This window comes from Noviherbaspirillum agri (genome assembly GCF_054780595.1).
This window is the reverse complement of record NZ_BAAGWA010000022.1, coordinates 1-44,722: the sequence shown is the minus strand read 5'-3', so window position 1 is coordinate 44,722 and position 44,722 is coordinate 1. Positions and strand designations below refer to the sequence as shown.

At 56.9% G+C, this 44,722-nt stretch carries 38 protein-coding genes and 1 pseudogene; 20 read left to right on the top strand and 19 right to left on the bottom strand.

The features are described 5' to 3' along the window. Positions 1 to 122: 122 nt before the first annotated feature. Genes ACYVIA_RS21610 through tssJ form a run of 7 tightly spaced genes read right to left on the bottom strand, consistent with a single transcriptional unit; the run spans position 123 to position 9,207 of the window. Complete coding sequence (locus tag ACYVIA_RS21610) at positions 123 to 794, bottom strand: type VI secretion system Vgr family protein (RefSeq protein ID WP_460844287.1); 672 nt, start codon at positions 792 to 794, stop codon at positions 123 to 125. Between the two features lie 27 nt (positions 795 to 821). Beyond that, on the bottom strand, positions 822 to 1,940 hold the full coding sequence (locus tag ACYVIA_RS21605; protein ID WP_460844285.1) for a hypothetical protein: 1,119 nt from the start codon (positions 1,938 to 1,940) through the stop codon (positions 822 to 824). A gap of 2 nt (positions 1,941 to 1,942) precedes the next feature. Continuing rightward, complete coding sequence (locus tag ACYVIA_RS21600; protein WP_460844283.1) at positions 1,943 to 3,502, bottom strand: hypothetical protein; 1,560 nt, start codon at positions 3,500 to 3,502, stop codon at positions 1,943 to 1,945. Positions 3,503 to 3,545: 43 nt separating this feature from the next. Next, positions 3,546 to 6,308 (bottom strand): type VI secretion system Vgr family protein, encoded by a 2,763-nt coding sequence (locus tag ACYVIA_RS21595; RefSeq protein ID WP_460844281.1) that lies wholly within the window; start codon positions 6,306 to 6,308, stop codon positions 3,546 to 3,548. A gap of 29 nt (positions 6,309 to 6,337) precedes the next feature. Beyond that, positions 6,338 to 7,099 carry a type IVB secretion system protein IcmH/DotU gene (gene icmH, locus ACYVIA_RS21590; RefSeq protein WP_460844292.1) on the bottom strand — a complete coding sequence of 254 codons (762 nt, stop codon included), beginning with the start codon at positions 7,097 to 7,099 and terminating at the stop codon, positions 6,338 to 6,340. 32 nt (positions 7,100 to 7,131) lie between these two features. Then, positions 7,132 to 8,481 (bottom strand): type VI secretion system baseplate subunit TssK, encoded by a 1,350-nt coding sequence (gene tssK / locus ACYVIA_RS21585; protein ID WP_460844279.1) that lies wholly within the window; start codon positions 8,479 to 8,481, stop codon positions 7,132 to 7,134. A 30-nt stretch (positions 8,482 to 8,511) separates the two neighbouring features. Continuing rightward, positions 8,512 to 9,207 carry a type VI secretion system lipoprotein TssJ gene (tssJ, locus tag ACYVIA_RS21580; RefSeq protein WP_460844277.1) on the bottom strand — a complete coding sequence of 232 codons (696 nt, stop codon included), beginning with the start codon at positions 9,205 to 9,207 and terminating at the stop codon, positions 8,512 to 8,514. A 182-nt stretch (positions 9,208 to 9,389) separates the two neighbouring features. Between tssJ and ACYVIA_RS21575 the strand changes: the two genes are divergently transcribed. From ACYVIA_RS21575 to ACYVIA_RS21530, 10 genes are all read left to right on the top strand, one after another. Next, positions 9,390 to 10,064: a tetratricopeptide repeat protein gene (locus ACYVIA_RS21575; RefSeq protein ID WP_460844275.1), complete on the top strand. Its 675-nt coding sequence runs from the start codon at positions 9,390 to 9,392 to the stop codon at positions 10,062 to 10,064. A 43-nt stretch (positions 10,065 to 10,107) separates the two neighbouring features. Further along, positions 10,108 to 10,617, top strand: coding sequence for a type VI secretion system contractile sheath small subunit (gene tssB, locus ACYVIA_RS21570; protein WP_460844273.1), 510 nt, complete (start codon positions 10,108 to 10,110; stop codon positions 10,615 to 10,617). Position 10,618: 1 nt separating this feature from the next. Beyond that, positions 10,619 to 12,103: a type VI secretion system contractile sheath large subunit gene (gene tssC, locus ACYVIA_RS21565; protein WP_460844271.1), complete on the top strand. Its 1,485-nt coding sequence runs from the start codon at positions 10,619 to 10,621 to the stop codon at positions 12,101 to 12,103. A gap of 67 nt (positions 12,104 to 12,170) precedes the next feature. After that, positions 12,171 to 12,677, top strand: coding sequence for an Hcp family type VI secretion system effector (locus tag ACYVIA_RS21560; protein ID WP_460844269.1), 507 nt, complete (start codon positions 12,171 to 12,173; stop codon positions 12,675 to 12,677). A 27-nt stretch (positions 12,678 to 12,704) separates the two neighbouring features. Next, positions 12,705 to 13,274 carry a type VI secretion system baseplate subunit TssE gene (gene tssE / locus ACYVIA_RS21555; RefSeq protein WP_460844267.1) on the top strand — a complete coding sequence of 190 codons (570 nt, stop codon included), beginning with the start codon at positions 12,705 to 12,707 and terminating at the stop codon, positions 13,272 to 13,274. A gap of 6 nt (positions 13,275 to 13,280) precedes the next feature. Continuing rightward, entirely contained in the window at positions 13,281 to 15,116 is a 1,836-nt protein-coding gene (gene tssF, locus ACYVIA_RS21550; protein ID WP_460844265.1) for a type VI secretion system baseplate subunit TssF, read from the top strand. Next, positions 15,080 to 16,189 (top strand): type VI secretion system baseplate subunit TssG, encoded by a 1,110-nt coding sequence (tssG, locus tag ACYVIA_RS21545; protein ID WP_460844262.1) that lies wholly within the window; start codon positions 15,080 to 15,082, stop codon positions 16,187 to 16,189. The genes tssF and tssG overlap by 37 nt, the downstream gene beginning before the upstream one ends. A 22-nt stretch (positions 16,190 to 16,211) precedes the next feature. Further along, complete coding sequence (gene tssH, locus ACYVIA_RS21540; RefSeq protein ID WP_460844260.1) at positions 16,212 to 18,914, top strand: type VI secretion system ATPase TssH; 2,703 nt, start codon at positions 16,212 to 16,214, stop codon at positions 18,912 to 18,914. Positions 18,915 to 18,930: 16 nt separating this feature from the next. Further along, the gene (gene tssA, locus ACYVIA_RS21535) at positions 18,931 to 20,004 is read left to right on the top strand and encodes a type VI secretion system protein TssA (RefSeq protein ID WP_460844258.1); all 1,074 of its coding nucleotides are present in this window, start codon (positions 18,931 to 18,933) and stop codon (positions 20,002 to 20,004) included. Positions 20,005 to 20,318: 314 nt separating this feature from the next. Further along, positions 20,319 to 21,578, top strand: a complete 1,260-nt coding sequence (locus tag ACYVIA_RS21530) for an IS256 family transposase (RefSeq protein ID WP_460844290.1) — start codon at positions 20,319 to 20,321, stop codon at positions 21,576 to 21,578. 197 nt (positions 21,579 to 21,775) lie between these two features. On the opposite strand, the gene ACYVIA_RS21525 is transcribed toward ACYVIA_RS21530, so the two are convergent. The 6 genes from ACYVIA_RS21525 to ACYVIA_RS21500 all read right to left on the bottom strand — a co-directional run bounded on the left by ACYVIA_RS21525 (position 21,776) and on the right by ACYVIA_RS21500 (position 30,243). Next, on the bottom strand, positions 21,776 to 22,579 hold the full coding sequence (locus ACYVIA_RS21525) for an OmpA family protein (RefSeq protein ID WP_460844256.1): 804 nt from the start codon (positions 22,577 to 22,579) through the stop codon (positions 21,776 to 21,778). 39 nt (positions 22,580 to 22,618) lie between these two features. Further along, complete coding sequence (gene tagF, locus ACYVIA_RS21520; protein WP_460844255.1) at positions 22,619 to 23,614, bottom strand: type VI secretion system-associated protein TagF; 996 nt, start codon at positions 23,612 to 23,614, stop codon at positions 22,619 to 22,621. A gap of 26 nt (positions 23,615 to 23,640) precedes the next feature. Further along, positions 23,641 to 27,378 (bottom strand): type VI secretion system membrane subunit TssM, encoded by a 3,738-nt coding sequence (gene tssM / locus ACYVIA_RS21515; RefSeq protein WP_460844288.1) that lies wholly within the window; start codon positions 27,376 to 27,378, stop codon positions 23,641 to 23,643. Between the two features lie 13 nt (positions 27,379 to 27,391). Then, positions 27,392 to 28,933 (bottom strand): hypothetical protein, encoded by a 1,542-nt coding sequence (locus tag ACYVIA_RS21510; protein ID WP_460844253.1) that lies wholly within the window; start codon positions 28,931 to 28,933, stop codon positions 27,392 to 27,394. 55 nt (positions 28,934 to 28,988) lie between these two features. Continuing rightward, positions 28,989 to 29,258 (bottom strand): PAAR domain-containing protein, encoded by a 270-nt coding sequence (locus ACYVIA_RS21505; protein WP_460844252.1) that lies wholly within the window; start codon positions 29,256 to 29,258, stop codon positions 28,989 to 28,991. 187 nt (positions 29,259 to 29,445) lie between these two features. After that, positions 29,446 to 30,243, bottom strand: coding sequence for a M15 family metallopeptidase (locus tag ACYVIA_RS21500; RefSeq protein ID WP_460844250.1), 798 nt, complete (start codon positions 30,241 to 30,243; stop codon positions 29,446 to 29,448). 197 nt (positions 30,244 to 30,440) lie between these two features. Between ACYVIA_RS21500 and ACYVIA_RS21495 the strand changes: the two genes are divergently transcribed. Next, positions 30,441 to 31,436, top strand: a complete 996-nt coding sequence (locus ACYVIA_RS21495) for a hypothetical protein (protein WP_460844248.1) — start codon at positions 30,441 to 30,443, stop codon at positions 31,434 to 31,436. A gap of 169 nt (positions 31,437 to 31,605) precedes the next feature. On the opposite strand, the gene ACYVIA_RS21490 is transcribed toward ACYVIA_RS21495, so the two are convergent. Both ACYVIA_RS21490 and ACYVIA_RS21485 read right to left on the bottom strand, forming a co-directional pair. Then, the gene (locus ACYVIA_RS21490; protein WP_460844246.1) at positions 31,606 to 32,958 is read right to left on the bottom strand and encodes an ATP-binding protein; all 1,353 of its coding nucleotides are present in this window, start codon (positions 32,956 to 32,958) and stop codon (positions 31,606 to 31,608) included. Then, complete coding sequence (locus ACYVIA_RS21485; RefSeq protein ID WP_460844245.1) at positions 32,955 to 33,674, bottom strand: response regulator; 720 nt, start codon at positions 33,672 to 33,674, stop codon at positions 32,955 to 32,957. The genes ACYVIA_RS21490 and ACYVIA_RS21485 overlap by 4 nt, the downstream gene beginning before the upstream one ends. Before the next feature lie 217 nt (positions 33,675 to 33,891). On the opposite strand from ACYVIA_RS21485, the gene ACYVIA_RS21480 reads away from it, so the two are divergent. Then, positions 33,892 to 34,377 (top strand): Spy/CpxP family protein refolding chaperone, encoded by a 486-nt coding sequence (locus tag ACYVIA_RS21480; protein ID WP_460844243.1) that lies wholly within the window; start codon positions 33,892 to 33,894, stop codon positions 34,375 to 34,377. Between the two features lie 133 nt (positions 34,378 to 34,510). Here ACYVIA_RS21480 and ACYVIA_RS21475 read toward each other — a convergent pair whose 3' ends face one another. Beyond that, entirely contained in the window at positions 34,511 to 35,866 is a 1,356-nt protein-coding gene (locus ACYVIA_RS21475; protein WP_460844242.1) for an NAD(P)/FAD-dependent oxidoreductase, read from the bottom strand. Between the two features lie 201 nt (positions 35,867 to 36,067). Between ACYVIA_RS21475 and ACYVIA_RS21470 the strand changes: the two genes are divergently transcribed. Both ACYVIA_RS21470 and ACYVIA_RS21465 read left to right on the top strand, forming a co-directional pair. Further along, positions 36,068 to 36,493, top strand: coding sequence for a universal stress protein (locus ACYVIA_RS21470; protein ID WP_460844240.1), 426 nt, complete (start codon positions 36,068 to 36,070; stop codon positions 36,491 to 36,493). A gap of 39 nt (positions 36,494 to 36,532) precedes the next feature. After that, positions 36,533 to 37,216, top strand: coding sequence for a Crp/Fnr family transcriptional regulator (locus tag ACYVIA_RS21465; protein WP_460844238.1), 684 nt, complete (start codon positions 36,533 to 36,535; stop codon positions 37,214 to 37,216). Between the two features lie 78 nt (positions 37,217 to 37,294). Here the strand turns inward: ACYVIA_RS21465 and ACYVIA_RS21460 are convergent, their stop codons facing one another. The 3 genes from ACYVIA_RS21460 to ACYVIA_RS21450 are packed head-to-tail and all read right to left on the bottom strand — an operon-like array spanning position 37,295 to position 39,293. After that, positions 37,295 to 38,611 (bottom strand): hypothetical protein, encoded by a 1,317-nt coding sequence (locus ACYVIA_RS21460; protein ID WP_460844236.1) that lies wholly within the window; start codon positions 38,609 to 38,611, stop codon positions 37,295 to 37,297. Continuing rightward, entirely contained in the window at positions 38,611 to 38,850 is a 240-nt protein-coding gene (locus tag ACYVIA_RS21455; RefSeq protein ID WP_460844234.1) for a DUF2249 domain-containing protein, read from the bottom strand. The genes ACYVIA_RS21460 and ACYVIA_RS21455 overlap by 1 nt, the downstream gene beginning before the upstream one ends. Beyond that, on the bottom strand, positions 38,847 to 39,293 hold the full coding sequence (locus tag ACYVIA_RS21450; RefSeq protein ID WP_460844233.1) for a hemerythrin domain-containing protein: 447 nt from the start codon (positions 39,291 to 39,293) through the stop codon (positions 38,847 to 38,849). The genes ACYVIA_RS21455 and ACYVIA_RS21450 overlap by 4 nt, the downstream gene beginning before the upstream one ends. A gap of 340 nt (positions 39,294 to 39,633) precedes the next feature. Between ACYVIA_RS21450 and ACYVIA_RS21445 the strand changes: the two genes are divergently transcribed. From ACYVIA_RS21445 to ACYVIA_RS21420, 6 genes and pseudogenes are all read left to right on the top strand, one after another. Next, on the top strand, positions 39,634 to 40,854 hold the full coding sequence (locus tag ACYVIA_RS21445) for an NAD(P)H-dependent flavin oxidoreductase (protein ID WP_460844231.1): 1,221 nt from the start codon (positions 39,634 to 39,636) through the stop codon (positions 40,852 to 40,854). A gap of 75 nt (positions 40,855 to 40,929) precedes the next feature. Continuing rightward, a complete protein-coding gene (gene ubiU, locus ACYVIA_RS21440) occupies positions 40,930 to 41,925 on the top strand; it encodes a ubiquinone anaerobic biosynthesis protein UbiU (RefSeq protein WP_460844229.1) in 996 nt (331 codons plus the stop codon). Between the two features lie 59 nt (positions 41,926 to 41,984). Beyond that, complete coding sequence (gene ubiV, locus ACYVIA_RS21435) at positions 41,985 to 42,875, top strand: ubiquinone anaerobic biosynthesis protein UbiV (protein ID WP_460844228.1); 891 nt, start codon at positions 41,985 to 41,987, stop codon at positions 42,873 to 42,875. A 70-nt stretch (positions 42,876 to 42,945) separates the two neighbouring features. After that, on the top strand, positions 42,946 to 43,425 hold the full coding sequence (gene ubiT, locus ACYVIA_RS21430) for a ubiquinone anaerobic biosynthesis accessory factor UbiT (protein WP_460844226.1): 480 nt from the start codon (positions 42,946 to 42,948) through the stop codon (positions 43,423 to 43,425). Between the two features lie 155 nt (positions 43,426 to 43,580). Further along, on the top strand, positions 43,581 to 43,979 hold the full coding sequence (locus ACYVIA_RS21425; RefSeq protein ID WP_460844225.1) for a putative zinc-binding protein: 399 nt from the start codon (positions 43,581 to 43,583) through the stop codon (positions 43,977 to 43,979). A 424-nt stretch (positions 43,980 to 44,403) separates the two neighbouring features. Further along, positions 44,404 to 44,722 (top strand): annotated as a pseudogene (locus tag ACYVIA_RS21420) (TAT-dependent nitrous-oxide reductase); the annotation flags it as partial.

The following is a 44,722-nucleotide window of genomic DNA, read 5'->3' as shown; positions in this document are numbered from 1 at the left end:
ACCGCGTCAGGCCGCATTCCAGCTTGAACTACGAAACCCCGGAAGCGTTCAGCAAGAAAGCAGCAACAACTTTATCAACCGGAGCTATCCCAAGTTAGCGTGGTCCGAAAAAACCGGGCAGGTCACTGTGCTGCTGCATCCGACAAGGCCTTGGCGATTTCCTCGGCTGCCTTCAATTTGCCTTGTGCCTCCTGCGTATCTAGCTGGGTCGATACTGCACCGTTGCGCTGCGAAGTTGAAACGAACATGTCGCGCTTGGCGCGCAGCGTGCTCCATGCATCGGTCGCCAATTCAAAGCCGGTGCCTCGAAAGCTACCGCGTATATTGCCGTTGTGGCGGAGCAGATAGCCGACGTTCAGCTGGCTTGCAGAATAGGAAGCGGCAACTGCCTGGCGCAACTGCCCCGGTGTGTCGTCGACCATCCATGCGTTGAACCCACCTGCCGCATATTCTTTTGTCCTGATGCCGGACAAGGCGCCCGGATGATTGTCGGCGCCGTGGAAGGGTGGGGCGTCGGCCCCGTTATACAACCGGCCGGTGACGACGGGGCGATCAATGTCGCCGGCGATGAATTCGATGCAGACTTCCTGCCCGATGCGTGGAACGAAATGCGATCCCCAGTTTGCTCCGGCCGCTGGTTCAGCGACGCGAATCCAGGTTCCAGCTGTCTCGTTGCCGGGAGCATTCGAGAGTGTTGGATGCAAGAGCTGCCCGGAGACGGATTTGTCTCCCCGTTGCCAGGGGAACTGGACCTTGATTCGATGATCCCGCTCGGTGGTGATTTCTGAGTTCAAATGATGTATTCATGCACACCTTTTACGTCAAACAGGCTGGGCCGGGTCCCACTGCCAGATAGTGGCTCCATAATCAGAGTCGATCGTTGGCATCTTCTCTCCTTCCTTGAAGTGGCGGCCTGAACTGGACTGAGCAGGAGTGAACCAGTATCCCGTCTGCGGACAAGGCTTGCCGCCTTCGATGCGCAGGCGATTTTGCGTTGGCGCTACTGGCTCGTCGCTGTCATCGACTATGGCGATGTCTTCAAATTCGCCTTCGATCAGTTCGACGTAATACCATTTGCATGGGCGAGAGGTGAAGGAATTGCGAGCGATAAGACTCGGGGCTAATTCAGGTGTTTGGGAATCACCGAAGAACGAATCACTTAGCAGTCTTGGGTCATTTTTGTTGGCTTGGACAAACGCCAGCATCTTGTCTCCATCGACCCATAGGTCTTTTCTCCCAACTGTATTAAAGGCGTTAAGACCTACGTCGTTGAACGTTGCCGATTCAATTAACTCACCACGACCGCCGCCGGCCCAAGCAAACTGTAGCGAGCCATGCGGATCGTCCTGCGGAATATACACGCCGGTGCGTACTGGGAGTTTCCCTGTCTCGCCTTCGATATCGGTGCGAACTTGAAATTTTGGGAGTTGCGGGAACCGCTCCTTGAACTCTTGCCAAGCTATCGAAAGATTGAAATCATCCCATCTGCTGGTACGGTAACTTTTCTGCATTGTGTTGTCGATGTAATGAGCATAGGAATAGATCGAGTCAAACATCTCATCGAACTGATTCTGCTCATCCGGAGTCGTCCACTGCATTGAATATTCAGACATTCCACGCGCACATTGATAAACCCCGGTAATCCCATAGATTTCAAATGCGCGATTGGCGATTGCTTTCGAAGTAGAAAGTTGGAAGTCCTTCAGGAATGGCCATGCGTTACTGCTCCAATTCTCTGATGTGTCACGATTTCCCCATCGTTTATCAACTAGTACCGAATCTCGATTCTGTACTTTTGCCAAATCCAGCGTTGGGTCGATAAACGTAATGAGATTGTTAACCAGCGTCTGCAAACCTTTCAAATAATCAAGCGAAGAAAAGTGATAGAGCAAGGCTGCCTGCTTCTTTTGCCACGGAGTGAGGACAAGTGTTTTTCTCATAGTCATTTAGCTAACTGTGTAGTTTGGCCAGGCAAGGATGGCAGGCCAACTTTATCGAGGAAACCAGTTCCTCCAAAATCTGTGTATCCCCATCCAGTCTCAAATGGTCCACTTATACTAGGATGGCTAATTTTCTCGCGGATGCCAATATAGAGACCTTTTTGTTCTTTGCTTAGTTTATTGAATTCTTCTTGACTAATAGCATCCTGTAGCCGATTTCCTTTTCCCCCTTTTTGTGTGTAATACCGCATCACATCATTTCGCGCATCGCTGCGTTCGATGTTGAAAACAATTTGTTCCCAACCACCCTCGAGAAAGTGGTCCGGCAAGTTGCCTTTAACCTGGCTGGAAGCGGGGCCGCGCCAAACCTTCAACAACTCGCCAGGCTTGATGTCATAAATTACAAACTGGCCATTGACATTCCAGTCCGGCCAAACCGCCAAATATTTGCGCCACGCGGCACGTGGATCGCGGGCATTTTGCAATTTCTGGAAAATTTCAGCGCTGACCCAGCAGTCGCTCATAGCGCGACTATTCGGGGCGAGAATTCGATATAAGCGGGCAGGTCCTTTGATTTCATCTGCAACTAACGTATGAAATGATTCGACATTCTGTTGAGTTATTCTTGGCCATCCTCGTTTGACGTAAACGTCAACCATTGCCTTGTAGTTTCCGTAGTCTGCTGGCGTCAACTTGCCACTTCCCTTACTCAACCATTCCGGTAATGAATCGGCCTTACGCATCATCATGACAGCAGCAGCCTCGGGTAATGCTCCGCGGAAGTGGACGTTATTGGCGTTTACAATGCCGCGCTGCTTTTCCAAAACCTCGCGCTCCAACCGCATGACAATGGTATCCAGCACGTCTTGCACGGGTTTAATCGCTTTCGCTAAATGTTCATTGGCCATCAAGCGGACTTCTTTTACCTGCTCAAATGCGGTTGTAGCTCTCTTGCCGACAGTAGGAACCGGGCTCACTTTATTGGCAAGGCCCTCCAGGACTCGAATGCCTTTATCAAAGGCGTCGAGCAACACCTTGATATTGACCTTGGCACGCACCGCCTTGATTTCGACCGAGAGCCATTTGAAAACTTCGTCGACCTGCAATTCGCGTAGATATTTCTGCACGTCGCGGCGGCGTAGAAATGTGATAACCCAAGTCATTGCCGCGTCCACCGCCTTGATAACTGCATTCGCCCCCATGCGCCGCACGAAGGCAAAGAAAATTTTCAATACCCCTTTCACGAGCGAGCCGAGTGTGGGAAACAGGCCAATCAAGGTCAGTGCCAGAGCTACCCATGCCCAAGTATCCTTGTAGTCTTGGATCAGCTTTTTGCAATTGGCGATAAGGTCTCGGACGTCGCATACCTGATCCACCAGCGGAATCATCGAAACGGCCGCGTCCATCACAATTTGTCCGGTGGATCGATCTTCGTTGAAGTCACCCTGAACCGCTTCCCAAAACCACACAAACGGGTTGGTGCTTGGTTCTTTTGCTTTTTCCTGGTCGTTTGTTGCCCATGCGAGTGCATCCCGCATTTGTGTGGCATTGAGCTCTGCCATTGATTTCTTCCCTGATTATTCTGTTTGCTGTTATGTGCTAGCGTTATTGAGCGTCATTCAATGCTTCCAATGGAGCTGCGTTCTTCTCTTTTTTGGCCGGTCGCGGCTTGTATAGAACTTTCTTAACTTTTTTGTTCATAACGTTTTTGTGATGTGCCTTCCCGTTCTTATCCAACGTTCCGGTTACGACGGGTCCACCTTCAAAATGGATTTCATATTCCGCTGCATCAACCCCTTCGCCTGTTTCAGGTTCGAGATAATGTAGGGCAATCCAATGGGCCGGGTCTCTCGCAGATTCGTCCGGCAGTTTCATCAAATTTGCAGCTTCGCTCTTCGCTCCAAGAAAATCATGCACAACCCCCTTGATCGAAACCGAGGCGGGACAATGGATATCGATATTCGATCCGGCAAGCTTGATGTAGCCCCCGCCTGATGCCAGCAGGACTTCCTGCTTCGCCTGCACTTTGATGCTTGCATTGCTTGATGTGACGGTGAGCGCCTTGTCCGCCAGCACATCCATCGGCCCTGTATGCGCACGTATCGATACCGGCTCTTTCGCAGCAAATACTTTCGAGCCGCCCGCATGAGTGAACAGGGACGCTGTTTTTGCAGCGGCCAGGGTCGCGGCCTGTCCTGCGGTGACGCGCGTGGTTGCTGAGGCGTTCAACGTCATGTCCTGTCCTGCGAACAGGGTTGATGACGCCGGTGTTGCCACGCTGATGCTGGCCTGGCTGTCGATCAGTGTCAGATGTTGCGCAAATTTCGGTGCCTGCTGTCCATCAACGCTGTCGTTGCCGCTGATGGTCTTGCTAAATTGCTGCAAGCCCTGCGGCGTCGATAGAGGCAGGGCGTGATGCTGTGCTGCTGCATCCGACAAGGCCTTGGCTATTTCCTCGGCTGCCTTCAATTTGCCTTGTGCCTCCTGCGTATCTAGCTGGGTCGATACTGCACCGTCGCGCTGTGAAGTTGAAACGAACATGCCGCGCTTGGCGCGCAGCGTGCTCCATGCATCGGTCGCCAGTTCAAAGCCGGTACCTCGAAAGCCGCCGCGTATATTGCCGTTGTGGCGGAGCAGATAGCCGACGTTCAGCTGGCTTGCAGAATAGGAAGCGGCAACTGCCTGGCGCAACTGCCCCGGCGTGTCGTCGACCATCCATGCGTTGAATCCACCTGCCGCATATTCTTTTGTCTTAATGCCGGACATGGCGCCCGGATGATTGTCGGCGCCGTGGAAGGGTGGGGCGTCGGCCCCGTTATACAACCGGCCGGTGACGACGGGGCGATCAATGTCGCCGGCGATGAATTCGATGCAGACTTCCTGCCCGATGCGTGGAACGAAATGCGATCCCCAGTTTGCTCCGGCCGCTGGTTCAGCGACGCGAATCCAGGTTCCAGCTGTCTCGTTGCCGGGAGCATTCGAGAGTGTTGGATGCAAGAGCTGCCCGGAGACGGATTTGTCTCCCCGTTGCCAGGGGAACTGGACCTTGATTCGATGATCCCGCTCGGTGGTGATTTCCTCGTTTTTGACACCAACGACCACGGCGACCTGGGTTCCTGGTGCTGTCGGTTTCGGATGCCAGAACGAGGGGCGAACCGGGATGCTCCGCCTGATACATGAAAAGTGGTTGCGATAGGTTCCAGCTTCGGTGTCAATGCGCGTGCCGAGCGCTTTCATGCCTGCGGAGATGTTGTTTGCTCCCTCGTGGAAAATGGACAGGACGACATATTCGCCGTCGGCATCCGGATGGCCTGAGAGAGAAAACCAGGTTCCGGTGGCCAATGCCCGTACGGAGCTTTCAGCGCGCATTGCGTGGTGTTGAAGGCCGAGAGATTCCGCGCGTGCGCGTGCTATCCGCGCACTCTCTGTATTGTCAGTAAAACGGTAGGCGCTGCCACCTTCGAATACCTCGAGCAGCGGACTGTCGCCATGCCGATTAGCGCTGTCCTCGGAGTGCGTTGCGGCGACTTTCTTGTAGTCCCAACTGCCAAGTGTCACGCTGTTTGTATGGATCCCGCTTGCGTGCGTAAAGCAGGTAATGGTGTCGTCCTTCTCGGTGGCATCCACGCGATGAAAACGAATGATTGGCTGCTCGCATGCGGGGATGCGGGCATTATCGTCAAATACAACCAGCTGGTGACGTGCATGATCGCTTTTGGTATCGCCGTGTGGTCCGCCGCTTTCGTCAGGCGAAATGGTGGAGTCTGCATGGCGGAAATAGAAGCTCAATCCTTCTTCGGCCAGGATGCGTCGGGCGAAGGCATAGTCCGTTTCTCGATACTGGATCGTCAGGGAGCGTTTCGGCAGCGCAGTGTCGACCTCGAAAAGATAATTTGCGGACGGGTAATCAAAGAAAATTTCCGCCAAGATTTCAAGGACGGTCTTGTCCTGGAACACAAAACTGTCGCGCCGAAGCGTCAGTGCGTGCATCCACGGTTCGAGGGTGAGGCCGTACCGGGCAAGACTGCCGTCTGCACCCAGCTGTTTTGCCCGCGTTACAATGCCATGGAATGCTCGGCGCTTTCCATCGGGCTGCATAACCCGCAAGCTCACCTCTTCGCCGACGATCGCCTTGAGTTCGAAGGCTGCCGATGTCGCAATGCAGTCGATGTCAAAGCGGAAGAGATCAGACATTTCCTCGCGTCCCGAGAATCGCTCGACGGCCAGGGCACCGGGGCCTAACGATGTTTCAAGCGAAAACAGGCGCGCATGTTGAGAAAGACTTTGCAAAAACGCCTGCCGGCCAGTGCCTGTGGCGGCTTGCACGGCATGATTGGACGTGGCTGGGTTGTCGACGACTCTGGACATCTTGTCTGCAGTTGGCATTGGGGTGGAGCTCAGGGCAGGCTGATCGTGATATGGGCAAGCTTCGGTGCGATTTTGACGACGTCAAAGTAATTTCCGAGCATGCCGTTGGTATGGCGAACCAGTAACCAGTTCAGGGTCGCAAAAGCGGCAATGCCAAGTAGTGTCATTGCTGCTCCAATAATCCACATCGGAACTTCTGCCTTCATCATGTGTTTGACGCTGTCAGGCGATTTCCAGTGCGGAGCAAATTGGGCCCGCTTGCCCTTGAGGTGGGCAATTTCCTTGTCAAGCGTGGCAATCAGGTAATTGAGTTTTTCCTTGCCTTCCAGAGCGTACTTTCCCTGGAATCCGGAAAGCAAACACATGTAGAACACTTCCAATGTTTGGACACTGGCTTGTCCGCGATGCCGAACGTACTCAAGCTCCTTGTAGAAGTTTTCACCAGCGAGTTGATCGCCGAACAGGATTAGCTGCAAAGGGGCGCGCTCCCATACGTCTCGAATCGCGAGATCCGAGGAGAGGATGCTCTCATCAAGCGCCGCGCAGAAGGCATATTTGGCGGCGTAGACGTCTTCCGCCGACGCATTCAACCGACGCGCATTACGTTCGAAACAGTCAAGCAGACGGCGTACCTGCGACGTGAAGTTTTCCGCGTCCGAGGGAGCGTATCTGTTCTTCAGCAGCAATAGCAGGTAAAACCCGTCATGCATGAGTTCGGCAAGTGTGCGCGCCTGGTGCTGATCCTGGCGCAACGGCACATTGTCGCTGTACAGAGACGGGGCTTGCGCTATCGGGGTAAGCGTATCGGAAGTCATGGTGGCTCTCATTGCATGATGGCGAAAAGTTCAAGCTTCAGAGTCTTGAAGCCTGCAGGGGCATAAATCATGATGGCGCTTGCCGCGATCATGCGTTCGTACAACGCGCCGTGCGGCTCGACGGAGAAGTAGTAACAGCCTGGACGCACAGGGATGGACGCGGGCACTTGCGGCGCCGACATCAGGCGGACGCCGGGCATGGCAGAGGAAACCATCTTTTCAACATCATCCGGCGCGCCGATCTTGATACGCTGGGGAACCGTTTCGACCAGTTCTGCGGGCGGCATGTCGGCTGCGACAGAAAGGTAGTAAGACGCGTTGCTAGTGAGCTTTTCGGAATCGAGTCTGCCGAGATGGAATGCGGGCTTCACTTCGGTCAGCGCGATCGAGAAATAGCGCGACGAGATCACGGTTTCAAGCAGCTCACGAATGATGCGGTCCAGCTTGACGAACTCCGGCCCAGGTTCGGTATGGTTATAGGCTGGCAGATCGCCCAGGCCGTACGCCTTCGAGAAGGTGAGCAACTGGCCGGCCAGCTTCAGCATTTCGTGAAAGAGGCGTTCCGGGTGCAGCGCAGGATGCTGGAACAGATGCTGCAAGGATGAATACGCCGAATTCACCGTATGGAGCAGCCAGAAAGATGCAATGTCGCCGGAACGGAACTCGAGGATATTCTGCGACGGCTCACGGTGGTATCCGTACAGGGCTTGTGCCTTCGCCTGGAGGATCTCCATGAGGCGACGCAGAATCCTGAAGAGCTCGGGGGAAGCGCGAACGCTCAGCACCGGCGGCACGAAAGCGGGATCGAATTCGTAGCCGCCGGAGCCGTTAGGACGTACCCGCGCAATTGGCAAGCTGACGTACTGTTCCCGGTTGTCTCTTCCCGACAGCAGGCGGAGGGACTTTTTCAGGACTGTCAAACCGGACTCGATGGCGTTCGTATAGAGGTCAGGCGCCTGCTCTTCATGCTGGCTGTAGCGGCATGCCTGTGACGGCCCATCGACTTTTGTGCAAAAGTTCGGACCAGCCTGCCGTAGATAGGGAAGCCCGACATGGAATACGAGGCTGTTCCCGAGGTCTTCAATCGATCCAAGATTGATCGCCTCCGGCAAGTCGTCACCGTCGGGAGCATTGATCATTTCGCCGTCCGGCAGGATGCCGCGGATGGCATTCAGGCGCAAGGTGCCCGTCGCCAGCGCATCGTGATCGAAACTAAGTGTTGTGATGCCCCAGAGGTAAGGGTGCGCCGCCCGCCCCAGCTCAATCAACCGGTTTTCATGATAGAGATCTTGCCGCTGAAAATGCTGGGGGCGCAAGAACAGGCCTTCGCCCCAGAGGATTTTTGCTGAATTGGTCATCGTTAGGATTGAATGGAAGATGGATGGTGATCATTGGCATCGGCTTGCCGAAAGCAGGGAACTCTCGCTCAAGGTCGTCCCCACAGGGGCAAGCGTCGTTGCGGTAAGAGCACAGGTATGCGCTCCAATTCTGATTGCCTCTCCCTTGGGCGCCCCGGTCGGAAAAACGAGGCGCCAGCGATTGGCATACGGAGTACGGAACAGGACGACAACACCAAGATATGGAGCGTCCCCTGGCATCTTCTCCTCGATCTCCGTTATTTTCCCGGGCAGTAATGTCACTTCCTTAACTTCAATGACCTCCCCACCGAATGTGCGTTTCTCCAAGTCCGGGGTGCTGAAATAGACATACGGGGCGACCAAGAAAGCATTGATGGCTTTCAGCTTGTAGATCCTTGCCACTGTCGGCAGGCCTTTGCCGTCCTCGCCCGCATTAAGGTCTTTTGCCGCTTCAATCTTCACATTGAGCGTACGCGTTGACCCACTCTGTTCCGGGTTCTTGATGCCGATCGCCGCCAAGGCTATTTCCGTCACTGAAGTGGGCGCGGTGTCGCCGGAAGTTCCGCATGAAGCGAGAAAAAAACACAAGCTGATCGTGAGGCGAAGTTGATTTGCCGACCTGCGCACGCGACAGAGACGATCGTCTGCCAACTGCACGCTTCTTGCCGGTTGCGATCCATTGGAATGAAAAAGGCAGGCTGTCTTGTCACGGTGTCGCAAGGTCATAACACGAGAAAAATGTCATAAAAACAATTGGCAAAACTACAATCATTCGGCTAGTATATCCGACGAGTTGCAATATTGCTAATTTAATCGAGGCAACTATTAGCGTAACGCCGGGTTCGTTCGTATTTCAAAACGGATCTTTTGATGGCGTTTTACCGAGATGCGTTTTGAAAGGAGGAACTGTGGACTACGATGAGATTTCTGCAAAGCTACATAGGGCGCGATATGGACGACGCCTGGTTCTATGCGCGTTCGCGCTGTCATTTGCCCTGTTCGGTGCTGGCTGCGCCACGACTGATTCCGGCGCCGAAGTGGACAGGAATGCAATGGGAACGCTTCTCCAAGATGCCGAGAATCAACTTGCTGCTGGGCAGCATGAAAAGGCAATCGACGTCCTGAGTGATGCTGCAAAGAAGCACCCGACAAGCGCACTGCCGTGGCTAAAAACCGCCAATATCTGGTTCGAAAAAGGCAACTATCCCTCCACGATTTTTGCTGCAAATGAAGCGCTGCAGCGCGATAGCGGGAATCAGGAGGCAAAAAGCCTCCTGGTGGTTGCGGGCCTGAGAGTGGCCGCTGGAGCTGTCACCGAGCTGAGACCCACTTCATCGGTCAATGCAACGACTCGCGTTGAAGCGGAGAACCTCACCAATTCCCTGCGCAGTGCCTTGGGCGAGAAGGTGCTGGTGCCGTCAGCGGCGGGAAAAGCAGGACGTCCGGCGCCTCGCCCGAAGCGCAGGGCAGCGGTTCCTGCGCAACGTTCTGATCAAGCTGATGCGACCGTTCCTGTAGCGGCAGCGATAAAGCAAGCAGCACCAGACATTACCTCGTCGGACCCATTCAAGTCCCTGAAATAAGCCACCTCTTCATATCCGAAAATCGTCATTTAAGGAAACGAACATGTCCAAAAAAGAGAGCGTGCAGAAAAAGCTGCAGCGCATACGTCCACCGCGAGTTCAACTGACCTATGACGTGGAGATCGGTGATGCGATTGAGCAGAAGGAAATTCCCTTCGTCGTTGGCGTTATGGGCGATTTTGCCGGCAATTCCGAAGTCCCGAATCCGAAGCTGAAAGACCGCAAGTTCGTCAACGTTGATCTCGACAATTTCGACGATGTGATGAAAGGCGTCGAGCCGCGCGCCGTTTATCGGGTGAAGAACACGCTGAGCGAGAAAGGTGGCGAATTTGCCGTCGAACTTAAGTTCCGGTCCATCGAAGATTTTCGACCGGAGGCTGTTGTAGAGCAGGTAGAGCCGCTGCGAAAGCTGCTCGATGCACGTAGCAAGCTTTCGGATCTGCGAAACAAGCTCGCCGGTAACGACAAGCTTGAGGACGTCCTCAGCGAGGTGCTCGCGAATACGGAGAACGTGCGTCGTCTGGGCGATGAAACCCGGAACAAGGAGGATTGATATGGGAGCACAGGCACAAGCATTGGACACCGGGGCGGTTCTTGCGACAGAGAGCTTGCTGGACAAGGTAGTCAACGAAAGCAAAGTGGCGCGTTCCGATGCGGAGCGAGTGCGGGCCAAAGACCTGATTGGGGAGCTGGTTTCGCAGGTGCTGGACGGCACCGTCGTCATTTCGGCCAACTTGTCTGCGACATTGGACGCGCGCGTTGCGGAGCTGGATGCGCTGATTTCGGCACAGCTGAGTGAAATCATGCATGCACCCGAATTCCAGCGCATGGAAAGCACATGGCGCGGCTTGCATTACCTGTGCAAGCACACGTCGACGGGTGAAATGATGAAGATCAAGATGCTCAATGCCCCGAAAAAGGACCTTGTTCGGGATTTCAACAATGCGATCGACTTCGACCAGAGCGCATTGTTCAAGAAAGTCTATGAAGAGGAATTTGGCACCTTTGGCGGCGCCCCGTTTGGTGCGCTCATTGGCGATTACGAGATCACCCGCCAGCCGGAAGACATGTATTTCATCGAACAGATGTCCCATGTCGCAGCCGCTGCACACGCGCCATTCATTTCTTCCGCGTCGCCGGAGTTGCTCGGGCTGGATTCTTTCTCGGATCTCGGAAAGCCCCGCGATATGGCAAAAGTCTTCGATACGCTGGAATACGCCAAATGGAAATCTTTCCGTGAGTCGGAGGATTCCCGATATGTGGGGCTTGCCATTCCGCGTTTCCTCGGGCGGATGCCTTACCACCCCAAGGAAGGAACCGTGGTCGAAGGCTTCAACTTCGTTGAGGACGTGGATGGCACCGACCACAGCAAATATCTTTGGATTAATAGTGCGTATGCATTTGCAGCGCGCCTCACCAGTGCGTTCGAGCATTTTGGCTGGTGTGCAGCGATTCGCGGTGTCGAAGGCGGCGGTCTGGTCGAGGACCTGCCGACGCATACCTTCAAAACCGACGACGGTGAAGTCGCCCTGAAATGCCCGACCGAGATCGCCATTACCGACCGCCGTGAGAAAGAGCTGAGCGATTTGGGATTCATCCCGCTGGTGCACTGCAAGAACACGGACTACGCAGCCTTCTTTGGAGCCCAGTCTGTGCAACGCGCAAAGAAATACAACACCGATGCGGCGAATGCCAATGCCGTTCTCTCGACGCAGCTGCAGTACATCTTCGCGTCCTGCCGGATTGCACATTATCTGAAGTCGATGATGCGGGACAAGATCGGCAGCTTTGCGGCGGCATCCAACGTTGAACACTTCCTCAACAATTGGCTGGCGCAATACGTGGTGATGGACGACTCGGCTTCGCAGGAGGTCAAGGCCCAATACCCGCTGCGCGAAGCATCTGTCCAGGTGTCAGAAGTGCCTGGCAGGCCGGGTGTTTACCGTGCGGTGACGTTTCTGCGGCCACATTTCCAGCTGGACGAATTAAGCGTGTCCTTGCGCCTGGTCGCCGAGTTGCCGCAGTCGGCAAAGGCGTAGTCTTTTATCTGCGGCAGTTGCAATCTAGTCAGCACGCAAGCGTGCGTTTTTTAAGGAGCTATGAAGCATGAAAGATATCTACCTGAAGTTTGAGGGTGGCGATACCAAGATCGAAGGTGAGTCGCGCGACGAAGGCCATCCAAAATGGCTTGAGGCATTGTCGTGGAACCATATGATTCGCCAGCCGAAGTCGGCGACGGCCAGCACCTCCGGCGGCCATACGGCGGAGCGTTGCGAGCATGGCGACATGATCTTCACCAAGGACATCGATTCGACCAGTCCATCGCTGTGGCTCGCCTGCAGCCAAGGTGACACCTATAACAAGGTCACGATCGAATTCATGCGCGCCAGCGGCAAGGACAAGGTGAAATACCTCGAGATTGTCCTGAACCATGTGATCGTATCTTCGGTAACGCCGTCCGTTCGCGAGGAAGGCTTGCCGACCGAAACCGTTGCACTGAAGTACGCTTCCGTGAAGTGGACTTACACGGTGCAGGGCATCGACGGCAAGAAGGGCGGCAGCAACCCACAGATGTGGAGTCTTGCAAAGAACAAGGCTACGGAAGCGGTGTAACTCCCAATCCAGCCTTCCTTCACGTGATTGCGGCGAGCGCCATTCGCCGCAATTTTCGCTTCAACTTCGTTCCGATCAGATCGCATGACCTCCAGTGCTTTGTTTTCCAAAGCGAAATATCCACCAACTTTGTTCGATCGCCTTGCGGACGATGCACCGCGCGAACGGGAAGAGAAGCAACCGCTCAGGCTGATTACGGCGGAGCAATTGAAAGAGTCGGTGGCCAAGGATCTGGAAGCGCTGTTGAATTCCCGTTGCGCCTATGGGCCTGATGTTTTCTCAGGCTTTCCGGAAACCCTGCGTTCGATGTGCAGTTATGGCATGCATGATTTTGTTGGCCTGAGCCTTGCCAATCCCGCCGACCGCAACCATATCTGCCGCTCGCTTGAGCGCACCATTGACACGCATGAGCGCCGACTGCGGCAGGTGCATGTTTCGCTGGAGTTGGAGGAGGGCGCTGTCAACAGGCTGAAGTTTGCCATCCACGCGCTGCTGATCGTTCACCCATCCACCGAGCCGGTTTTTTTTGACGCCTTATTGCAGCCGTCAACGCTGCAATACTCTGTCAGCAAAGGCAGGCGTGCCGCTTCTTCCTGAACAATCATGGATGCATTGCTGCCCTATTACGAGCGGGAGCTAACCTATCTCAGGCGGTTGTCGCATGACTTCGCGAAGCAGTATCCCAAAGTCGCGGGTCGTCTTCTGCTGTCCGGAGAGACGTGCGAAGACCCGCATATCGAACGCCTGGTTGAGTCCTTTGCGTTCCTCGCCGGACGTATCCACAAGAAGCTCGACGACGAATTGCCGGAGGTCACCGACTCGCTGTTGCAGGTGGTCTATCCGCAATACCTTCGCCCGTTCCCTTCCGTTTCAATTGCGCATTTCGACGCTGGCGGCGCCTCGGCCCAGCTCACCGCCGCGGTGCGCATACCGAGAGGGACGACGCTGAACACCCGCGCGGTACGAGGAGCACCGTGCAAGTTCCGTACGGCGTTCGACGTCGATATCTGGCCGATCACTATCACTAAGGCGGCGCATGAAAGCGTTTTCGGTACCGATGGGCTTCGCAGCGCATTGGTGAGTGCTGTCGGCTCCGTTGTACGCATTGACTTGAGCTGTCAGTCCGAGTCGACCGGATTTGACAAGCTGGGCATTGGAAAGCTTCGCGTCTTCATGAACGGGGACCCGTCAGTGATCGCGTTATTGCGGGAAGCGCTTTTCTTAAAGGCAGTCGGCGTGTGGATCGCGTTCCCAACGAGTTCGCTCAAGATCGAACTGCCGAAGACGGCCATCACTCCGGCCGGCTTTGGAGAGAACGAGACGCTGCTGGAACAGGACGCACGAACCAGCAGCGCTTACCAGCTGCTGCTCGAGTATCTCGCGTTCCCGGAGAAATTCAACTTTTTCGACCTCGACCTGAGCGTCCCGAAGGGCAAGTTTCCGCCCAATACTCGCCATATCGAGATCCGAATCGGTGTGGGCGGCACGCAGGACTCGTCGGAAAACCTGCTTGAACGGATCGGCAAGGACAATTTCGTTCTTGGATGCACACCGATCATCAACCTGTTCAGCCAAAAGCCGGAGCCGATCCGAGTCGCCCATACTGCCAGCAGTTACCCGATCATCGTCGACAGCCGGCGTCCGCATGCGTATGAAATCTATGACATCAGGCGTGTGTATCGGGTTCGGCAAAGCGCTGAGGGCGAGGACATTGCGGAATTTCGCCCCTTTTTCTCGCTTCGGCACGGGGAGCCGCATGAAGGGCATGCCCGCTACTGGCATGCGAGCCATGTTGGTGACGATTGCGACGACAAGTACACGATGGAATTGTCCCTCGTTGATCCTGACATGCGCGTGGACCAACCGGAAGCGAATACCCTGAGTCTGGATTTGATCTGCACGAACCGTGACCTGCCGTCACAGCTTCCATTCGGCCTCCTGGACGGCGATCTTTTCATGGAAGGCGGCTCTATCGCGAAGACCATCAGGATGCTGCGCAAACCCACGCCGAGTTATCGCTTTCCACGGGGACGCTGGGCCCATTGGCGGTTGATTTCCCATCTTTCGCTTAACCACTTGTCCCTGTCCGGCCAAGGTGTTGACGCCATTCGGGAAGTGCTGTCCCTGCATGACATTTCCCGTTCAAACGCCAACGCACGCCAGATCGGCGGGATTGTCGGGATCGAGCACCGCTCTTCAACCGCGAGACTGCAGGGAAATCCGTTTCCTTCGTTTGTTCGCGGAATTGAAATTCGGATGACTATCGATGAAACGCACTATGCGGGAATCGGGCTGTCCACGTTCGTTCAGATCCTCGATCGTTTCTTTGGTTTATATGTCCACACCAACAGTTTTACCCGGCTGACGATCGTATCTCATCAGTCAGGAGAGGAGTTGATTAAATGCCCGCCCAGAAACGGCGCCTCGATCCTGGCCTGATTCAGCGCTTGCAAGAAGAACCTTACCGCTTCGAGTTCTTTCAGGCGGTAAGGACGCTCCTGGCGCACCATCGAAAGCACACTGAAAGCCAACCGTCTGACGTGCTTGGCCGAACCATCCGTTTCCGCAATTCCGTTTCTCTCTCGTTCCCCGCAAGTGAAATTGAATCGCTCGACATCGAATGGGCAAAGGGGGATGTGGAAGAACACGCGGCCATCGTACCTGGAACAGGGGAGGGGGCGACAGCTGCATTCAGCGGCGTCACTCTGGTGCCGGCATTCATGGGCTTGACAGGGCCGTCCGGTGTGCTTCCCCGACATTACACACAGCATGTCGCGGAGCGGGAGATGTATCACCGGGACGGTGCCACACGAGCGTTTCTCGACATTTTTACCAGCCGTGCGGTCGCATTGTTCTACCGGAGCTGGCTCAAATACCGGCCACATTTTCAATACGAAGCGGACCGGAAGAACGGCTTTCTCCCTATGGTGCTCGACCTTGCCGGCCTCGGCCTGCGGGGGGCAAGCGAGCGGTTGGTAAAGAACGGCAAGGGCGTGGCGGAAGAATCGCTCGCGTACTACGCAAGTGCTCTACGAAGCCGGCCGCAATCTGTCGCGTGGTTCTCACATGTCGTGTCGGATTATTTTGGCGTTCCCTGTGTCGCGGAGCAATTTGTCGGCCAGTGGTTTGAACTGCCCAAGCATGAACGTTCTTATCTGGGAAACGCAAACTGCACACTCGGTCAGACCAGTCTTTGTGGCGGTCGGGTATGGGACCGGCAGTCGAAGGTGCGACTCGTGATCGGACCGGTACGGCGTCCCCAGTTTGATGATTTCCTGCCGGGAGGTGATGCATTCCATGGTCTTGGTCGATTCTTCCGGTTGATGGTCGGCGTGACCTTTGACTGCGAAGTACAGCTCATTCTCGACAGGCGGGATATTGCACCGGCGCGCCTCGATTCCCGATCGAATGCGACCGGGCTGGGATGGAATGCATGGTTCAGGCCTGCGGATAGCCCTGTCGATTCCCGCGACACCACATTCCTCATCAAGGCAACTGACCAGACCGATTGAATCAATTCTCTCACTTGAAAACATGACAGCGAACTTGAAAATCCTCATTGGTAAACTGAACCCCACTTGCAAGGCGGCTGCGGAAAAAGCGATCAACCATTGCCTCACGCGCGGACAGTATGAAGTTGATCTGGAACACTTGTTCCTCGCCCTGCTGGAAGACAGGCGAAGCGACTTCGCGCTTCTTGCACGTCATTACGACATTAGTGCGGGCGCACTGGAAAAGGACTTTTTGAATGAAATTAACGGGTTCAAGACGGGTAATACCCGGACGCCCGTTTTTTCCATCCACCTGCCGAAGCTCTTTCAGCATGCATGGCTCCTGGCTTCGCTTGAAAACCAGAGTACAAACATTCGCAGCGCGCATCTGTTGCTGGCGCTGCTTACCGAGCCCGACCTGGCACAACTCGCGTTTCGTGGATCCAAGCTGTTTGTTCAATTTGCGGTGGATGAACTGAAACATCGACTGGCTGAACTGACCGGTGGTTTTCCCGAATCCGGAGAATCCGTGAGGCAGGTGCACCCGGCCGAAGCCGGCGCGGGAATGGCGCAGGACAGTAGTGTTTCACATGCAGGGCGAACTCCTGCACTGGACCAGTTCACCAACAATCTGACGCAATTGGCGCGGGACGGAAAAATCGATCCCGTGATCGGGCGCGACGCCGAAATCCGCCAGGCAATCGACATCCTGATGCGGCGGCGCCAGAACAATCCCATCCTTACCGGCGAAGCAGGGGTGGGCAAGACGGCGGTTGTGGAAGGGCTCGCGCAGCGGATTGCTGACGGGAATGTGCCAACGCCCCTCGCCGGGGTGGAGTTGCGCGTGCTCGACCTTGGATTGCTGCAGGCGGGCGCCAGCGTCAAAGGGGAGTTCGAGAACCGGCTCCGGAACGTTATTGAAGAAGTGAAGCGCAGCCCGCATCCGATCATCCTTTTTATTGACGAGGCGCACACCATGATCGGAGCAGGCGGGCAGGCCGGCCAGAACGACGCGGCCAACCTGTTGAAACCGGCTCTGGCGCGCGGCGAGCTGCGCATGATTGCCGCCACCACATGGGGTGAGTACAAAAAATACTTCGAGAAGGACGCAGCACTCGCTCGTCGGTTCCAGGTGGTGAAAGTCGAGGAACCGTCGGAGGCGGTGGCATGTTGCATGCTCCGCAGCCTTGCAGCAAAAATGGAGCAACACTTCAATGTGCGCGTCCTGGAAGAGGCGATTATTGAAGCGGTCCGTTTGTCCTCCCGCTATATCAGCGGACGGCAGTTGCCGGACAAGGCGATCAGCGTCCTCGACACCGCCTGTGCACGCGTCGCGCTTGCGCAAGCGTCTCCGCCTGCCGTGATCGAAGATGGGCGTCGCCTCGACACCGCGCTTTCCGAGGAAATCGCGTCACTCGAAAAGGAAGTGTCTGCTGGACATTCACATAGGGGACGCCTGAAGGAATTGTGCAGCCTGCGTGGCGAGAACCGCGCGCGTTTGCAACAGGACGAGGCGCGCTGGGAGAAGGAAAGAGAGTTAGTCCGGCAAATCCAGGATTTGCGAAGAGGGATCGAGGGGACTGCTAACCACGAAGCAGAAAGCAGAGAGCCGACAGCAGCTTTTTTGGATGGAAAAGCTAGCGCCGATTCCGGCCGGCAGTTGCAGGAACTGGCGGCATTACAGGAGGAGCTTCGCTTGTTGCAAGGCGAGTATCCGCTCATGCCGGTCTGCGTGGATGGGCGGATCGTTGGCGAGATCGTGTCGGGGTGGACCGGGATTCCACTTGGGAAAATGGTGAAGGATGAGATCAAGACCGTCCTGAACCTCAAGCCGTTGCTCGAGGAGCGCGTCGTCGGCCAGCCTCATGCACTGGAACAGTTGGCGCAACGTATACGCACGGCCCGTGCCAACATCGAGGATCCCAACAAGCCCAAGGGCGTCTTCTTGTTTGTTGGCCCTTCCGGCGTCGGAAAGACGGAAACCGCTTTGGCGCTCGCCGAGATTCTGTATGGAGGCGAGCGCAATCTGATTACCATCAACATGTCCGAATATCAGGAGGCGCATTCCGTTTCGGGCTTGAAGGGATCGCCACCCGGTTACGTCGGCTATGGCGAAGGCGGGGTGCTGACCGAAGCGGTGCGCAGGAAGCCGTACAGCGTCGTTCTTCTTGACGAAGTGGAAAAAGCCCATCCTGATGTGCTGGAACTCTTCTTCCAGGTCTTTGACAAGGGCGTGATGGACGATGCGGAAGGACGGGAGGTTGACTTCCGCAATACCGTCATCATCCTCACTTCCAATGTCGGCACGCAAACAATCATGCAGGCATGTCTCAACAAGAGCGAGGATGACTTGCCCGACATGGATGCGCTCGCCGAAGCGATACGCCCACAACTCTTCAAGGCATTCAAGCCGGCCTTCCTCGGGCGCATGAAGGTGATTCCGTACTACCCGTTGCCCGATCCCGTCCTCGCAGACATCATTCGCCTGAAGCTGGAGCGCATCAAGAAGCGGGTGGAGCTGAATCACAAAGCAAAATTCTCGTACGGTGACGAGGTGGTCGAGGTTGTCCTCTCGCGCTGCACCGAGGTCGACTCCGGTGCGAGAAATGTCGACCACATCTTGAATGGCACGATGCTGCCCGAGATTGCAGAGACGGTGCTCGGGCGGATGGCGGAAGGCAAGGCCATCAGGAGTGTGAAGGTCGCAGTCACCGCGGATAGCGAATTTAGCTACAAGATCAACTGATTAATTAGTCATAACGATGATGTCCGATAAAAAGAGCCTGTTGCAGCCCATCTCCGTTGAGCAGCCTTGCGGTGTTGATCTGTCGTTCTCCCCCGAATTCGACCTTATTCACGAAGCCCGGCGCGAGGACGATCCCACGATTGACTACGGCGAATGGCAAACGACACTGAAGCAAGCCGACTGGGGTGAGGTAGTCACATGCTGCACGGACCTGTTGCAAACGCGGAGCAAGGACCTGCGGCTGGCGGCATGGTTGACTGAAGCCTTGGTAAAGACCTCCGGGTTGGGTGGCCTGGCTGATGGAATGGAAACAATGGGTTGCCTGCTTGATCGCTTTGGAGGAAGTATCCATCCGCTGACAGAAGACGGAGACCAGGAGCAGCGCATCGGAACGCTGTCCTGGTATGTGGGGCGCATGGCGCAACTGGTACGTGAAATTCCGCTCACCCGTACGGCATCCGGGGATTTTTGCCTTAATGATTACGATTCTGCAATCCATCTGCAGGCCAAGTTGGAGCGGCATGCGGAGCAAGCCTCAGATGCCGAGGGCAAAGTCACAGTTGAGCAGTTTACTGCAGCAGTCGTCCGCACCGACAGGGCGCTTTACGGTGCATGGATTGATGATGCAAGTCGCTGTGGCTTGATGCTGGAAGAGCTGGAAAAGGCGTGTGACCGCTTGTTTGGTAACGATGGCCCCTCGTTTTCTCCACTGGAGAAGAGCATCGATGCAATGCGGCTGCGCCTTCAGGCCATTGCCAACGAGCTGGGTATTTCGGGGGAGGCCCGCGCTACAGAGCCAAGTGCGTCGGCTCGTGCGCATGAAGGCAGCGCGCCAGCAACTGTGCAACCTCGTGTTCACGGCGTCATCGAGACGCGTGCGCAGGCACTGGAGGCCTTGCGCGAGGTAGCAAGATTTTTTCGGAACACGGAGCCGCATAGCCCGGTAGCCTATCTCGCCGACAAGGCCGCGAACTGGGGCGCGATGCCACTGCACGCTTGGCTACAGACCGTCGTCAAGGATCACAGCACCTTGTCGCATATCGAGGAATTGCTCGGGCTGGATCATGGCAAGAGCGGTAGTGACGAGTAAGCCGTTTTCAAACGATGAAAAGGGGCTGTGATGCCCCGCCGAAATAACGCCTTTTCCCTCTGGTTCGACTAGTAGGGCTGCCATGTGAAGTCAGTTCTGCAAGATTGCATAAGGCAAAATCCGAAACCGATTGTCTTCGTATCGATGCGTGGGGACAGGATGTTGTTCCTCCCCCGCGAAAGAGGAGCAACGCCGTTCTGCACGTAAGATGGCGGGCATTATGATAACGGTCAAGCGGAATACGAGCCTGTCAGATTTTTTGTGTGCAAGAGGTCATGAGATGATACCGAAAGGGAACCACCATGACCGTAGTAATGAGCACGACCAAGAAGACCAAGAAACCGAAGGCCCCGAAGCTTTTTCCGGATGAACTGATCGATCAACTGCTGGCGCAAGTCCAGAACAAGGACGCCGAATCGATTCTCGGCGAATCCGGACTGGCGGGCCTGCTTAAAAAACAGCTGGCCGAGCGCATGCTGGCTGCTGAACTCACCCATCACCTCGATGCCGAGGCCAGCCAGGGGCGAGCCGGAAATCACCGTAACGGTTCCAGCCCCAAGACGGTCATCACGCCCAACGGCGAACTGAGCCTGGACATTCCGCGCGACCGGCAGGCGACATTCGAGCCGCAATTGGTGGGCAAATACCAACGCCGCCTGCCCGGTTTCGACGACAACGTCATCAGTATGTATGCGCGCGGCATGAGCGTGCGCGAGATCCAGGGGCATTTGCAGCAACTGTACGGGCTGGACGTCTCACCCGACCTGATTTCGACCATCACCGACGAAGTGCTGGCCGAAGTCGAGCAATGGCAGCAGCGGCCGCTGGAAGCGATGTACCCGATCGTGTATTTCGACACGCTGCGCTTGAAGATCCGGGACGAAGGCACGGTCAGGAACAAGGCGGTGTACCTGGCGCTGGGTGTGCGGGCCGATGGCAGGAAGGAAGTGCTGGGCCTGTGGATCGAACAGACCGAAGGCGCCAAGTTCTGGCTCAAGGTGTTCAACGAATTGAAGAACCGCGGCCTGGAAGACATCCTGATCGCGGTCGTTGACGGCTTGCGCGGCTTCCCGGAGGCGATCGAGGCGGTCTATCCGCAGGCGCAGATCCAGACCTGCATCGTGCATCTGATCCGCAATTCGCTGAATCTGGCGAGCTGGAAGGATCGCAAGGGATTGGCGGCGGCGCTCAAGCCGATCTATCAGGCCGCCACTGCGGATGCAGCAGCGTCTGCGTTGGCGGCGTTTGCCGACAGCGACTGGGGCAGGCAATTTCCGACGGTGCCGGCGATGTGGCAGCGGCAGTGGGAGCAGGTGACCCCGTTCTTTGCCTATCCGCCGCAAGTACGCAAAATCATTTACACGACCAATGCCATTGAAAGCATGCACATGCAGTTGCGCAAGATCGTCAAGAACCGCGGTCACTTCCCGAGCGACGAGGCGGCCAGCAAGCTGCTGTATCTGGCCTTGCGCAACATCGAAAAAGACTGGAAGATGCCGCCCGTCACCTGGAAGCAGGCGGCCAATCAGTTCGCTATCCTGTTCGGCGAACGATTTACGAACGCCCTGCGCTGAGATTTTTTAAACTGACCTCAGCACACAGAATTTCTGACACTACCCCGAATACTGCTCCGACCTGGAACATCGGCGAGCGATGCGTCTTTTGCCTATCGCTTGCGCTGTTCGTCTTCTCGCCGATCATGCTTCTTGTTTCTCCTCGCACAGGGAGAGAACAAGACCCTTTCTTGCCTGGTTAGCCTGTGCGGGCCGCTTCATTGGCCGACGCGGAACTCGATGCGACGATTGCGTTTGCGGCCTTGCTCGGTATTGTTTGAGGCGATCGGCTGATCGGGGCCCATGCCGCTTGTAACAATCAATTCGGGGGAAATCCCCTTGGTCACTAAATAGGTCCTTACAGCATCCGCACGTGCGCGTGACAGCGCGAGATTGCGTGCCGGAGCGCCGGAATTGTCCGTGTGCCCGATCACCTCCACTTTTCTCGCATTGACGTTCTTGAGGGCGAGCGTCATTTCATCAAGGATCTGCTTGCCGGATTCAGTCAGTAACGCGCTGCCGGGTTCAAATTCAATAACGCGATTCGCAAGGGCCTGGTCCAGCACCGCCTGGGTTGCAGCTGTCACCCGAAGACCATTCTTGATGGTGTAGGTCGGGTTCAGGGAACTGGCAAATTTACTCGCAATCTCCTGTCGCAATGCCTCGTTGCCGACCTCGCCGCGTAGAGCGACATTGGTTCCCTCGATGGTCAGCTGGCCTTTGCTGATGGATTTGAGCTGGGGAGTCAACAGCCTCGGAATGTACGTGGCCCAGTTGGGGGGCGCGATAACACCTCCGATGCTTATCCTGTCATCAAGATTCTGTGCGCCATATACCTCCGCAAGACGCGAGAGCAGCGTCGCCTTGGTCGATTCGTCCGCCACTGTGCCGGAAACCACGATACGAGCGGGGATGGCGGTCTGTGCAGCGGCGGACACGGGGATGGATGAGAGCGCACACAGCCATACCAGAGGTGCGAGCAGGGATACGAGTCTGAAGAGATACATGATGAATTCGTGCATGGGGGCTGCGGATAGAGAGGTCATTGCATCGTGGGCCGCTCAGCCGCGGAAACTCTGGCGGAATGTGTCGGACATTTGGCGAAGATTGAGGTCGCCATGTTCGAGATAACTCGATAACTTGAAGATCGCGGGATCCTGGCTGACATAGTCTTCAACCCATGCCGATTGGGCCACGTCGATGAGATGTTCCTGCGCTGCCTGTTCTTCGAACAAGGCGTGGAATGCCGAAGGTGTCGTTCCGTTGAAGGTTACGATCAGTGTTGGCTTGCCATGGTGGATGCAGGAGAAAATGCTTAGCTCGAATTCCGCGCGTTTCAGGAAAACGGAGATGAGCTCCAGCCATAGTGCCTTGACGAGCGACATGCGGCTTGGGTCGCGCGGCAAGGGTAGTGCGATGCCTTTCTGGGGAGGTGTGGCGTAGTTGGTCAGGATTGGCTGCAGCAGGTAACCAAGCGCCAGCACCAGGCGACGCACGGAAGTGTGCCCCTCTGCCATCGAAAGCGCATCTGCCAGCGCTGCGGTGGAAGTGTTGATGAGAAATTGCTCATATGTCCCGATGACATTGGCCACAATGTGTTTCGACTCGAACGGCATGTCGTCGAGTTTCTTCAGCGTGTCGGCGGCGTCGTGGGTTCTTGATGCATGATGCACGAGTGCGCGCTGGTGACTGAGGTGCCGTTCAAGAGCCAGCGGACTGATGGACAGGAATGCCAGCGCCTCGTCCATTTCGAAGAGCGTGGCGGCTATAAATGGAAACCGGCGCGACGACGCATCAGCGCTGGGAATGAGGCAGCCGCTAATAGCGTGCTTGTTGCGGGTTGCAATAAACAGGAAGTCAATGGCGGCGGCATTGTCGTAATAGGCCTTCCAGGTCGGCGCTGCAATCAGCATCTCCATGCCTTGCGCAACCCAGTTGTCGATCAGTGTAATGACGTGGCTTCCGGAGGTGCTTTTAACAAAGTCGCCGCGTGATGCGATCTTCCCGAAATAAATCGAACTGGAACGGTGAGGCCTGACGGCAGTGCTCGCGCTCATGATCTGGTGCGTCTCCATTGGTTTTTTTAGCTGGCACTGCCGGCAACGGTGAGGGGGAGCTGTACGCCGCGCAGCCCGGCCTCAGTGCTGCCGGTGCTGTTGCGTGCATCGCTGATCAGGCGGAATTTGACGGAAACTCGCGTCCCTCCACCATTCCAGGCCATCACAAATTCACCGTTTTCCTGGCGATTGCGCTGCGCAGAGTTGATCAGTTTTTCAAGTCCGAACTGCCCGGGGAAGTTGACAATTTCCACTGATCGCCCATCTGTCGTCAGAGCGGTTATCCTTGCGCCGGGCTGGCCTGCCGGCGACGGCCAGGTGAAGTTGATCCAGTCCTGCTGCCCGTTACGGTAACGCATGACCTGGCCGTCGATTTCTACCGAGTATTCGAGTAACCCAGGGGTGGGAAGAGGCAGTAGCTGGAAATTCGTCTGGTTCTGGGGCGCCGCGCTTGCTGCACCGGGTGCCCCACCTTGGGCGGCAACAAACCGGGCAAGATTGTTCGCGAAGGCCGGGTTGAGCCGGACGCCCATTTCTGCCCAGGTGCGCGAACTTACGGTGTCGCCACGGCGCACGACGAGCGGGCCCATCGAAGTCTGCACGAACCTGGCGATTGCACCGTCCGGGCCAAAGACTTGCCCTATCTCCGAGGCAGTTGCTTCCACGCGCGAATCGGTGGCAAAAGGATATTTCATGCCGAGTGATCTGCTGAACGGCTCATGGACCTGGGCGGCCCAGATACGGTTCAATTCCTGTTCTGTAGGACCAACGATGACGGCAAATGCTTGCATCAGTGGCCGCACTAGCAACGGGCGCACGGTGGCCCGTTCCGTGTCGGACATTCCGGTCAGCATGCTTTCGTCGACATACTTCAGGGCATCGGCCAGTTCGGAATTGCTTCCATCCAGAGTTGCATGCATCAACTCCCGGCTAGCGGGACCGGCATCCCCGGCATTCTTGATTTGGTTGAAACGCGTCCGGACTTTGGAAAGTTGCGCCATGTAGCCGTTCATCAGGGAAGCATCCTTGTTTTCTCCGCGGGTAACCATGAGGTTTGCAATGGCCGCAAATTCTCGCCCGATGACACCCGATTGCCGTTCGCCTGGCTTTGCGGCTGTGAGGCTGATATTGACGGGGGCGGGAGCCTGTCGCAGGATCGTCGTGCGGAACCACTCAAGCACGCCGCGTTGTGCGTCCTGCAATCCCCGATTGACAAGCGACGGGTTATCCCATGATGTCTCGCTGTACAACTTTTGTATGAGTGTGTTCAGTGGTGAGGAAACCGGGTCGCCAATCCGGTTCATGGCGATGACGGCCCTGTCGAACGAGCCGAACTCCGCAATCGTGATGCCCTGCATGAACTTCCGCCATTCGCTTGCATATTCGGCCTTGTACATCCGGGTCAGGTCCCGCTGGATCTGCTCGGGGCTTCCTTCCAGCGAAAGATCGTCGCGCGCACTGGTCTTCAGCACCCAGTCGGCACTTTGCAGTTCCTTGTTGCTCGCTTCCCTGATCGCACCCTCTACAAACTGCTCCCATGCATCCCGCGTAAACGCGCCGGGTATGGCGTAGCTGCCGGCGATGATCTCCCTGTTCTCATCACCGACTACGCTTGCTACTGAAACCGCGGGGAAGCGGGTGGAAGCACGCATCTTGATCTCTGTATAAACCCGTTCCCGCGCGGGCGTTCCTTTTACGACGGCACGCAGCGTTTCTCGCGCTTGGTCGACAAGCGCGAGTTTCGTATCAATGAGCGGAAAATCCGGTTCCGGCGCTTGGGCAACATAAAAGGTGATGAGTTTTTCCGCGCTGCGGATCACCTGTTCCCGCGGGGTGTTGCCGCGATTGGTTTCCAGCCAGTTTCGCCAAAAGCGCGTGACTTGGTCACCCATATGACTGCTTTCAATCCTGTCTTTTTGACCGAGCATCAGATATGTTTTCAGCGCGTTGTAGCCGTCTTCCGCATTTGCGGGTGATAAATCTTTGTAAGGAGATGTAGCGGGGCTATTTGGCCTGGCCTCGCTTGTCGCCACGGCATGTGCTATGCCCGGAGCCTGCGTGGGGCGTGCCGAGACATCACGGCGAGAGCCGTTGGCATTGACTTCATTGAGGAAGGTCTCAAGGTTGGCCGTGACCGGTTCCAGCATCACCTGCCGAAGACCAGCGAAGTATTCCGCCCGCAGTTTGTGCTCGATTCGTTCGCCCTGGTACAGGCCGAATCCAAGGGAAATCGGCTTCTCCTCCCTGTAGCGTTGCAACTGCTCCAGCCTGTCTTGCAGGATTTCGAGTGCTTCCAGGCGTGACGCGAGGTCGAACCGCGACTGCTGGATCTTGACTGCTTTATCGAGGTCGGCCTCGATATTGGCGACGTACTGCTGGTTGGCGACAAAGGACCAGGTCCATCCACCGAGGAGGAGGCCGAGTGCAAGGACTCCCCCGAAAAAGCTGGCCTGCCGCAGTAAAAGCTTCTTGCGACTGGCATACTGCCGGACAAGATTCCGGTCTGCGAAGATGACAGAAGAGAATAAGTTCTTCAGGAAGAAGCCCATGCTGGAGCTGATGCTCGCCGTCATCCGCCGCCCTGCGGACAGGCTAAACTGCTGCACAATCCGCTGTCCGGTTGCGTGAGTCGCCACGCCTTCCTGGATTGCGCTGCTGAAGTAGAAACCCCGGAAAATAGGTTTGAACTGGAAGGGGTTCTCTTCGAAAAGAGTTGCGATGAAGGTCCGCAGATGTTGTTTGACCCCGACAAACTCCATCGGGAAGGTCAGGATCCCGGGACTCATCGCCTGACCACGGTTGAGCGACATGCGCGCGCTTCCCAGTTCCTTAAGGCCGTCTGCAAGTGTGTCGAAATGCTGGTCGAAATGCGTGATTGCATTCGCACTGCCGGTGGCATCGTAGGGTAGGGTAGCGCCCCACACCCGGCTGCGTTCCTCCGCATCCGAGTCCTCGAAAAAATCCACGAAGCCGGCGATCAAGTCGACCTTCGTGAACATGACGTATACCGGTGCAAACAATTCGAGACGCTCGGTAAGTTCTTGCACACGCTGGCGCAATTGCTTGGCAAGATTGATCGCGAATTCCGGGCGGTTTCCGGTCAACTCCGCAATGCTGGCGACAATCACAATGCCGTTGATTGGCGCCTTGGGACGGTACTTCCTGAGGAGGTCGAGAAACCCGAACCATTCGCTGCGATCTTCCTCGTGGACCGCATAACGTCCGGCGGTATCGAGCAGGATGCCTTCAGTGGTGAAGAACCAGTCGCAATTCCGTGTTCCGCCTACACCCTGAATGGCCAGATTGCTTTTGTCCGAGAAAGGGAAGTTCAGGCCCGAATTGATGATCGCCGTGCTCTTGCCTGCCGCCGGATTGCCGATGACGATGTACCAGGGCATCTCGTACAAGGCAGCACTTCCCGTTGTCTGGCCGAGCTTGGAGGTCTTGATGGTTTGCACTGCTTCGATCAGGCGCTTGCGCAACATCTCGACTTCTTGCCGTTTGTCGGCCGGAGCATGCTTCACAGCCTCGTTTGCCTGGTCATGGAACATCTTGGCCATGGCGCCGGAGGCTTGCCGGGTTCGCGCCCACGCAAGATACCAGTAGGCGACCCAGACAGCTGCCACGACCGTCAGCAGGCCAACTGTCCAAGCGAACCCAACACGGAGGGAAGAGGCGATCAGGTAGACGGCGGAGAGCGCCAGCACTAATCCAAACACCGACTGGAAACGTGGGTCTTTAACGAAATTGAGTATCCGGTCCATGGAGAACATTGGGTTATGCAGCATGAGGGAGTTGTGTTGAGGTGCCGCTTTCCGCGACGCCGGTGGGGTGCAGGAGTGCGGCAGCGCGCTCGGCCGGATGGCCGACGTTAAAGAGAAGAACTGGGTGCATTGCTTGTTCGGCGGTGATTGCGCCTACGGCGAGGACTCCCAGCGCAGATGCAGCGCCAAGATGACCGCAGGATTCTTCGATGGCCACGCGGTCGCGGATGGCGTCTAGCGTCGGTGCCACGGAAACCATCGCGCCGATGCTTTCAAGTGTGCGGTCGCTGCGATGGTCTGCATCACATATGACAGAGCCGATTGCGTCGCCGGCCAGCTTCGCGGCGTCCAACGCATTGTGGATTGCGCCGCCAAGGACATCAGCCTTCAGCTTCTCTTTGTCCGAGTTATTCCTTTGTGCGCATACGACGGGTGAGAGATTGCACATTGGCTTGATCGACTCGATAGCGAGTGCCTTTTTATTCGCACAAAGTATTGCAAAGGCCGCTTCACCCAGCATGCGACCGTTCGGGCGCTGTGACGAGAATATCAGCCCTTTGGACTCCCATGTCTCCGCAATGCTTGGACACAGATGGGATACGCCAGACAGCAGCAGCAAAGCCTGCGGCAAGTCACGCTCCAGGCCGCTATTTGCCGTCCTGCGGAACTCCTCGGCCAAGGCCAGCGCAATTGGAGCGTCATCTGAAACTAACGCGTCTATCGAAGTTTGCGAAGCGGATATTCCGTATGCGGCAAGCCTGTATGCGATATAAGCGCGTGCACTTCGTACTTCGTCGTCATTAAGTTCGTCAGACAGGAGAAGCTTGACCTGCAGGTTTACTCCACCCGGTGGCGCTGAGCGATCGGGAAGACCGCGAAGAGTCGCCGCCCCGGCATCTTGTTCAGATATCTCGGCCGCACTGGCGAAGGAGCGTGGCCACTCTTCAGACATTTGGGCAAGCACGGAGTCAAGCAGGGCAAGTGCTCGTAGCAGCGCGTCACGCGCTTCGTCCGTCAATTCGCCGGGGGCGTCTGGGGAACCTGTAATTACTGTCGCGAGTGCGGTTTCGACGGCGTCGGTATCAAGTTCTTTTGTTCGTCCGCTGAGCAGTGGAAAACCATGGTCGTCAAGCAACGACTCGTCGGGCGTGGGGCGCGTGCGGCGTTCGTTGAGGAGATCCGGCAATTCGTCCCCGTACGGTGAGAGGCATGTCGAGGCCCATGCACCGACAATGGCAAGGGCGGGGGCATGGTTCTCCTGGTTCTTATCACTTGTCTGGTTATCCGATAATGCAACTTCTGGATTTTGGGCGACTGTCGTGCGACGGGGGGACGCCTTGGCCGTAAGCGCGCGACGAGCGAGAGCGATGGTGAGCAGTAGGGCGATCGGGAGGACAACCATGTGCAGTATGGCGTCGGTCGTACTAACGGCCCGCTGCGTTAACTGCCACCAGAAAATGGCCGCCAGCCATGTTGCGGCAACAATCAGGAATGAAATGGCGAACCAACGGAAGGCGATTCGCAGTTTGCTTGTGAAAGCGTAATTGGACGGCATTGGGATCTTTTGTCAGGGCTGTTGGGGCGAGAAAGCAGCCTGCCCCTGGCATAGCCTACTTGCTGCTCGTCACAACTTGCGACGAGATCAATGTGGCGCCGCATGCGGTGACATCCCCGTGGCGCGCCGCTGGTTTTCCGTCGATGAGAACAGTTGGATCCCCGGTTGCAATGACAGTAACGCCACCATGTCCTTTACGCGGACAAGTGACCTGGTCACCCACTCGGGCGATGCGTTTCTCATGTGTGTCGGTGGTGGCTGCGCCGGTGATGACTTTGCCACCGTGGTCGGTTGCATCTCCAGTCACAATCAAAGGTCTTGTCATAGCGCTGTTGTCAAAGTTGCAAAACGGCGTGGATGATAACGCGAATGGTGTCTTAATGACAATAGTTGCGTACCAAATCGGTTAGCCGGCCTTCTTCGATCGAGGTCTAACTTCAGTGCACTGTTCGCAGCTCGGTGATGTATGGGGTTCAGCCTTTAGCCAACCTCCCGAGAAGACAGCAATGGAACTAGCGATGGGCAAGGAGTTGAGATCTCCGGAGTTCGACATGGCCAAAATCCATCATCTTCCAGCGGCCGCCCCATACCAGCCCTGCTGATTCGGCATACTGCCCATACAGCCGGTAACCTTCCATAGCCCATGGGTCACGCTCGGAGATGATGATTCTGCCGTCACGGTAAAACGCACTGTCCGCGGCAAGCCCGTACTGGTGAAAACTCTGGAACGCACCTGCGTTGGTGACATGCGTCCCCAGCTTCGCGAGCGATGCCTGTCGCTCAGGACTCCGATACCCCTCAAGGAGCACCATGTGGTAGCCGTGATGTGCCATTAGCTGAAAGACAGCCAGGAGGCGCTGGCGGAAGTCCGGATCCAGCGCGCTCCACTCGCGACTTGCGGTAGCGATTTCCTTGCGTTCCGCTTCAAGTTCTCTCGTGATGAACAGGTCGGGCGGGAGCGGGGCGGGCGGGGACAGCCTTTCCCCGAGAAGAAGAGAAGCAATGACTGGATCAATAGGGCGAGGATTTTCTTCGTAAGCCTCCAGGAAAGTTTGCTGCGCCAGTAGCTGGGCGCCAAGTGGCGGAAAGAGAAGCAGCAACAGGGCAATGATGGCAGCATGCCGGTTGCCTGTGATGACACGCCATAACAACCCGCCACCAGCACTCAGGCCGGTAATTAAGAATGTCGCTGCATGCTGTGCACGGTCGATTCGAGCGCGAACTGCCTGAAGGAGCCGGGACGAGAGTGACAGCAAACAGTCGCGGCAATACGCCCGGCGTGCGGAGGAAATGACACACCAGGCTCCCAAGGCGACTGCTGCTACGTACGAACAGATTATGAAAATCAGGAAGTAAGTATCGAGCAAGGGCGAAATGAGAGAGTAAGGATTGGTAACACTTGCAAACAATGCAACATAGAATGTTATTATAAATGCAATTTACCCGAATCCTATTTCCGCTTATTCGTGACTATCACGCCCTCACGTCCGTTGCCAGAGCTCGATTTATGAACAAGACCATACCGACAAAGCCGCACGAAGCCAGTACTTCATTTCGCCCATCTCTGTATACCGGGACATGCGAAACACCGGAAAACGCGACGACTTTTAGCATCCTCAAAGGCATCGAACCACATCGCTCCGGGCGAAGACTAAGGGTCCGCGCAGCGTGGGCAGCTCCATTGATGGCTTTGGCGGCAGTCGGCATGGTTGCCGCACTCAATAATGGGGCTGAGCAGTTGTCTTCGTTCGCCACCCTTTCGACACCGGAACCGCTTCAGGTATTGCGCAAAGATGTCGAACGAAAAGACGTCTCTCCGGTGGTAACGGTAGCAACAGGAACTTCGGGGGAAGCGGAACCGCTCGCAGTCGCCGCTGTTGCGACTATCGTCAGCGAAGAAAGCAAGCCGGAATTGCAATCCGTGGCAGCAACCGGAGCAGATCCAGGCCCGGCCGCAGGTAGTCCGGCACAGCAGCCAACAACGACGGATATTCCTGACGCAGCTGGCGTGATTGTCCTGGCAGAGCCGACGACCGCATCAGGAATGGCCCCGGCAAGCGCTCAGGATGCCAAAGAGAAAAAGCCGAGTGCTTTACATGAGCGAACGACAATTCGCAAAGGGAATGCTGCGGTTGCAAGTGCGAAAGGGGAAAGTTCTACGAAAACCACCGGGAAAGACAAGGACGTCGACCTGATTGCGGCTCTCCTGAATCATGTGTCGAGTGGTTCGAAAGCACCGCCGCCAGAAGGGAAGAGGAAAGCGACCGTCACGTCTGCTGGCACGAGGGCATCGTCGTCTGGGGCAGGTATGAGGCGAGAGCAGAAGGGCGGCGTAAACCGCGACGTAGTCATCGCAGGGCCGGGCGAGACGACTGAATCACTCGTCAACCGGTGCAGGGCCCTGGGCTTCTTTGAGGGGGAACTGTGCCGGCTGCGAATCTGTTCCGGCATGTGGGGCAAGGATGCCGCTTGCCCGAATTCTGCCGGTGACCAGGTCGATTAAGGCTACGCTGAACAAATTGCTGAACAAGTCCCGCGATGGCCGCGCCTGAAATCGAGATGGGGTGCAAGGCGCAAACGTCAGCCATGGCGGGACAATGGCGAGGAATTGCAGCGCCGCGGACCGCCCGAAGTCAGAATGCGCGGCGCGCGTGAACTTGTTCCGCGTAGCCTCAAACCTTCTGATGCGGGACTGGAAGTGTCAGCGTCACTTCCAGTCCGCCATCGCGGTGATTGTGCAGATGTATCGAGCCGTCATGCTGTTCGGCGATATTGCGGGCAATCGTCAAGCCCAGCCCGGTGCCGCCCGTCTCACGCGAGCGGGAATCTTCAAGGCGGTAAAAGGGCTCGAAAACCTTTTCCAGTTCATCCTCGGGTATACCGGAACCATGGTCCCGGATGCGGATGACGGCACATGCGCCTTCGCGTGCAGCAGTTACCTCTGCCGAATGGCCATACTTGACTGCATTGTCGATCAAGTTGGTCAAGCAGCGGCGCAGCGCAATCGGGCGTGCCAGGAGAGAAACATTAGTCGTGCCGGTAACGGCGACGCTCTGTCCGGCATCGGATGCATCGGCGCATACGCTGTCAATCAGTGAATCCAGGTCCAGCCTCTGAACCTTCTCGGAAGAGTCGAGGCTTCGCGCGAGCTCCAGCCCCTCGCGCACCATGCTCTGCATTGCGGATAGGTCGCCGATCAGTTTCTCCCGCAATTCCGTATCGTTCACCTTCTCAAGGCGCAAGCGCAGCCTGGTAAGCGGTGTTTGAAGGTCGTGCGTAATCGCCGCAAGGATATGCGCGCGCTGCCTGATATGGTGACGGATCCTGGCTTGCATCGCGTTGAACGCGGCTGCAGCCTGCCGTATCTCCGTCGCCCCGCGTTCAGGAAGCGGCGGGCGCTCAATGTCGTTGCCGAGCTCGGTCGCAGCGCGTGCCAGCTGTTTCAACGGGCGCATCGTCATACGCGCAACGAGCGCTGCGACGATGCCGATACTTAGCAGGAAAAGGATGCCGTATGTCTGGTAGTCGAGACGGGGCGCGACGGGCGGCGGCGGTGGTGGCAATATCGTCAGCCGAAGGCGTTCGCCGTCCGAGAATGTGACCAGCAATGCTTCGCACAAGGCGCGATGCTCCGGCCTGCGATAGCGGGTGCGCCCGATGCCCGCACAGTCGGTTGCGCTGACCGATGTCGATGAGATGTGAAAATCGTTCGGCAGGCGCTCGGCGAGTAGCGTTGCGAGCTTGGAGCGCGACGCCAGCTCCACGTCGCTCGGGGCTGCCTGTTCTGCGCGCATTCCTACACCGGCCGCAGCCGAGTAGATGAGGGATCGCTGGCCCGAGGGAACCGTCTCGATTGACATCAAGAACTGTGCGACGCGCTCGGCTGCATGGAAATCACGAAAATGCCTCAGCATCTTCTGTCGCTCGCCGAAGGCCAGGCCGAGTGCGAGCACAGTGCTGACAATGACGCCGACAATCAGCACCAGGAAGACACGGCTGGTCATGGAGCGGAATGGGTTCTTCATTCCTTGGCAACCACCGTGGCAAGCACGTAGCCTTCGTTACGCACCGTCTTGATGATCTGCGGAGAGCGGGCATCGTCTCCCAGCTTCTGGCGCAGCCGGCTGATCTGCAGGTCGATGGAGCGATCGAAAGGATCGGCATCCCGGCCCTGCGTCAGGTTCAGCAATTGATCGCGGCTGAGGACGCGGTTGGCATGTTCCACGAAGATCTTCAGAAGGCGGAACTCCGCGCCCGACAATGCCACTACGACGCCGTCCGGATTGACGAGGTGGCGTGCCGTGAAATCCATCGTCCAGCCGGAAAAGCGCACCTGCTGTGGTTCCGGACCTTGCATGTTCGGCGGCAAGGAATGTGTCCGGCGGAGCACGCTGCGGATGCGGGCGAACAATTCGCGCGGCTCGAAGGGCTTCGGGAGGTAATCGTCCGCGCCCATTTCGAGGCCAATGATGCGGTCGAGTGGCTCGCCGCGCGCCGTGAGCATGATGACGGGGATGGTGGAGCGCGTGCGGAGATTGCGACACAGGGTCAGTCCGTCATCTCCGGGCAGGTTCAGGTCGAGAACGATCAGGTCGACACGGTGTTCATCCAGTGCTTTCCACATGGCCTTGCCGTCAGCTGCGATGAGTGCCCTGTAGCCGTTCTTCTCCAGGTATTCGGCGAGAAGAGTGCTGATTTCACGGTCGTCATCGACGACAAGGATTTGGGAAGGCGTTTCCATGGGCGAATTATGAACGGGTTCAGGAGAGGGAAATTTGGCAAATTGTATCGCGGTGTTGCTACCGGCTTGCGCGATACAAGACGATACAGAGAGGGGGCTTCCCGATACGTGTTGCTACAACATTCTTCTTCAGCGACACGCTGCCGATACACAAACGCACCATCATGCAAACCGTGCGAGGAGCACTGTGAAGCACTGAACTTTAGTAAAGGAAAACATGATGAGCATCTTACGTAAGCGTTTGTTGATCGGTCTCATGGCAGCTGGACTCGGGGCCGGCTCTGTTGCGGCAATGGCCGCCAAGCCCGATTGCGGAGGCATGGGCGGGCCGATGGCCTATGGAGAAAGCGGACGTGGCGGTGAGGGCATGAAGGAGCGCATGAAAGCGCGGATGGAAAAGCGCGCAGCCGAGTTGCATGACAAGCTCAAGCTGAATGCGGCCCAGGAGGAGGCCTGGCGAAACTACATCGGGAAGATGAAGCCGGCCGAAATGCCAGCACGACCCGATCGTGCCGACATGGCCAAGCTCAGCACGCCGGAACGCATGGAGAAGATGCAGGCGTTCATGCAGGAGCGGCAAAAGCACATGGAGGCGCGCATCGCGGCAACGAAGGAGTTCTACGCTGCCCTGACGCCGGAGCAGCGGAAGATCTTTGATGAACAGTCCCTCGGCAGGCATGGCCGCCGCGGGACGCGCGGTTAATCCAAGGGAGGTCCATCATCATCAGCGCGTCCGGACGCACAAGCACCCGGACGCTGCCCCAGCCCGTGCGGTGTCTTCCTGGCAGGCGAGTGGCAGCGAGAATCCGCTGCCAATTACTGGCAAATGCGGGCCCTCAGTGCAGCTTGATGCGTGGATTGCGCACACGGTTAATGGTTTCCGCCCATGTGGAAAGCCAAGTGTGGAACCAGCCGTTGACGGCGATCTGGTGATGCTTGTGGAGCCACCAGTACATCCATTTGGCGATATGTCCCTCGATAAAGACGGATCCCTGCGCAATGGCGCCCATCAGGCTGCCAACCGTGCTGTAGTGTCCGAGCGAGACGAGTGAGCCGTAATCGCGGTAGGTAAAGTCCAGCAGCGGTTTACCCTCTAACATCCGGGCAAGGGACTTTGCCAGCGTGGTTGCCTGCTGGTGTGCCGATTGCGCCCGAGGAGGTACATTGAGTTTGCCGGCTTCCTGTGGGCAGGCTGAGCAATCGCCGATGGCGAAGATCGATGGTTCGCGTGTCGTCTGCATGGTGCGCTGAACGACGAGCTGGTTGATACGGTTGGTTTCCAAGCCGTCGATGTCTTTCATGAAGTCCGGCACCTTGATGCCGGCAGCCCATACCACGATTCCGCTGGGAATGAATTTGCCGCTGGCCATCCGAACACCTTCTTTTGATACCTCTACTACCTTCTCGTTCGTGTGTATTTCGATGTCGAGGCTACGCAATTCGCGTGCTACGGCGGCAGAAAGGCGCTCCGGGAGCATCTGCAGCAGACGCGGTGCGGCATCGACGACAACGATCTTCAGGTCCCGCTCCGGGTGAAAGTTCGCCAGCCCATAACTGGTCAGAATTTTTGCGGTCATGTGCAGCTCGGCCGAAAGCTCCACTCCGGTCGCGCCACCGCCGATGATCGTCACGGTAAACCGGCCTTCGCCCGGTCCCTTCGCGCGCGCCTGTGCACGAAGGCAGGAATTGACCAGGCGTTGATGGAAGCGCTGCGCCGCGACCGGCGAGTCCAGCATGATGCTGTGCTCCTTTGCACCCGGCGTGCCGAAGTCATTCGTCTGGCTGCCCAATGCCAATACCAGCGTGTCGTAGCGAACCGACTGCCGCGGCAGGAGCAGTTCACCCTCTTCATCATAGGCAGGGGCGAGATAGATCTCTTTTTGCCCGCGGCAGAGCCCGTCCATGCGGCCGAGGCGGAAGGTAAAGTGGTTGTCCCGCGCCAGTGCCAGGTACTCAAGTTCGTCCGAATGGCTGTCCAGCGTACCTGCTGCGACCTGGTGAAGCAGCGGCTTCCAGAGATGAGTGCGAGCCGCATCGACCAGAATGACATGCGCCTTGTGCGTTTTTCCGAGCCGTTTGCCGAGACGCACGGCGAGTTCGAGACCGCCGGCGCCGCCGCCAACAATCACAATTCTGTGCGCAGGCGCGCCTGACAGCTTTTTCAAACAAATCTCCTTGGTCAAAAGTGGCATGCGGGCGAGGGGAGGTCGATCGCGGGTGCGGATTCTATTGCAAAAAGTTCATCATGCTGTCGTATCGTTGTGGAGGTGAAACACTAAACGGTGCCTGCGGCCAACGTTCTGGAGTAAACTGCGTCCCGTTTGATAATCTGCTCAAAAGCCTGTGCGGTAGCTGGTGAGCGAGCCTGCATGAATCGCTTTACAGGAAATCCAATGAAGATTCTGATTGCGGTAGACGGCTCGAAGTACAGTACCAAGGCAGTCAGGCACGTCGTCAAGCATTTGAACTGGTTCCAGGGAACACCGGAGCTACATGTTTTATATGTGCAGTTGCCGATTCCTCCAGGTCGCGCGCGCTCCTTTCTGGGCGTCGAAGCAATCGAGAGTTATTACCAGAAGGAATCTGAGGCAGCGTTGGCTCCGGCCGAGAGAATCCTGCGCAAGCAGGGCCTGCCTTTCAGAGCAGGCTTCAAGGTTGGTAGTATCGCCGACGAAATCCAGGCTTATGCCAGCAAGCACAAGATCGACATGATCGCCATGGGATCGCATGGCCATGGTGTGCTGCAGAACCTTGTCATGGGTTCAGTAGCGACGAAGGTACTGGCGCTAACCAAGGTGCCCGTTCTGATCGTGCGGTAGACTCGAGTCAAGACCAAAAAATTTTCGGAAACTGCATCAATGTGTCCAGCCAAAATCAAAGTTCACGATTTCCTTTCGCGCCTGCCCCTTTTTAATGAAATTGCGCCGGCAGAACTGGACAAAGTTGCTGCATCCGTAAGTGAAATGCATGTGACCCGCGGCGAAATCCTGTTTCGTCGCGGCGATCCTTGCCTCGGTTTTCACATTGTGATCTATGGCCAGGTGAAACTCGCGTTCACGTCGGCCGATGGCAATGAAAAGGTGGTTGAGATTATCGGTCCGGGCTTCAGCTTCGGCGAGGCGGTCATGTTTGTGGAGAAACCGTACGTCGTGACTGCGCAGGCGCTCGCCGATTCGATGCTGCTGCATGTGCCCAAGAGCGCCGTGTTCCAGGAGATCGAGCGGGATCCGAAATTTGCACGCAAGATGTTGGCAGGGCTGAGCCGGCGCCTGCATGGGCTGATTTGTGACGTGGAAGCGTATTCATTGAGTTCCGGCACGCAGCGAGTCATCGGCTATCTGCTCAAGTCGGAAACGCCGTCCGACGGCGATCAGATCACTCTGCAGGTGAGCAAGACGGTGTTGGCATCCCGGCTGAATCTTACGCCAGAGCACTTCTCTCGCATCCTTCACGACTTGGCGGCCAAGCAGATGATTCAAATCGACGGCCGCACCATCACGATCCTCGATATCGAAAAACTGCGCGCGTACGAAGGGCGTTAGCGCGGATTTGGTCTGGCTGGCATCAACGGTGCAGTCGGCCTGAAAAACTCTTCCAGGAATGGAAAAGACGCGACGGCATCATGTTGTCGTCGCGTCTTTTTGTGGCGCCTGGCTTGCCATCATACGGTGGTAGACGCGGGCAGCCTTCATCAGGTTCATCCACAGCCATGCCGATGAGACGGCAAACGCAATTCCCGCCAGCGATGCCAGCCACCTGGGATATACGACGCTGGCAAACAGAAGCGACAGCGCTAACAGGTGCACCCGGAACTGCTTTTGTGCTACCGCATCCGGGAGAATCTGCTTGACGTTCGGTGCTTTTGCACAGCCTCCCGTCAAACGGTTTTGCAGGTGATACCACACCAGGAACGGCACGATCTTGTAAAGCATGCCGTTGATGACCGAATAGCCGAAGCCGACAATAAACAGTACCCCGAGCGCCAGCGGATAACCGGCGTGTCCAGAGACGGAGGGAAAAAGAACGCCTGTGAACCAGACCGTGGAACAGGCGAGCAGGCTGCCGAGCGACGTGCGCCAGAACATTGTCGTCGCATCCGGCGTTGCCCGCTTTCGTTGCCACAATAAATAGAACGTCGTGCAGCAGAACGCGACGTAGCTGCAAACCAGTGTTGCGGCAAATATGCGCTGCCAGATGCCGGTTTGTGTCGATGTCAGGAGACTGGTTGCCGACCAAAGCACGAGGAGCAGGAAAATCGCCTTGGTGAACCATCGTGTAATGATGCGAGGGTAGGTCGGCGTGACCTGAAACATCGGGACGACCTGATAGGCGACACCGGCAACCAGCAATCCGACCCACCCGAGCAAAGCCCACGCGGCGTGCAGATCGGTAATCTGCATCAATGGCAGCGGCAGCGGCCAGGCAAATCCGCTAGCGGCGGTGGCGCCGAGGGACACGGCGATACCCAACGAAGTAAGCGCAAGGCGAATCGCTGTCAGCATGTCGCTGCCTTGCTGAACGCGCAGTGCGCCTCGCAGTCCGGCAAACACCAGCCAGCCGAAGGCGGCCAGCAACATCGGGATTGCAAGCTTGAATAAAAGAGGTGCGCTTGTAAGAAAACCAGCTACAAGCGCGAGCGTACCGAGCACGAGCAATGCATGGGTCGCGCCGGCTGTCTGGCGGGAGTAGGGGATGACGACACCAGCCACGACCGGCAGCATCTGCAACAGTGCGCCGATCATGCACATGGCGAGGAAGCCGAGGGTTAACAGGTGCGTCAATCCAAGGGTGACCGGAGACCAGCGCGAGACGAATGCGTCCGATCCATGCCACAGGAGCAGGAGCGCCGCGACAATTGCGAATAGCGGTGCTGTCAGGAAGAACCGCAACGGCACCGACAGGGGCGGCGTTTGCTCGAACGTCAGGATGCGTTGCATCAGCTCTTGTCTTTTTCCCAGATCAGGACTTCGTACAGATAATCCTCACGGCTGCTGGTCTGGTATGCGTAGCCATTGTTCTCGAGGATTCTATAGAGCGGTAACGGTTCTCTACCAATTACCACGCGCAGACGTTGTCCCGATGCCAGACGGCTGAGGGCATCGAGAACTCTTTCAAGAGGTTCAGGTGGTTCCAGGCCGCATACGTCGATCTGGACTTCATTTTCATTCAAGCTCATGCCGCAGCGCCGATCTCGTTCATTGCACCGATGATGTCAGGTTGCTTTCCTGACAATACGCGGTCCGACATGACGTAAAGAATGCTCTCTTCCTTCATGTTGTGTTGCTGCATCATGGTGTTGAGGGTGTCGGAATTGCCGAGGAAGTTGTCGACGTCCTGCTGCTCAAGTGCTTCCTGCAACAGAGCGAGGATGGAACGCATCTGCTGATGCTCCATGCGCATCACGCTCGTCGGCCCCTGCGTGCTACCTGTCGCCGCCTCGAATTCCGGAAAGAGAACTTTCTCTTCCATGGTGAAATGCCGCTCCAGCGCACTGCTGAAGTCTTTCAGCGAAGCTTCTGCCTCGGCCCACTGCTTCTTGACTACACTGCTTTCGGCACTTGCAAAAAAGTCATCGCAACGCTTGTGGTCGGTTGCCAAGTACCCGGTAATGGTCTCCATGATTTGCCTTTGTTTATCAAACGGCGCCCATTGTTACATTGGGAGCATTTCAATTTCCTTGACCTGTGTTAAGGATTTCTTGGCTCCCTGTAGCGTAAAGTTCGCTTAAAGTGCTAAAAGGGAGCACAGTGCGGGATTTTATTGTCAAGTCTTTGTTGCTTGACTGAGATCAAACAAATTGCATATAGCTTTTGCTACATTCGCTCGTTGCTTTTGAGTGCGCCTCGGATGATTGAAACTTCGCGCCGCTCATGCCTCATTTCCCGCCTCCTACGCCTCCCTCGGGCCAGAGGGGGCAGCGTAACGGAAGCGGTCGCCGGCTGCTTCCGCAAGACTCAAATTGAAACTCGGAAGGACCGCTGTGCTGCAGACTGCTTTTAGACCACTTATTGTCAGGGGAAAATCCCTGCTTCCGATTGTGCAGGGCGGCATGGGGGTCGGCGTTTCCGCGCACCGGTTGGCGGGTACGGTTGCCAGCCTGGGCGGTGTCGGCACCATTTCCAGCGTTGACCTGCGTCGCCATCATCCTGATCTCATGACGCAAACCGGCAAGTCGCGCAACAAGGCGTTGATTGATCGCGCCAACCTGATTGCGCTGGACCGCGAGATCAAGGCCGCCAAGGCGCTTGCAGACGGGATCGGCATGGTCGCCGTCAACATCATGCGTGCCGTCGCCGAGTACGCCAACTATGTTCGCCAGGCTTGCGAAAGCGGCATCGACGCGGTCGTCGTCGGCGCCGGTCTTCCACTGGACCTGCCCGAGCTGACCACTGAACACCCCAACGTCGCTCTGGTGCCGATTCTCTCGGACGTGCGCGGCATTTCGCTGATCATGAAGAAATGGATGCGCAAGAACCGCCTGCCGGATGCGATCGTGATCGAAAATCCAAAGTTTGCAGCAGGCCACCTCGGCGCAGCCAAGGCGGAAGACGTCAATAATCCGAACTTTGCGTTTCCGGCTGTCCTCGAGGGCACGCAGGAGCTGTTCAAGGAGCTCGGCATCGAGCGTGAGCGTATTCCGCTGATCACGGCGGGCGGCGTGCATACGCATGAGCAGGTGCAGGAACTGTTCGCAATGGGTGCCGACGCCGTGCAGCTTGGTACTGCCTTTGCCGTCACCGAGGAAGGCGATGCACATATCAACTTCAAGAAGGTGCTGGCTGAAGCGAAGCCGGAAGACATCGTCACCTTCATGAGCGTTGCCGGCCTGCCGGCGCGCGGCGTGAAGACGCAGTGGCTCGCGAACTACCTCGACAAGGAAGAAAAGCTGATGCGCAAGGCCGGGCCGAAACCGTGCACGGTTGGCTTCGACTGCCTCGCGCAGTGCGGTCTGCGCGATGGCATCGCCAAGTCGGGACAGTTCTGTATCGATACGCAGCTCGCGTTTGCGCTGCAGGGCGACGTCAAGCGCGGCCTGTTCTTCCGCGGTTCCGAGAAGCTTCCGTTCGGCAGCGAGATCCGTTCCGTGCGCGAGCTGATCGACTACCTGCTCAACGGCGTGCGCCCCGCGAAGGCCGGCGATTCGCTGCCTTCCTCGACGACCGCTTTTGCACCGGCCTAGGCGAGAGCGAGAAACCGGGAACACTCAGATCGATTTAACTTTCATTTAGACGTTGTGACGGAATCAAACACTCAGATGGAATTGGTTTGCCCCGCCGGAAGTCTGCCGGCACTCAAATCGGCAGTCGACAATGGTGCCGATTGCGTTTATCTCGGCTTTCGTGATGCAACCAATGCCCGCAACTTCGCTGGGCTGAACTTCGACGACAAGGCGATTGCCGAAGGCATCCGGTATGCGCATGACCGGGGCCGCAAAGTATTGCTCGCGTTGAATACCTATCCGCAGGCTGAAAACTGGACGCCATGGCGTACTGCCGTGGATCGCGCTGCACAGAACGGGATCGATGCCATCATCCTGGCCGACCCGGCGCTGATGCAGTACGCGGCAAACAAGTATCCCAACCTGCGTTTGCATCTTTCTGTGCAGGGCTCCGCGACGAATCACGAGGCAATCAATTTTTATCACGACCGCTTCGGTATCCAGCGTGCCGTGCTGCCGCGGGTGCTTTCGCTTGAGCAGGTGGAGTACGTCACGAAAAACACCCCTGTCGAAATCGAAGTGTTCGGCTTCGGCAGCCTGTGCGTGATGGTGGAGGGGCGCTGCGCATTGTCTTCCTACGTCACCGGAGAAGCGCCGAATACGCATGGCGTCTGCTCGCCGGCCAAGGCGGTGCGCTGGCAACAGACGCCGAAGGGGCTGGAATCGCGCCTGAACGGTGTGCTGATCGACCGCTATGCCGAGGGTGAGAACGCCGGTTATCCGACATTGTGCAAGGGACGCTTCGACGTCAACGAAGAGAATTACTACGCCATCGAGGAGCCGACCAGCCTGAACACGCTGGAGTTGCTGCCGCAGTTGCTCGCGATGGGCGTGCGTGCCATCAAGATCGAGGGTCGCCAACGCAGCCCCGCATACGTTGCGCAGGTCACCAAAGTGTGGCGCGAAGCGATCGATAACGCCCGCGACAGCGCGCAGCGCTATTCAGTCAAGCCGGCCTGGATGTCGGAGCTCAACAAGGTCGCGGAAGGCCAGCAGCACACGCTTGGCGCCTACCACCGTCCCTGGAAGTAAGGGCCGCGGAGGCCGCGCCTGCGCAGTATCACTCGGTCAATTTTGTTGGAGAACACATTTTGAAGCTGGCACTGGGGCCCATTCTTTATTTCTGGCCGCGCAATACCGTTTTCGAGTTTTACCAAGCCATTGCCAACACGCCTGTCGACATCGTCTATCTCGGCGAGGCTGTTTGTTCTCGCCGTCGCGAGTTGCGGCTGGCGGACTGGATGGACATTGGCGATCTGCTTGCCGCCTCCGGCAAGGAAGTCGTGCTGTCGACACAGGCGCTGCTCGAATCCAAGACCGACATGTCGACCCTGCACCGCGTCACGGAAAACGGGCGTTTCGGCGTGGAGGCGAACGACATGGGCGCAGTACGCTGCCTCTCCGGCAAAGTGCCTTTTACCGCAGGTCCGCACCTGAATGTCTTCAATGCGCCGACATTGCAGTTCATGGCCGAGACCGGCGCCAAGCGCTGGGTCATGCCGCTGGAAATGAGCCGCGCCAGTCTTGAACACATGCAGAAGGACCGTCCGGCCGGGATGGAAACGGAAGTGTTTGCGTATGGGCGCATGCCGCTTGCATTCTCTGCGCGCTGCTTTACCGCACGCCATCACAACCTGCCGAAGGACGATTGCCAGTTCCGTTGCATGGAGTATCCGGACGGCCTTGCATTGAAGACGCGGGAAGGGCAGCACTTTCTTACCCTTAACGGCATCCAGACGCAGTCCGCACTCGTCTACAACCTGGTCAATGAACTCGGCGTAATGCAGGACATGGGTGTGGACGTTGCCCGGATCAGCCCGCAGGCACAGAACACCGAACAGATCATTGGGATGTTCCGCGATGTGCTGGACCAGATGCTGGCGGCAGCCGACGCATTGAAGCAGATGGAGTCCCTCATGCCTGACCAGTCGTGCGACGGTTACTGGCATGGCAAGCCGGGCCTCGACCGGATGGTAGCCTGATCGTTTGCGCGTTCCCCACGCTCCCCAAAAGGGCAGCGGAGTTTTGAACTGAATCGTCAAAAGGTTTTACATGAGCCAAAGCCGTTTTCTCCTGCCAAGCCCGGTCGGCAAGCTGCTGTCCTTGTTGCCGGTTTATCCGGGGTCACTGTTGTTCGCCACAGGTCTGAACTTCACGTTGAGCGGAAACCTGCCGGAGGATGTGCAGCAATCCCTGAGCGGCAAGAAGTTGCGCATCAAAGTGACGGACGCCCAGCTGTCCTTCGACTTCCACTGGGTTGGCGGCCGTTTTGCCGCATGCAGTAACCAGGGGGAGCCAGACCTGACGATCAGCGCCAGCGCCCATGATTTCCTGTTGCTGGCACGCCGCCAGGAAGATCCGGATACGCTGTTCTTCAGCCGACGTCTGTCGATGGAAGGCGATACCGAACTCGGCCTGCTGGTGAAGAACACGCTCGACGCCATTGAATTGCCTGTGTTCGAGCTCGGCAAGCTGGCTCCATCCCGTGTCCTTGGTCGCCTCAAGGCGGGCCCCGGGAGAAGTCAGACTTAACAATAGGCTGTCGAAATACATCTGCGCGGACCAATGCTGCGGCCTGCCGTGCTCTGCGTGCCACACGTACGCATGCGCCCTTGGCCCCAATCTCGGTCCGTTCGCTACGTTTTTCAGCAGCCTGTCAGAACCAAGAACCGAGGAGAGGTGCATCGATGCGAGTCAAGAATCCGGATTTTCCTCTCGTCTATTCTTGCTCCGGCTGCTCCAGCGCGGCACAGACGGCCAACTATGCGGCGCTTCAGCTGGATCGCCGCGGCGTTGCTGAAATGTCCTGCATTGCGGGCATTGGAGGTGATGTCCCCCAGCTACTGAAGATCGCAAAGTCGGGGCGGCCGATCATCGCTCTCGACGGCTGTCCGCTTGCCTGCACACGCAGCACCCTTGCGCGTCATGACCTGCATCCCGACCATTACCATCAATTAAACGAATACGGCGTCAAGAAGCGCGTCCATGTCGACTTTGACCGCGAGCAGGGGGATGCCGTGGTCGAGCGGGTAATCGCTGCTCTGGAATCGGACCGAGTGACTGATTCCCCGGTAGCGCCGGATTGAGTCCCGGCCTTTTTTCATTCGCAGGGTTTTCCGAGTCTCCACAGACGTTATGCCAACTGAAAATGAAGTTGGCAGCGTGATGGCTGACGAGTTTTCCGTTTTCGACAATGAATGGTTTCTTGTCGTTTTTTCCTTCCAGCTGGATCGATCGCACACCTGCATTGCTGCAAAGTGCAGTTTTTCTCATGCAACTCAATGCTTGCAAAAATTTCCCTGAGCTTCTGGGGGATAAGGTAAATCATTGAATCTAGAGGAATCTTTGTGTGGTGCACAATCCCTGACTTTCTTCATTTGGGAAAGGTTGATCCACATCATGTTTTTTCCCCTTCGCAAGTTTGAGAATGCTCAAGAAGTTGTGCGGTACAGAGATTGTCCGCTTTCTCTGACCGAATTTTGATGACAGTCCTAGCTGGAGAAAAAACTAATGGACAAAGGTAAAAAAGCTCAGATCAATCAGGATGATGCACCGCCGATTGCAAATCGTCGGCGTTTTCTCGGCAAAAGCGCTTTGCTGGGACTGGCAGGTGCCGGCGTATCGCTCGGCCTTGCAGGGTGCAAGGAAAACGTAAAAGCTGCTCCGGCGGCAAGCGCTTCGGCAGGCGCCGTATCGCATGGCGCTGCGGGCGACCATGTCGCGCCGGGCCAGCTGGATGAGTACTATCACTTCTCCAGCGCCGGCCACAATGCCGAAGTCCGCGTCATCGGCGTGCCTTCCGGCCGCGAGCTGCGCCGCATTCCGGTGT

Excerpts from the sequence above, each read along its gene's own strand:
- tssM (WP_460844288.1), bottom strand. The coding sequence starts at position 27,378 with ATGGACCGGATACTCAATTTCGTTAAAGACCCACGTTTCCAGTCGGTG.
- tssG (WP_460844262.1), top strand. The coding sequence starts at position 15,080 with ATGCCCGCCCAGAAACGGCGCCTCGATCCTGGCCTGATTCAGCGCTTG.
- ACYVIA_RS21595 (WP_460844281.1), bottom strand. The coding sequence starts at position 6,308 with ATGTCCAGAGTCGTCGACAACCCAGCCACGTCCAATCATGCCGTGCAA.
- ACYVIA_RS21490 (WP_460844246.1), bottom strand. The coding sequence starts at position 32,958 with ATGAAGAACCCATTCCGCTCCATGACCAGCCGTGTCTTCCTGGTGCTG.
- tssH (WP_460844260.1), top strand. The coding sequence starts at position 16,212 with ATGACAGCGAACTTGAAAATCCTCATTGGTAAACTGAACCCCACTTGC.
- ACYVIA_RS21455 (WP_460844234.1), bottom strand. The coding sequence starts at position 38,850 with ATGAGCTTGAATGAAAATGAAGTCCAGATCGACGTATGCGGCCTGGAA.
- ubiU (WP_460844229.1), top strand. The coding sequence starts at position 40,930 with ATGGAATTGGTTTGCCCCGCCGGAAGTCTGCCGGCACTCAAATCGGCA.
- ACYVIA_RS21465 (WP_460844238.1), top strand. The coding sequence starts at position 36,533 with ATGTGTCCAGCCAAAATCAAAGTTCACGATTTCCTTTCGCGCCTGCCC.
- tssC (WP_460844271.1), top strand. The coding sequence starts at position 10,619 with ATGGGAGCACAGGCACAAGCATTGGACACCGGGGCGGTTCTTGCGACA.
- ACYVIA_RS21605 (WP_460844285.1), bottom strand. The coding sequence starts at position 1,940 with ATGAGAAAAACACTTGTCCTCACTCCGTGGCAAAAGAAGCAGGCAGCC.
- ACYVIA_RS21485 (WP_460844245.1), bottom strand. The coding sequence starts at position 33,674 with ATGGAAACGCCTTCCCAAATCCTTGTCGTCGATGACGACCGTGAAATC.
- tssA (WP_460844258.1), top strand. The coding sequence starts at position 18,931 with ATGATGTCCGATAAAAAGAGCCTGTTGCAGCCCATCTCCGTTGAGCAG.
- ubiT (WP_460844226.1), top strand. The coding sequence starts at position 42,946 with ATGAGCCAAAGCCGTTTTCTCCTGCCAAGCCCGGTCGGCAAGCTGCTG.
- tssB (WP_460844273.1), top strand. The coding sequence starts at position 10,108 with ATGTCCAAAAAAGAGAGCGTGCAGAAAAAGCTGCAGCGCATACGTCCA.
- tssK (WP_460844279.1), bottom strand. The coding sequence starts at position 8,481 with ATGACCAATTCAGCAAAAATCCTCTGGGGCGAAGGCCTGTTCTTGCGC.
- ACYVIA_RS21525 (WP_460844256.1), bottom strand. The coding sequence starts at position 22,579 with ATGCACGAATTCATCATGTATCTCTTCAGACTCGTATCCCTGCTCGCA.
- ACYVIA_RS21460 (WP_460844236.1), bottom strand. The coding sequence starts at position 38,611 with ATGCAACGCATCCTGACGTTCGAGCAAACGCCGCCCCTGTCGGTGCCG.
- tssF (WP_460844265.1), top strand. The coding sequence starts at position 13,281 with ATGGATGCATTGCTGCCCTATTACGAGCGGGAGCTAACCTATCTCAGG.
- ACYVIA_RS21450 (WP_460844233.1), bottom strand. The coding sequence starts at position 39,293 with ATGGAGACCATTACCGGGTACTTGGCAACCGACCACAAGCGTTGCGAT.
- tagF (WP_460844255.1), bottom strand. The coding sequence starts at position 23,614 with ATGAGCGCGAGCACTGCCGTCAGGCCTCACCGTTCCAGTTCGATTTAT.
- tssJ (WP_460844277.1), bottom strand. The coding sequence starts at position 9,207 with ATGACCTTGCGACACCGTGACAAGACAGCCTGCCTTTTTCATTCCAAT.
- ACYVIA_RS21505 (WP_460844252.1), bottom strand. The coding sequence starts at position 29,258 with ATGACAAGACCTTTGATTGTGACTGGAGATGCAACCGACCACGGTGGC.
- ACYVIA_RS21510 (WP_460844253.1), bottom strand. The coding sequence starts at position 28,933 with ATGCCGTCCAATTACGCTTTCACAAGCAAACTGCGAATCGCCTTCCGT.
- ACYVIA_RS21470 (WP_460844240.1), top strand. The coding sequence starts at position 36,068 with ATGAAGATTCTGATTGCGGTAGACGGCTCGAAGTACAGTACCAAGGCA.
- ACYVIA_RS21495 (WP_460844248.1), top strand. The coding sequence starts at position 30,441 with ATGAACAAGACCATACCGACAAAGCCGCACGAAGCCAGTACTTCATTT.
- ACYVIA_RS21480 (WP_460844243.1), top strand. The coding sequence starts at position 33,892 with ATGATGAGCATCTTACGTAAGCGTTTGTTGATCGGTCTCATGGCAGCT.
- ACYVIA_RS21560 (WP_460844269.1), top strand. The coding sequence starts at position 12,171 with ATGAAAGATATCTACCTGAAGTTTGAGGGTGGCGATACCAAGATCGAA.
- ACYVIA_RS21425 (WP_460844225.1), top strand. The coding sequence starts at position 43,581 with ATGCGAGTCAAGAATCCGGATTTTCCTCTCGTCTATTCTTGCTCCGGC.
- ACYVIA_RS21530 (WP_460844290.1), top strand. The coding sequence starts at position 20,319 with ATGAGCACGACCAAGAAGACCAAGAAACCGAAGGCCCCGAAGCTTTTT.
- ACYVIA_RS21475 (WP_460844242.1), bottom strand. The coding sequence starts at position 35,866 with ATGCCACTTTTGACCAAGGAGATTTGTTTGAAAAAGCTGTCAGGCGCG.
- ACYVIA_RS21600 (WP_460844283.1), bottom strand. The coding sequence starts at position 3,502 with ATGGCAGAGCTCAATGCCACACAAATGCGGGATGCACTCGCATGGGCA.